Here is a 57671-nt window from a genome sequence, read left to right on the forward strand (position 1 = left end):
TATAACGGTTTTATATCCCAAAACTTAAGGGCGATATTGCGGCATTACGCCGTTGGGTAGTAATTGCCATACATAACCTGTGTGTTTCTGCTTACCGGCCACATTACCTGCTTCATCACCGTATCCCCAAAAATAATCCACACGCACAGCGCCTTTAATCGCACTGCCGGTATCTTGCGCCATAATCAGGCGGTTTAGCGCATCATTGCGGATAGGATGGGTAGTCGCTACAAATAAAGGCGCGCCGAGAGTGATATGGTGGCGGTCAACTGCGCCGCTGTATTCTCCCAACAACGGCACACCCAAAGCACCGATCGGACCGACATCGTTACCGGGCAGCTCGCGGAAGAAAACATAACTCGGATTTTGGCCGAGTACCTCAGCCAAACGCTGCGGGTTTTTCTGCATATAGGCTTTAATCCCTTGCATCGTGGTTTGCGCCAATGGGAGATATCCTTTATCGGCCATATAGCGGCCTATGGAAACATAAGGATATTCGTTTTTATCGGCAAAACCGAGACGGATGTAACGGCCGTCGGGAGTTTTCAGACGGCCCGAACCTTGGATATGCAGAAAAAACAGTTCAACCGGATCGTCTGCATAACCCAAAACCGGAGCACGCCCGTTTAATGCGCCGCCGTTAATCTGATTTCGGGTGTAGTAGGGAACAAAACGGCTGCCTGTAAAGCGGCCTTTTAATGCGCGGGTACGTTCGGTAATCGGAAATTCAGCCAGATTCGCCGTATAGCTGGCGCTATTACTGATTACGCCGCTGTTTGCTCCGGTCGGTTGGATACGCACAGTTGCTTTACTGCCGCGCAAATTAGCAGGTAAATCGACAGAAACAAAATCACTAGGTATGCCGTAAATCGGGAAGCGGGCTTTGGATGTTTGCTTCGTATCGCCATGTAGAACGGGTTCGTAATAACCGGTAACGGTACCGCCAAGCTTGCCGTTACTGCTCACTTGCCAAGGGGTAAAGTATTGTTCGAAAAATGTTTTAGCTGAAACATCATCAATAGGTGTTTGTGTTGCTTGGGCACATACGTTTTGCCAATCGGCTTGGTTTTTCAAACGTTCGCAGCCCAAGCGGAAAGCACGGAGGCTTTGACCGAAACGCTGAACCTGCCACTGAGGTAATGCGGAATGAGAAACAACCTGATAAGTAGTACCACTGCCCGGAGGACTAATGCTATAACCGATCGGAGAAGGTGTACCTGCCGGTAAAGGGGTGCTAGGTACGGTAACGGTATCTTTAGGCGGTATGACAACTGGCGGAGTAGTCGGCCGACTGCTACAGGCAGCCAAAACGGCGGTTAGTAAAACCGGTAATGAAAAACGGATGATTTTAGTAGCATTCATGAAATATTTTCCGAGTTGTCTTCAGATAATTTGTTTTAATACAATATCTTAGTTTAATGATAAGGCATGTGGTTACAAGATGCAGATAAAAATGTATCAGCTACCTACATCAACGTTTTACCAAATATATCCAGTAAACAGAATAAATTTGGCAGACTTATCAATCGGCTTTTTGGTTCCCTGATTTTTAAGGGATTATTCACGGAAATTAGGGCCTGAAAAAGCAAACTCGCATTCTAGCATAAAATCAAATACATAATTTCCAGATGGCAAATTAGGGCTTAAAAGGCTTTTTGAGCCTGTTTTTTTGGATCAGAGGATTAACAATTTAAATATATAATTTTTTATAAAAACGGATTTTGATGATTATGATAGATGCCGATGCCTGTGGATAATCTGTTTTTTATCATTTTTTTCATTATCTTGGGCCATCTGAAAAAGATGGGAAAAAGTATCCGAGGATGTGTGTTTTACTTGTGGAATATTGTGGATAGATTTAACTATAATATTTTTAACTGTGTATAATTTTGAGACTATATACAGTTGTGGTTTTGATTAATCCCAAAGGTGCGACATTTGAAATTAACCGTTTTAAGTGACTGCATGCCTACCCTAATACAAAGTGAGAAAAGTCTTGAAAAAACAATTAACTGCATTATCGGTTTTATCGGTATCTTTATTTCTGGCAGCTTGTGCCGCACCTCAACCGCCGGTTGGAAAACATACTGCTGACACAGGTGATCATGCGCCCGAGCGGAGTACGGGGTTAACCGACCAGACTTTGGTCAAAGCCAAAGATTTTATGGCGGCTTCAGCCAATCCCTTGGCTACGCAAGCAGGCTATGATGTATTGAAGCGTGGCGGTAGTGCGATTGATGCAATGATTGCCATGCAAACCACATTGAGTTTGGTCGAACCGCAATCATCCGGTTTGGGCGGCGGGGCTTTTTTGGTGTATTGGGATAACCGTACCAAAAAACTGACCACTTTTGATGCGCGTGAAACTGCGCCGCAAGCAGCTACGCCGCAATTGTTTTTAGATGCTCAAGGTAAACCTTTGCAGTTTATGGATGCGGTGGTAGGCGGTCGTTCGGTTGGTACGCCCGGTATTCCGAAATTAATGGAAGACGTACATAAGCGTTACGGCAAACTGGCATGGGCGGACTTATTTGATTATCCGGTAAAATTGGCCGAAGAAGGTTTTGCTGTTTCACCCCGTATGAGCGAATCGATTAAGCAAAACCAACAATACTTGAGCCGTTATCCGGTTACGGCAGCTTATTTTCTACCCGAAGGCAAGCCTTTGGAAACTGGTGCTTTGTTGAAAAACCCTGAATTTGCCAAAAGCGTGCGTTTGTTGGCCAAAGAAGGCAGCGCGCCTTTTTATAATGGTGTTTTGGCAAAAAATATTGTTAAAACGGTAACTTCGGCAACAGATAATCCGGGAAAATTAGCGCTGGCGGATTTTAAAAAGTATCGTGTTATCGAACGCAAACCAGTATGTAAGCCTTATCGTGAATACGAAATTTGCGGTATGGGCGCACCTTCTTCAGGCGGCCTGGCTTTGGCTCAGATTTTCGGTATTTTGCAAAATTATGATATGAAGGCTTCGGGTGCTGCCGATATTCAAAGCTGGCGTTGGTTGGGCGAAGCTTCCCGTGTGGCATTTGCCGACCGCGATTATTATGTGGCGGATCCGGATTTTGTCAGCGTACCGGTAAAATCTATGCTGGATTCGGCTTATTTGAAACAGCGTGCACAAAATATCGCTGCTGGAGATAAAGCTTTGGAAAGCGTATCTGCAGGCGTATTCACACAACCGCAATCATACAACCGCGGTAAAGCTGTCGAGCTGCCTTCGACTAGTCATTTAGTGATTGTGGATAAAGAAGGTAATGTGGTATCGATGACGACTTCGATCGAAAATGCTTTTGGTTCGACATTGATGGCAAACGGTTATTTACTCAACAATGAATTAACTGATTTTGCTTTTAATCCTGCTGATGACAAGGGTAAAACCGTAGCCAACAGCGTAGCGGCGGGCAAACGTCCGCGTTCTTCAATGTCACCTACTATCGTGATGAAAAACGGCGAACCTTACTTAGCGGTAGGTTCTCCCGGCGGTAGCCGTATTATCGGCTATGTTGCCAAAACCTTGGTAGCTCATCTTGATTGGGGTATGGATATCCAACAAGCAATTAATCTACCCAATATGCTCAACCGTGGCAGCACTTACGAATTGGAAGAAAAAACTTCTGCGGCTAATTTGGCTGATGCCTTGGGTGGTTTGGGATATAAAGTACAAGTGCGTGATTTAAATTCCGGTGTTCAAGGTATCGTTATCCATAAAACCGGTTTGGAAGGTGGTGCCGATCCGCGCCGGGAAGGAAAAGTAATGGGTGAATAAGTTACAGAATTTCCGTTGATAATAATAAACGCCGTCTGAAATATGTTCAGACGGCGTTTTCTTATAGCATAAATATCGTTTAAGCCGCATCCGGCAAACCGTGAAATGCCGGTGGTAAATCTTCATCATCGGCAAATTCTACCCATTCGTAAGCAGTTTCGTCTGCCAATACCGCCCGCAACAACGCATTATTGATGGCATGGCCCGATTTATAACCTTCGAAAGCGCCGATAATGGGGTGGCCGAGAATATATAAATCACCGATGGCATCCAAAATTTTATGGCGCACAAATTCATCGGAATAGCGTAATCCTTCGGGATTCAGTACATCGGTATCGTCAATCACAATTGCATTGGAAAGATTACCGCCCAAACCGAGATTGTGCGAACGCATCATTTCAACTTCCTGCATAAAACCGAATGTGCGGGCACGGGCGATTTCATCTACATAAGATTTATTAGCAAAATTGATTTCAAATGTCGGATTACTGCGGTTGAAAACCGGGTGGTCGAATTCAATCGTCAAAGTTACTTTAAAACCATCGTAAGGTGTGAAGCGTACCCATTTTCCGGTTTCCTTTATTTCTACTGGTTTGAGGATTTTCAAAAACCGTTTTTGTGCTTTTTGATCTATGATGCCCGCATCTTGAAGCAGGTAGATAAATGGCAGACTGGAGCCGTCCATAATCGGAATTTCAGGCGCATTCAGTTCAATCAGAGCGTTGTCTACACCATAGGCAGCCAATGCCGACATAATATGTTCGATCGTACCTACGCGTACACCGTGTTCGGTAACCACGGTAGAAGATAGCCGCGTATCGTTAATCAGATAAGGGCTTAAAGCAATCACTTCGCCTTGAACACCGTTTAAATCAGTACGGCGGAACGAAATACCGCTGTTTTCAGGAGCGGGATGGAGGGTCAGCGCCACGCGCTCGCCCGAATGCAGACCAACCCCGGTCACACTAACCGATTTGGCAAGGGTTCGTTGCAACATGGTTGTTTCCTTTTTAATCGCTTAAATATTTCAGACTGCCTTATCATACGATAAAAACAGAACAACTATATACTGTTTTTAATAGTATTTACTTATCACATTCGAAAACACGCTCAAAAACACTGAATAACCTTTATCTTATCCACATAATTTATCAAAAGTGTAAAATTATCCACATTTGTCCACCGTTTTCAGACGGCCTTATCCAAAAACCTTCATGAAAGACAGATTTTTGTTTTTTCATGTAAAAAGCAGTTTATACACAAGACACGTAAGTATTCATCCAATATCATCTTTTTATATATAAAAATCAGATTAAATGTTTAAACACATTTAGCAAAAATCAAACTTATCTAATTTGCAAAGCGGCTTTAACAAAAAAATACAAAGTAGCCCTAGGTAGTAATTTTATTTCATGGTAAAAATCAAACACTAAATCTCAAATTTCTGTATCAGTCCATATTTTCAGGAGTAAAACATGAGTATAAAAGTTGCGATCAACGGTTTTGGCCGTATCGGCCGTTTGGCATTGCGCCAAATTATCAAAACCGAAGGTATTGAAGTTGTTGCCGTAAATGATCTGACTCCGGCCGATATGCTGTTGCACCTTTTCAAATACGACACTACACAAGGCCGTTTTCAAGGTACCGCAGAATTAAAAGATAATGCCATTGTAGTAAACAGACAAGAAATCAAAGTATTTGCTAATGCTAATCCCGAAGAATTACCTTGGGGTGAATTAGGTATTGACGTGGTATTGGAATGTACCGGCTTTTTCACCAGTCAAGAAAAAGCGGGCAAACATTTGGTTGCAGGTGCGAAAAAAGTAGTGATTTCTGCTCCCGGCGGTGATGTGAAAACCGTGGTATACGGTGTAAATGAAGATATTTTGGACGGTAGCGAAACTGTAATTTCAGCTGCTTCCTGCACCACAAACTGTTTGGCTCCGATGGCTGCCGTTTTACAAAAACAATTTGGCATCGTTGAAGGCTTGATGACGACTATCCATGCTTATACGGGCGATCAAAATACATTGGATGCGCCCCACCGCAAAGGAGATTTCCGTCGTGCCCGTGCCGCCGCACAAAATATTGTGCCTAACAGTACAGGAGCTGCCAAAGCTATCGGCTTGGTTATTCCCGAGTTGAAAGGCAAATTGGATGGTTCGGCCCAGCGCGTACCTGTAGCTACAGGTTCTTTAACCGAATTGGTAACCGTATTGGAAAAACCGGTAACGGTGGAAGAAGTAAACGCAGCCATGAAAGCAGCTGCTAACGAATCATATGGTTATACCGAAGAAGAATTGGTGTCTTCCGATATTATCGGAATCGAATACGGTTCGTTGTTTGATGCTACGCAAACCAAAATCGTCAGTGTAGGCGATAAACAGTTGGTGAAAACAGTAGCATGGTATGACAATGAAATGTCGTATACTTGCCAGTTAGTACGTACATTGAAATATTTTGCCGCTTTGATTAAGTAATATCGGTTTACGCTTCACATAGAATTTACAGAATAACAACCGATATACGGAAAGGCCGTCTGAAATATTTTTTCAGACGGCCTTTTATTATTTTCAATCAATTATATTAAAGTATATTATTATATTAATAACTCTGTTAATCTCTCCCCGAATAATTGGAGTGCTAGGTGACTGTTTAAATCACTTGCACCACTTGGAAATGGTAATACAGCTACTATGGTGCCGTTTTCGTTTCTTTTCCATTGCAGCACGTGGTTTTCAATAATTTCTTCTTTGAAGCTGCGAAAGCCGTCTGAAAAAGCTAAATTGAAATCATAACTGTAACTTTTTCCAAAGCAAATGATTAGGCGTGGCCGATAAGTTTCTACCCAACGGTTCATTTCTATAAAACGGTATTTACGGCAAAAATTAATGTATTCGTTTTTATTTTGAAAGCCTGGAATTTCAGAAAATTCGTCCTGCCATAATGAGACATCGGTACTTTGAAAGGCAATGGGATACAAATTGATTTTGTAATAGCCTGAGTTGGCATTTTTAACAAATGGTTGAATCTCTCTAGCGAAAGTTTGATAGTTCTGACACTTGCCGGCCATTAAATGCGGCCGGTAATTGACAAATACTGATGTTAAAACGATATTGGAGCTTGATTTCCTTATCACTGTAACCAAAATGGGGGGTTATCATCGTATGGATGTGCGGCCATTTTTCTCAGTGTTTCAACGTTATCTCCACCTCCCCATTCAATACCGCATATTCATACTGAAGGTTTGTCAGGCGAACTAATATCACCACCGTCATAACCATTGAAATCAAGAAGCCAGCCATATTGCTCTTTTAAATCCATTATCGTATTTCCCATGATTAACAGTTAATTTTTTGAAATTAGATAAGTTGGTTTATTTCAGATACAACAGCAATTATTATTGCATGATTCCCCTGTATCTGAAATTTTACTTCATACCCTGCAACAGCCATCACATAAATCCGCTCAGGAATATCTTGGTAGGCCGGGCGTGGATCTTGGGCAATCGATTGGCTGATAAGGATTTTCTCATGTTCGGATAGTATTTCGGCACCACAATCAGCTTGCCAACTTACCGATAGTTCCTCCGGTTTTCCTGTTACAAACCCGCTTGCGGCATTAGGCTTGGCTTCGACAAAAGGAATATATGGTTTGATGTCGACTATCGGGGTGCCGTCCAGCAAATCACCGCCACTGCAAATGAGGCTTATACCGTTTTGTGTATCAATACGTTCTAATTTTAATAACGATAAACCCAGATGGTTCGGACGATGGGGGCTACGGGTAGCAAAAACCCCCATTTTTTGTTTCCCGCCCAAGCGTGGAGGGCGAACCAGCTGCGACCAACCTTCCTCTATTACTCCGTGGAAAATAAAACTTATCCACACATAATCAAATTCATCTAATCCGCGGATGCTGTCGGCAGTAAATTCAGGATTTAATTCAATGCGGATTTCTGCGGCGGGTACTAAACCCGGCTGGCGGGCCACACCGAATTTTTGGCGGTAGGGAGAGCGGGCGATGGCTATGCTGTGGATAATATGCTGCATAAGGATACTTTTTATAAAAAACGGTTAATTGTAGCATTGCGCATCGGTTTCAGACGGCATTTTGTTATAATGCAGACCTTATGTGCAAAATCTGGAGCAGCTTGCCGTGGTGATTGTATCTATTGATGTTGATGCACAAAAAACCTTTACACCTTTATGTCCGACCGAGTTGCCGGTAACCGGTGGAGATGGAATCGTTGCAGAGCTTAATGCCCAAGCGGGATTAGCTGACTTTCGTGTGATGAGCAAAGATGCGCATAGCCCGTATGCTCTTTGGTTGGTAGATAGCAAGGCTGAAATGTTGCAGCCTACAGGTTTGCCCAATGCGGATATCACTTGGGTATCGCATGCGATTGTAGGCACTCGGGGTTTTGAGCTGCTCGACGGTTTGCCTGATATCAATGGTTATGATTATTGCGTATGGAAAGGAGTCGATCCGGCTCTACACCCTTACGGTGCATGTTTTCATGATATTGAGGAAAGATTGAGTACAGGCCTTTTAGAGTGGCTGCACAGTAAACAAGCCGATGTAGTTATTGTGGGTGGTTTGGCTACAGATTATTGTGTTAAAACAACAGTTTTACAACTATTAAAAGGCGGAAAATGGCAAGTATGGGTGAATGCAGCCGCTTGTCGCGGGATTGCTGCCGATACGGTGGCACAAGCGTGGGAAGAGATGAAAAATGCCGGTGCCAAAATTTTCCAAAATACTGCAGAAATTGAAAATAATATTTTAAATCAGTGATTTATAAATGTTTCACGTGAAACACTAATCAAACATAGGCCGTCTGAAAACGGTATGGTGAAAGGCAAATTTCAAATGAAAATTCTACTGGTACGTTTGTCGAGTATGGGTGATTTGATTCATACTTTACCTGCAGTAGAGGATTTACGCCGTTTTCATCCTGAAGCCGAGTTGCATTGGTTAAGTGAGGCAGGTTTTGCGGATATTGCACGTTTGCATCCTTTTGTAGCCAAAGTGCATGAAATGCGTTGGCGGTATTGGCGAAAACACCTTGGCGAAAAGCAAACTTTTCGAGAAATTAAAGAGCTTTGTGAAATTCTGCGGCAGGAGCACTACGATTTTGTACTTGATAGCCAAGGTTTGTTGAAAAGCGCTTTATTTGCCCGTATGGCCAATGCGCCGATAAAGGGTTTGGATTTTAATAGTGCCCGCGAACGTTGGGCGGCTTTGTTGTATAATCAAGGCTTCTCCGTTCGAAAAGGTGAAAATGCCGTTTGGCGTAACCGTGTATTGTTTGCCAAAGTGTTTGGCTACAACTTGCCACAACAGTTATCTTTCGGCTTACAGGTGCCGCAGGCAGGATGTTTGAACGATTTGCCCTCTCAATATTATGTAGCGCTGCATGCTACCAGCAGAGATAGCAAATTATGGCCGCAACCGCACTGGTTGACTTTATTAAAGGCATTGCATGATGAAAGCGGATGTGTAGTTTATCTACCCTGGGGGAATAGCGCTGAAAAAGCACGTGCGGAGGCTATGGCTGTGGAATTGCCGTTTGCAGTTGTCTGCCCGAAGCTGAGTTTGTTACAAGCCGCGTGGCTCTTGGATAAAGCAGAAGGCGTTATCGGTGTGGATACAGGTTTATTACATTTGGCAGATGCTTTAAATAAACCCGTGGTCGGAATTTATACTGATACTGACCCACACAAAACAGGAGTTCAACCATCGCCTTGGGCATGTAATTTAGGGGGTGTTGGACAAATTCCGAATCCTGATATGGTATTGCAAGTCTTAAAAAATTGTGTAAAAGCCAAGCATGATGCAGAAATAGTTTAGATTCTGTATGAATGCGCACTGAAATCTAACATGTTACGGTTTGCCGTAAAACATTAAAATTTAATGGATAGCAGCTGCACGAAAGAATATCTAAAGCCGTCTGAAAACAATCGGATGTTGATTTGAAACGAGCAGTAAATAGAAATCACAGCTTTGCTAAACAAGTAAAGCGTATTTTGCAGACAGCCGGATTTTAACGGCGCGAGGAGAATGCATGAAAGCATTGGTAGCAGTAAAACGTGTTGTTGATTACAACGTTAAAGTACGTGTAAAAACAGATGGTTCGGATGTGGATATCGGTAATGTAAAAATGTCTATGAATCCGTTTGATGAAATCGCCGTAGAAGAAGCTGTACGCTTGAAAGAAGCCGGCAAAATCAGTGAGATTGTAGCTGTTTCTCTCGGTGAGAAAAAATGTGAAGATACTTTGCGTACGGCTTTAGCTATGGGCGCGGATCGTGCCGTACATGTGGAAACCGATGCTTTTCTTGAGCCCCTGACTGTTGCCAAGCTGTTGAAGGCGGTTGCAGAAAAAGAGCAGCCCCATTTGTTGTTGTTAGGGAAACAGGCAATTGACGACGATGCTAATCAGACGGCTCAAATGTTGGCTGCCTTGATGAATTTACCACAGGCCACTTTTGCCAGCAAAGTAGAGTTAGATACTCAAGAAGTGTTGGTTACCCGAGAGATTGATGGCGGTGAAGAAACATTAGCTTTAAAATTGCCAGCCGTAATTAGCACTGATTTACGCTTGAACGAACCGCGCTTTGTTAAATTACCTAATCTGATGCAGGCTAAGAAAAAGCCGTTAGAAAAAGCTACACCTGCCGAATTGGGCGTAGATACGGCTTTGCGTTGTGAAGCAGTGGCGTATGCGGAGCCTAAAGCCCGACAAGTAGGTATTAAAGTTGCCAATGTGGCAGAATTGGTGGAAAAACTAAAAAATCAGGCCAAAGTAATTTAATGGAGAGCGAAATGAGCGTATTGATTATTGCCGAACATGATGGCCGACAATTAAATCCTTCTACTTTGCATGCTGTTGGTGCTGCTACCAAATTAGGTTTGGTTGATATATTAGTTGCAGGTAACCATATTGCGGCAGTAGCTGATCAAGCAAAAAATATTCAAGGGGTAAATAAAGTATTATTGGCTGATGCGGTGCATTATGCTGAAGGTTTGGCTGAGGAATTGGCACCTTTGGTTGTACGTTTGGCTGAAAATTACAGCCATATTGCAACAGCTGCCAGCGCATTTGGTAAAAACTTAATGCCCCGCGTAGCTGCTTTATTAGATGTACAGCAGATTTCTGATTTAACCGAGATTATTGATAGTCAGACATTTATTCGCCCGATTTATGCAGGTAATGTATTTAAAACGGTAAGAAGTAATCAATCTAAGCAAGTTTTGACTATCCGTGCTACCGCATTTGAAGCGGCGGTTGCTAATGGCGGTTTAGCTGTTGTAGAAGTAGTTGAAGTTACGCCCGCACAAAATCTGAGCCGTTTTGTTAAGCGCGAATTGACAAAGCTTGATCGCCCTGAGCTTACCCAAGCAAAGGTAATTGTTTCCGGGGGGCGTGCATTAGGAAGTGCCGAGCAATTCAAGGCCATATTAGAACCTTTAGCTGATGTTTTAGGTGCTGCTATAGGTGCTTCACGTGCTGCTGTTGATGCGGAATATGCACCAAATGATTATCAAGTTGGCCAAACCGGTAAAGTAGTTGCGCCGGAGTTATATATTGCAGTTGGTATTTCAGGTGCTATCCAACATATTGCCGGTATGCAGGATAGTAAAGTTATTGTTGCTATCAATAAAGATCCGGATGCACCAATTTTTAATGTGGCCGATTATGGATTAGTAGCAGATCTTTTTGAAGCAGTACCTCAATTAACAACGGCTTTAAAACAGCAATCATAATTTGGATATATTTATAAATTACCTGCTTTGGTATAATTTTTCCGAACATTAGTTTATTCAATATTTAAGTCTTATCCGCCTTATCGGTTATAAATAATCGGTAAGGCGGATTATTATTAGATATTGCTTAGTATTGCTAAAAACAAATATAAAAACCTAAGGGGCTGTATTAGATTAGCCTTAAATATCACACCAAATTCGCAAGATTTTAAGTTGCTCTTTTGGTGTACCAAAGTTAAAACGAAATTCGCATTCTTTCAAGAATAAAGGGAAAGATTTTCGGTCAATTCCATTGTACTTTCGTAGAACGCGCTTTGCCTGATTCCAGAAGTTTTCAATACCGTTGATATGGTTTTGACGGTCGACAAAAAGCTCTGAATGATTGATTCTGTGATGCGTAAATTCACTCACATCTAGCACATCATAGCTTTTGTAATAGTCCGTATAAACAATGCTATCAGGCATTATTTTTCGTTTAATAACAGGTAGTAAAGTATCTTGTTTGGTATTTTTAACGACAACAGTATAAACCTTGCCTTGACGTTTCAAAATACCAAATACCGCTACTTTCCCAGCCGCTCCGCGACCGCGTTTGCCTTTTCGTTGTCCACCAAAATAACTCTCATCAAGCTCGATTGAACCATCAAAGATTTCATCAGCTTGAAGCTCTAAATGATAGGCAATGACTTGGCGAATTTTACGGTAAAACAGAGCTGCTGAATTGGGGTTAATATCCAATAAATTGGCAGCAGAACGGGCGGTTACCTCAAGTACAAAAAATTCAAGCAACTTTTTTTGTACTTTTTAGATAGTTTACAGTGTGTTATCTTCATTTTTAAAGGGTAACATAACTGCCAATCTAATACAGCCCCAAACCTAATTACATATCAGTATAGACCATAAATTAGGTAAATTATGATTTGTTTCACGTGAAACACTGGTTAGTTTATCTTAAAAATAATAAAAATATTGCAATAATTCTGTGGATAAGTTTGTAGATAATTATTATTAAGCCTAAGGCATAACTATAATCTAAGGTATTCACCCTAGTAAATATATGAGTATGATTGATCTAAAATAAATAATAATCATATTGTTAGCATTTGGTTATGCCATAATTTTTAGATTTTAAATTAGTTTTTAATTTGAAATTTAATCCATATTTATTAAGTGGAAACAGTGGATAAATTATTTAGGATACAGAGATGGAAGTAACAACTTACCGTACTTTAGCTGCTCCGGTAAAAGCTGAATTTAAAGATAAGGGTAGCCGTTTTATTGCATTTGCTTATCCGATTCAGAGTGCTGATGAAGTAAAAGCTTATGTTGAGCTATTGAAACAAGAGCACCATAAAGCCCGTCATTGGTGTTTTGCTTGGCGTATTGGAACTGATGGCATGCAGTTTCGAGCCAATGATGATGGTGAACCTTCCGGCAGTGCAGGCCGCCCTATTTTGGGCCAAATTGATTCGGTGGGTCTAACAGATATTTTAGTAGTTGTGGTTCGCTATTTTGGTGGCACATTGTTAGGCGTACCCGGGTTAATACATGCTTATAAAACCGCTACTGCAGAGGCTTTGTCAGTAGGTGCAATTATTGAAAAAAATATTGAAAAAACAGTATGGCTAAGATGTGATTACGCATATTTGAATGAAGCAATCCGTATTGGCAAACAGTATCAGGCCAATATTATCATGCAAGACTTGCAATTGGATTGCCGGCTTACTGTTAGAGTGCCTCTCGCTTATTATCAAGCCTGTATTGAAGCTTGGGAACATACAAGAATGATAGATATTAAAACTATATCTGATGGAAATACCAATAAGCATAATTAAAAAAGGCGAAATAATATATTTCCATTATACGGATAGAAAAATGAGCTTTTCTTGATACTATTCTAAAGTTTCAGACGGCATTATTACTTTCAATCTCATTGAATCAAATATTTAGAAATTTATATCAGTTGTAAAAATTTTATTTCGCTAGAAAGGTTCTCCGTTACAATAAGCAGTAATTAAAATTGTTGTATAACGGAGATAATCTGCATGAGTTTGAATCAAAAACTACCTAATCCAAAATTGCCGGAAGAAATTCGCCGTGAGGTACAAGCGCGGGAGTCTTATCATGTTTTAAAGATTATTTCCGAATTTGTCGAAGCAGGTGAAGAGCTTCGAGCAATTCAACCGGCAGTAAGTATTTACGGTAGTGCCCGTATCAAACCCGAACATCCTGATTATTTATTTACGGAGACTTTAGCAAGAAAGCTTTCGGATGCTGGTTTTTCGGTAATTTCAGGCGGTGGGCCGGGTATCATGGAGGCTGCAAACAAAGGTGCATTTGCCGGAAAAAGTGCAGCTGTCGGCTTGAACATTGTATTACCACACGAACAGCATGGTAACCCGTATCAAGATCTATCAATTAAATTTCAACATTTTTTCCCACGTAAAGTCATGTTTGTGAAACATGCCATAGCCTATGTGGTAATGCCCGGCGGTTTTGGAACATTGGATGAATTGTTTGAAAGTCTTACTTTGGTTCAAACCGGTAAAATTCCTAATCGCCCGATTATTTTAGTAGGTAAATCATTTTGGCAAGGAATGATGGTCTGGATTGAAGAGCAACTATTGGGTAGAGGCTTGATTTCACCGCAGGATTTGAAACTGTTGAAAATTTTAGATAATGAAGATGAAATTGTTTCTTATATTTTTAATCATCTAGATTGTAGTAGCGAAGAATTGTGTATGCCGAGTGATAATGCTTGGTCGCTTGGTCTATAGTATTATGGTTGTCTGAAATGGAGTTTGAAGTTTTATATAGGCATACTGATTTTATTGCGATTAATAAACCAATTGGTATTGCTGTTCATCAAAGTGAAGATACTGAGGTTGGGTTGACCACAAGATTGGCAGCGCAGATAGGCGTCCCTCGTATTTGGTTGGTACACCGTTTGGACAAAACAACCAGCGGCGTATTATTGTTGGCACTTAATAAAAAGGCTGCTTCGTTATTGGCAGAACAATTTGCGCTTAGGCATATACAAAAAACATACTTAGCGCTTAGTACTGGAAAACCTATTAAAAAGCAGGGCTGGGTAAAGGGGGATATGGAAAAATCCCGCCGCAGTACGTGGAAATTAATACGCAGTCATTATAATCCTGCAGTTACTCATTTTTGTAGTAGATCTGTTTCCCCTGGTTTGCGTTTATTTGTATTGTATCCTAAAACAGGTAAAACGCATCAGCTCAGGGTAGCTATGAAAAGCTTGGGTAGCCCTATTTTAGGTGATACATTATATGGAGGAGCTTCCTCCAAGCGGTTATTTTTGCATGCTTGGCGGCTTAAATTTGAATATCTTGGACAAACATATTTTATATATGCTCCTTGGGATAGTGATTGGCCCGAAGCAATGGCAAATTTGCTCAGCGGGTTGGGAATTGAATAATACAAATGCTGTATATATTGTCATTTTTTCTGTTCTAGAACACCGTTTAACCATTCAAACCCAAATTAACATCAGTCACCATTATAATCTGAGCAAATTATATTCGTTTAAAATGATATGAAATTTTATTTTTACAGATGGATTACAACTAGTATTTTATTGGGATTATGCGCCCCGGTTTTTTCAGCGACTTATATTTGCCGTTTGGACGGAAAAGCTGTTTTTAGTACCGAAAAGTTAAATAATAGTTGTACTGTTTCTCAAATGGATGGCATAAGTGATCACTTAGGGGCTCAAGCAAATGCAGCATCAGAGCCCGTAGCAGATCCCATTGGTAAAATTTGGGAGTCCGAGCAATTCGGCAGCTATAATGATATTAAAATTATTCCTTCTACACGTGATACCACGATAACCAACACAGCAGAAGCGGCAAATCCGAAAGTTAATGTAAAACTACGTGGCCAAAAAACTCAGGCTACTACACGAAATGGCCGTCCAGTAAGGCAGCCTGCACCAATTATTGCAGCTCCACCTCCAAAACCTCAATTAAGCCGAAAACAAATTTTACAAAGTGAAGTTCGCAACGAAAAAGCAGCTTTAATTAGGGCTCAGGCTCAGTTAAATGTAGCAAAACGTAAAGGTGCAACAGCCCGTGTACAGCAACTGAAACAGCAAATACTTGACCGAGAAGCTAATATTCGTGCAATTGAAAGCGAAATGAATCGATAATTTTTTATTATTGTGAGTGGTTAGAAGTTTTAAGTAGTGTTGATATAGTTTAAGAAATTTTTAAAGAAGGGTTTCAGCTATTCCGAGAGTAAGAATAAAAATTAAAGGGGCTGTATTAGATTGGCAGTTATGTTACCCTTTAAAAATGAAGATAACACACTGTAAACTATCTAAAAAGTACAAAAAAAGTTGCTTGAATTTTTTGTACTTGAGGTAACCGCCCGTTCTGCTGCCAATTTATTGGATATTAACCCCAATTCAGCAGCTCTGTTTTACCGTAAAATTCGCCAAGTCATTGCCTATCATTTAGAGCTTCAAGCTGATGAAATCTTTGATGGTTCAATCGAGCTTGATGAGAGTTATTTTGGTGGACAACGAAAAGGCAAACGCGGTCGCGGAGCGGCTGGGAAAGTAGCGGTATTTGGTATTTTGAAACGTCAAGGCAAGGTTTATACTGTTGTCGTTAAAAATACCAAACAAGATACTTTACTACCTGTTATTAAACGAAAAATAATGCCTGATAGCATTGTTTATACGGACTATTACAAAAGCTATGATGTGCTAGATGTGAGTGAATTTACGCATCACAGAATCAATCATTCAGAGCTTTTTGTCGACCGTCAAAACCATATCAACGGTATTGAAAACTTCTGGAATCAGGCAAAGCGCGTTCTACGAAAGTACAATGGAATTGACCGAAAATCTTTCCCTTTATTCTTGAAAGAATGCGAATTTCGTTTTAACTTTGGTACACCAAAAGAGCAACTTAAAATCTTGCGAATTTGGTGTGATATTTAAGGCTAATCTAATACAGCCCCAAATTAAAAGCCGCCTATATTTGGGCGGCGCTTTTTTGCTAAAAACTAAATTTATTTAGTTACTTCTTTAGCTTTTTCAGCAGCTTCTTTCGCGGCAGCTACTGCATCAGCTGCTGCATCTTTGGTTGCATCGGCAGCTTGAACTCCGGCTTCTTTTGCGGCTTCAGTAGCGGCACCAACAGCAGAAGCAGCATTTTCTTGGGCTTCTTTAACGTCAGAAGCAACTGCTTGCGCAGCTTCTTTGGTTTCTTGTTTGGCTTCGTGCGAGCAGGCCGCCAAAGCAGCAACCATAAATGCGGCAGTCAAAAATTTTTTCATTTGGGTTATCCTTAAAATATAGTCATAAGTCAGCGGCAGTTTTTTAACAGCAGTGATTGAATCAAGGCTTGCTTAAGAAAAATCTGTTCGCTTTAAAATCATAGCATATAGTTGTCTTATCAGTGAAAAATTATCTGGCGTTTTCAATTATAAAAATAAGGAAAGTTTTTATAAATTTCTTGACAAGATTATATTATATGAAATAAAATTAATTTCCTTAGGGTCGTTAGCTCAGCTGGTAGAGCAGCGGACTTTTAATCCGTTGGTCGAAGGTTCGAATCCTTCACGACCCACCAGCTTAAAAGGCTAAGCTGAAAATTGCTTGGCCTTTGTTATTTTTATTGAATGCTTTAAATTTGATTTAAGTACCTGTTTCATAAAAAGTTATAATTTATAGATACAAATTCAAATTAAATTTATGATAGGTAAGGTTTATAGACCTTTTTCTATTTTGAGGGTAGTTTTTGCTCTTGGCCAAAGTAAAAAGCGCACGGAATATCCGTAGCGCTTTTTTTAATATTTGAAATTATTCAGATACTCTTTTTAAAGCGGAAATACGCTCGCTCGCACTCGGATGAGAGGCATAAAAGCGTTCATACCATTTATCAGATACCAAACTGGAAGCATTGCTTCGATACAGTTTGGTGAGAGCTTGAATCAGATGATGTGCAGATGAAGTTTCGGCGGCAAAACGGTCGGCTTGAAATTCGTTTTTTCGTGATATGAGGCTTGAAAGTGGTGAAAATGGAAAAGTGAACACCGGCAATATGAGCATAAAGAGTAAAAGACCCATTGCATGGCTGGGGTAGGATACGCCTAATCCTTGATAAAAAGCCACATGGGGCATTAGTTGGCCGAGTATAAACAATACACCTAAAGCTAATACAAAGTTGACAATCATTTGCCGGATAATGTGGTGGTGCTTGAAATGGCCTAACTCATGTGCCAATACGGCTTCAATCTCTTCGGGTTGCATATCTTTGAGTAAGGTATCAAAAAATACAATACGTTTGTTTGTTCCCAATCCGGTGAAATAAGCATTGCCGTGACCTGAACGCCGGCTGCCATCCATAACGAAAATACCGTTACTTTGAAAGCCGGTACGGTCTAAAAGGCTTTCTATTTGTGCTTTTAAAGGGCCTTCGGGTAGAGGTTCGAATTTATTGAATAAAGGTGCAATCCACTTTGGATATGCCCATAATAAAAATAGTGAAAAAACCAACCATAGCAGCCATACCCATAACCACCATGAATGACCGGTCACCCCCATCAGATAAATAGCAGCATATAGCAGGGGTATGCCGATGATTGCACCGAGTAATAGCCCTTTGATGCGGTCGATAAAAAATGTGGCGGGTGTGCTACGGTTAAAGCCGAAGCGGCCTTCTAGTTTGAAAGTTGCATAAGCATCAAAGGGTAAGCTTAATATCGTGCTGATCAAAACAAACAAGGTAATCAGCCATACACCTTGTGTAATGGGGCCGTCTGAAAGTTTTGCAGAGACGGCCGCTAAAGTATTGAGGCCACCGCCGAGGGTGAATATCATCAATAGAATTGAGTCATAAAGAATACGATAACGTGCCAAGCGTTGTTTGGCCAAAGTGTAATCAGCAGCTACTTGATGCTCTGCAAGGGTAACTGTTTCAATGAAATTGTGCGGCACTTCTGAATGATGGCGTAATACGGCACGGCTTTGGCGGACGGAAAGATACAGTTGTAAAGCAGTTGAGAAAACAAAGAAAAGCAAGAATATTTTATAAACTGATTCGGCATTCATCATAAAGTATCGCATTTTCAATAAAAAACGGTGTAATTGTAGCGCAAAGCCTACAGTAACGGTGCGGTTGCCGGAGAAATGTTGGCTTTCCGATAGGCTGCATTTATAATAACCGTAGCAACTTTTCATAAAACCTTCTCTAGTTTCGGGAAGTATATGAATCTTAAGGCCCTTGTATACAAGGGCATTTTTTTATCTGCTGTTTTCAGACGGCCTTATTAACGGTGGGCGGGCTAATTGGGGAAGAGCTATGCTCGATATACTTTATCAAGATGAAAGTTGTATTGCGGTTAATAAACCGGCAGGTATGCTGGTGCACCGTAGCTGGCTCGACCGTCATGAAACCCGCTTTGTCATGCAAACCTTGCGTGACCAAATCGGTAGGCATGTTTACCCCGTACATAGGCTTGATCGCCCTACATCGGGTATTTTACTGTTTGCCCTTGATAGCACTTCGGCAAATTTGCTGGCTACGCAATTTGAAAACAAAACCGTGCAAAAAACTTATTGGGCGGTGGTTCGCGGTAAAATGGTTGGCAATGGTCGAATCGATTATGCTTTGAAAGAGCCATTGGATAAAATAGCTGATGCTTTGGCAGATACCGGTAAACCGGCGCAACCTGCAGTAACAGATTGGTGTGTGCTGGCTGATACAGAGCAGCCTTTTTCTGCTTCGCCACGTTATCCGACTGCCCGCTATTCTTGGTTGGTTTTAACACCACATACCGGGCGAAAACATCAGTTGCGCCGCCATCTCAAGCACATTTTCCATCCGATAGTAGGAGATACCACATACGGTGATAATGCCCAAAACCGCGCCGTAGCAGCATATACAGGTGTTAGCCGCTTGATGCTGCATGCCCGTTCACTTGTATGGAAAAGCCCGTACAATCACCAAACCGTAGCGGTTTATGCCCCGGTGGATGAGAATTGGTGTAAATTGCAGCAGGCTTTCGGCTGGGAAGATATCGAGGTTTAAATCATTGGGCGATACAAAATAATGAAGTGTTATTTTAGCTTTGCTATTTTGTCTATCGGATAAAAAAACCATGTACCGATTAAGATGCGTAGAGTTAATCCGGCATAGCTAAAAAATCTATAGGTTTCTAATTAATTGAATAGTAAAGTAAAAATTTCCATAGATGAATTCAGGCAATTTGATTGATATCCTAATGTAAAAAATGATGCCGTCTGAAAACATTAATTTCAGACGGCATCATTTTTTACAGATTACGCCGGCTACTTATTTTTCTGAGCAAATTTCAAATATTTTGTTGTATAGGTTGTTTAAAAGACTTCATTACAGCTTTTCACCTATAACATTATTCTTTCTTGTAAAATCCCTATTTCTACCCGGCATATCCGATATGCTGCCTGTTTTTCCGATTGATGGATTTTATGACTGAAACTGCCCAAATTATCGCCAGCTACGGCCGCCGCTACATTGTGCGCACGGCTTCCGGCCAAACATTTGATGCCACTACCCGAAAAAAGCGTGTTGACTTCGCCTGCGGTGATAAAGTGCATATTACTGTGGTAAATGCCGAACAGGTTGTCATCGAAGACTACCTACCGCGTCAAAGCCTGCTCTACCGCCAAGACAGCTGGAAAACCAAGCTTATTGCCGCCAATGTAACCCAGCTGCTGATTGTATTGGCCGCAGTTCCCAGCCCTAGTGAAATGCTGTTGCAACGTGCTTTGCTGGCCGCCGAAGCGGCCGATATCCGCCCGGTTATCGTATTGAATAAAGCCGATTTGCCCGAAACGGCCCAATGGCGCCGCAAGCTTGAATTCTATGAAACTTTGGGCTACCAAGTAGTGGAAGTCAGCGCTTTAAACAATGCCGATATACTCAAGCCTATTCTGTCGGGGCATACCAATATTTTTCTTGGTCAAAGCGGCATGGGTAAATCCACGCTTACCAATGCATTATTGGGTAACGAGCGCGCGCGCGTTGGGGAAATTTCCGCTGCACTCGATTCAGGGCGACATACCACTACACATGCCCAGCTTTATGATATCGACAGCGAAACCTGCTTAATCGATTCTCCCGGTTTACAAGAATTTGGCCTACATCACCTCGAAGCCACGGATCTAATTTCCTATTTCCCCGACTTACGCCATTTGGCCGGAAAATGCCGTTTTCATAACTGTACCCACCGTGCCGAACCTGACTGCGCACTGAAAAATGCTGCCGAGCGCGGCGAAGTTTTACCCGAACGGGTCGCTTTTTTGCAGCGTATCACTGATGAACTGCTACGTTAGATATGAAATGGGGCGGCAGCAGAAATTTTTGGCAAAGGGATTGGGCCGTCTGAAAACTGTCATTATGTTGAAAAAATGCCGCTTGAATATCATGTTCAGGCGGCATGATCACTAGTAATGTAGGGAATATATCCCGATATTCTCATCAGACGGCATTATAGAGAAATTGATTTTCTACCAGCTATATTTATATCTGTATTTTTCAAATTCTGAAATTTAATGTGCTTGAGGCCGTCTGAAAATACCGCGTATCTTCGAACACAAATAAATTTTATTGAATTGTGCCCCCCTTTTGCTTATACCGCTTTACATCAAAAAAACAATTGTATTTGCTATATAATCCGGTATCCAACAAACGTTTTACAGCGATAATTTTTTCACATATGTCTCAAGATCTTACCCGTGTTTTGGCTAAAGACCGCCATTTTCTCCAATCGGCTTTCAAACATCCCCAACGCTTCGGCGGCTTGGAAAAAGTACAGCAAAAATACCAAAAATCACACCAAGCCTATTTGCGGCGGTTGGAAAAACTGCCGCAGCCGCAATACGACGGTACCTTGCCCGTACATGAAAAACGAGATGAAATCCGTGCAGCGATTGCGGCCAACCAAGTGACCATTATTTGCGGCGAAACCGGCTCGGGCAAAACCACCCAGCTGCCGAAAATCTGTTTGGAGTTAGGGCGCGGTACTGCGGGGCTGATCGGCCATACCCAGCCGCGCCGTTTGGCGGCACGTTCGGTGGCGGAGCGGATTGCCGAAGAACTGGGCAGCCCCATCGGCCAAACCGTGGGCTATAAAGTGCGCTTTAACGACAACACCTCACGCGACGCTTATGTAAAGCTGATGACGGACGGTATTTTGTTGGCCGAAACCCAAACCGACCGCTACCTCACCACTTACGACACCATCATCATCGACGAAGCACACGAGCGCAGCCTAAACATCGATTTCCTGCTAGGCTACCTGAAACAACTGCTGCCGCGCCGCCCCGATTTGAAAGTCATCATCACCTCCGCCACCATTGATGCCGAACGCTTTTCCAAACATTTCAACAACGCGCCTGTGCTGGAAGTGAGCGGACGCACCTTTCCTGTGGATATTCTCTACCGCCCGCTGCACGCGCAGGACGAAGACGAAGCGGAAATCGAGCTGACCGATGCCATCGTTGATGCCGCCGACGAATTGGCGCGGCTGGGGCATGGCGATATTTTGGTATTTTTGCCGGGCGAGCGTGAAATCCGCGAAGCCGCCGAAGCCCTACGCAAATCACCACTGCGCCGTGACGACGAAATCCTGCCGCTGTTTGCACGCTTATCGAATGCCGAGCAGCATCAAATTTTTCATCCCAACGGAAATAAACGCCGCATCGTGCTGGCGACCAACGTAGCCGAAACCTCGCTCACCGTGCCGGGCATCAAATATGTGATCGATACCGGTTTGGCACGGGTGAAACGCTATTCGGCACGGGCGAAAGTAGAGCAACTGCATGTGGAAAAAATCTCCCAAGCCGCCGCCCGTCAACGCTCAGGCCGTTGCGGCCGTGTATCGGCCGGTGTGTGCATCCGTTTATACAGCGAAGAAGATTTCAACAACCGCCCTGCTTTTACCGACCCCGAAATCGTCCGCAGCAATCTGGCGGCAGTGATTCTGCGTATGGCTTCGCTGAATTTGGGTGATGTGTCGGCGTTTCCGTTTCTCGAAGCACCCGACCAACGCTATATTAATGACGGGTTTCAGGTATTGTTGGAATTGGGGGCGGTGGAAGAGGCTGTTTGAAAGTAGCAGTTTCATAAATGGTTGCAGATAATATAGGATAGTTTGAAAATGTAACCTTAATTGAAACCAAATAAAAGCAGCCGGTACCTTTCGTGTGAAGTTTCGGATTGCTTTTTTATTTTTCAGGCGATCTTTATACAGCTAATCTGTGAAGGTGATACTTCAACTTCTTTCAAACTTGATTTGAATACCTTGCACTTCTCTAAAAATCGACTAAAATAGTTCAATTATGAAAAATTGCGTAACTTTGGTATCTATATGAAAATTTCCAGACCTCCGGAATTTGCTTTGTTGCAACAGGAATATGTGCATCATTTTACCGAAAAAATGGTACAAACTGCCAAGCTGCTGGAGTCTGCAGCAAATAATCCTAATATAGACATTTTCGATTTTCTTGCTGAAATCAAAGATTATTCCGAATTTTCCGTTACCGATGAAAAAGGAAGATACCTGCATTGGGACAAATTTCGCAGGATTCACACGGAGGATACACGGATGAAGTGGCGTGTTGTAAAGGAAAGTCGCAGAAAAATCCAAAAACCAATTGGTTTTCCGTTTGAGCACCAGTTTTGGTTCTGTATTCCCGACTCCTTACAGGCGCAACTTCATCTGATTGATAAAAGCTGCGGTAGTAATATCGGCACGTCCAATCTAAGCGGTTTCGGCAGAAGCGAACAAAACAGGTTCCTACTTAAGTCTCTGATTATGGAAGAAGCGATTACATCTGCCCAATTAGAAGGTGCGGCTACCACGCGCAAAGTAGCCAAGGACATGCTTAAATCGCAGCGTAAACCTAAAACCAAAGACGAAATCATGATAGTAAACAACTATCACTTGATGAAAAAAGCGGTGAACTTGAAAAATACGCCGTTGAGTGTTGAAATAATTTTAGATTTGCACCGTATTGCCACCAGCAACGCTATTGAAAATCATGTAGAACCTGGGCAATTCAGGAGGGACAACGAAATCTTTATTGCCGATGCCGACGGTAACAGCCTGTACCAACCGCCGCCGCACGAGCAGGTCCATACACTGATGGAAGCAGTATGCACGTTTGCCAACAATACTTATGACGGCGCAGAAAATCCATTTATCCATCCGGTTGTTCAAGCCATTATCCTGCATTTCCTTATCGGCTACATCCACCCATTCGGCGACGGTAACGGACGGACAGCGCGGGCTTTGTTTTATTGGTTTATGCTCAAAAAAGGCTACTGGTTGTTTGAATATATATCCATCAGCCGCTTGCTGAAAAATGCTCCTGCCCAATACGCCAAGTCCTATCTGTATGCAGAAACCGATGATTTGGATTTAACCTATTTCATCTATTACCAATGTGACATTATCAAACGGGCTATCTCAGATTTGGAGAACTACATTTCCGACAAACAGAAACACCAGCAGGAATTCAAAGCAGCAATTGCCAAATATACCGAAAAGATAGGAAAGTTGAACCAGCGGCAAATTGGTATCCTGCAAAAAGCGATGGAAGAAAGCGGAAAAATCTTTACCGCACAAGAAATTGCAAATCAATATGGTGTCTCTTTGAATACTGCACGCAGTGATTTAAGCAAGCTGGGGGAACATAGATTTCTAGTGCCGTTCAAATCAGGAAATGCTTTGGAATATGTTGCCCCTCAGGATTTATTGGAAAGATTAGAGAGAAAATAGTTTGGCTATCCTAAAATACAGCCCGAACCAAGTTAAAAAAAGCAGTCTGCTCCTTACAAAGTTAAGTTACGGACTGCTTTTTGCTTTCGTGCTCTAGTCTCTGAAAAAAATTCTGAAAACAATTGGTTGCTTTCCCATATCCCAAACCACAGATAGTATGTACACTAAGAATCTTTATATTTAGACCGCTTGATTACAGGTAATGCGATCAGCTTGAATATCCGAGACAGCAAAGTGGAATATGTTATATACAATAAGGTAGCATATAACCTGCAAAGAATATAAATTGAGACCACGTAGGGTGTAAATACCTGGCCTAAACGCTATGCAAAATACTAAAAATCAAACATGTCGATCAGGCATTGATGCCAGACAAAACCCAACAAAAGACAAACCTCTTTCAGCCTACCCACAATCCCGTTCAGCCTGCCCCCGCTACCGCCTCACCAAACTCGGCGAGCAAATGGCGCGGCTGCCCATTGATCCGAAAATCGCCCGTATTCTGTTGGCGGCGAAAAAACACGATTGTATGGCGGAAATACTGGTGATTGCGTCTGCTCTGTCGATTCAAGATCCGCGCGAGCGACCGCTCGAGGCGCGAGAAGCCGCCCAAAAAGCGCATGAACGCTTTACCGACAAGCAGTCCGATTTTCTGACCTACCTGAATATTTGGGACAGCTTCCAGCGCGAGCGTGATAAAGGTTTGTCGAATAAGCAATTGGTGCAATGGTGTCGTCAATACTTCCTCTCGCACCTGCGCATGCGCGAATGGCGCGAGCTGCACAAACAGTTGGCCGACATTGCCGTGGAAATGGGACTGGTGTCTAAGGAACAGGTTTTCAGGCAGCCTCCCGTACAAGAGCAATTAAGGCCGTCTGAAAGCAACGGCGATCAAGATTTATCGGCCAAACTGAAACAAAAACAATTGGATAAAAAGCAGCATCGCGCCCAAATCCGCTTCACTAAAGAAGCGGGCTACGAACAAATCCACCGCGCCTTGCTGACGGGTCTGATCGCCAACGTCGGCATGAAGTCGCCCGACGGCCACGACTACACCGGCGCGCGCGGCAGCCGTTTCCACCTGTTTCCCGCCTCAGCCCTGTTCAAGTCCAAGCCCAAATGGGTGATGGCGGCGGAACTGACCGAAACCACCCGCCTTTACGCCCGCGATGTTGCCGCCATCCAGCCCGAATGGATCGAACAGGAAGCGCCGCATTTGGTGCGCTACCATTATTTTGAACCGCATTGGGAACAGAAACGCGGCGAAGTCGTTGCCAGTGAGCGTGTTACCCTCTATGGTCTGACCGTATTGCCGCGCCGCCCCATTGCCTACGGCAAAGTCGCCCCCGCCGAGGCGCGTGAAATCTTTATCCGCGGTGCATTGGTGGCGCAAGAATGCGATTTGAAAAACGCGTTTTTCCGCCACAATCAGAAACTGATTGCTGAAATCATTGATTTGGAAAATAAATCACGCAAGCAAGACGTATTGGTGGATGAAGAAGCCTTGTTTGATTTTTATCACCAAAGGTTGCCTGAAAGCGTGTACAAAGATGAAAGCGGGCAGTTTTACGGTACAACTAATACCGGGCCGTCTGAAAATGTTGCAAATCATCGTTTGGATAGCAAAGCTGATGAAGCGGCAGCAGCGGCCAATAAAGGCCGTCTGAAAACCTATCCTCTGGCCGACATCCGCACTTTCCAAAGCTGGTTGCAAACCGCCGAACGCGATCACCCGCGCCTGCTGTTCCTCACCCGCGAAGATCTGATGCAGCATGCCGCCGCCCATATTACCGAAGAGCAATTCCCGCACCATTGGCAAACGGCAGACGGCAAATTCAAACTCAGCTACCGCTTTGAGCCGAACCACCCGCTCGACGGCGTGACCCTCAGCCTGCCGCTGACCGTACTCAACCGCATCCACGCACCCGCCCTCGAATGGCTGGTGCCCGGTATGTTGCGCGAAAAACTGCAATTGCTGATTAAAGCCCTGCCCAAACAAATCCGCCGTATTTGCGTGCCCGTGCCCGATTTCATTACCCGATTTTTGGAAAGCAACCCCAACCGCCAAGAGCCGATTATTCCCCAACTGGCGCAATTTATCGCCAAAACCGCCGGCGACATGCGCCTGCTCGAACACATCGACCAAGACCAATGGCGCGATTTCCCGCTACCAGAGCATTGCTACTTCAACCTGCGCGTGATTGACGACGGCGGGCAAGAGTTGGCTGGTGGGCGCAACCTGGCCAAACTGCAACAAGAACTGGGGCAAGCCGCCGCCGTTACCTTCCGCGACAATACCCAAGAATTCGAGCGCGACAACGTAACGCAATGGGACATCGGCACCCTACCCGAAACCATCAAATTCGCCCGTGGCAAGCAGCAGCTCACCGGTTACCTCGGCTTGCAAAAAGAGAAAAACGGCAACATCGCCCTACGCTTGTTCGACACCGCCGAAGCTGCCGCCCAAGCACACCGCCACGGCGTGATTGCCCTGATGCAGCTTCAGCTCAAAGAGCACATGAAAGACCTCAACAAAGGCATTACCGGCTTCACCCAAGCCGCCATGCTGCTCAAACACATTCCCGCCGATACCTTGCGCGACGACCTCACCGCCGCCATCTGCGACCGCGCCTTTATCGGCGAAGACGAACCGCCGCGCAGCGAAAAAGCCTTTAAAGAACAAATCAAACGCGCGCGCAGCCGACTGCCCGCCGTCAAAGAAGCCGTCAGCCGCTACCTGCCAGAAACCGCCGCCGCCTACGCCGAACTCAACGGCAAACTGGGCAAACACCCGCTTACCCCGCTGCTACGTCAACGCATACAAACCCTGCTGTCTGCCGGTTTTGCCCAACGCACACCTTGGAGCCAATGGCCGCGCCTGCCCGTCTACCTCAAAGCCATGACCTTGCGTATGGAAAAATACAGTAGCAACCCCGCCCGCGACCAAGCGCGCGAAGCCGAAATTCAGGAATTGGAACAGATGTGGCAGGAAAAAACGGATATGTTGATCAAACAAGGCCAACCCGTTTCAGACGGCCTGATGATGTTCAGATGGCAGATTGAAGAATTGCGTGTATCATTGTTTGCACAGGAGTTGAAAACGCCATATCCGGTGTCGGTGAAGCGGTTGTTAAAGGAGTGGAGCCTTTATAATTAAGGCAACATATTTCATTTACATATTTAAAAATTTTATTTGAGACAGATATGACTAGCTATATTCCTATGGATGATTCTACTTTTGAAAATGATGAGAAATTAGAACATGAAGATTTATTTCCAACAGAAAATTTTAAATTAACTACTACTCCCAATGATTTTAATGTTTCAACCATTATTTCTTTTCTTGATTCAGGGGTCTTCAAAATACCAAATTTTCAAAGAAATTATGTATGGGATATAAATAAAGCTTCTAGAATAATTGAATCTCTACTCATTGGACTACCAGTTCCTCAGATGTTTTTATATGAGAAGTCTAGAAATGAATTTTATGTTATTGATGGACAACAGCGATTGATGTCAATTTATTTTTTTATTAAAGGACGATTCCCTAAAGATAATGTGAGAGCATTGTTGAAACAAGAAACTGATAAAAAATTTTTTATTGATGAGGAATTTCTTGCTAAAGATGAATATTTTTCAAACTTCTCTCTAAGATTAGACTCAAAAACTAACCCTCAGAAAAATAAATTTCATAATTTAAAATATCAAACCTTAGATAATATGGATAAAGTTACTCTTGATTTATCAACTATTCGTAATATGATAATTAGACCTACTATTGATAGTGATGAAAATTCTCAAGCAATGTTTGAAATTTTTAACCGTTTAAATAGCGGCGGCATGAATTTGAATCATCAAGAAATACGAATGTCTCTCTATAATTGTGAGTTTATTCAAAGCCTTCAGAAACTAAATAAAAATAGTATTTGGCGAAATCTACTTAACAAAACTACACCTGATTTAAGATTAAAAGATATAGAAACAATACTCCGATTTTATGCAATGTTGTTAGCAGGCAATCAAACTTGGAAGCCTGAGCAAAAAGAAATCAAAGTGGAATATTCTAATTCTATTCTTGCATTCTTAAATAATTTTGCCAATGCCGCTAAATTTTTAGATGAAGATGATATCAGTTTCCTATCAGATTTATGGGATAAATTCATGCAAGAATGTACAGAATATAGTTCTTCTGATTTTAATTTTTCGAATGAAGAAAATACTAAGATTAGTATTACTTTTTTTGAAGCCACTTTCTATGCTATATGTCATGATGCGTATATAAATAAAAATATTGATTTAATTGTAATCCCTAAGGGATTACTGGCAGCTTTAAAAAATGATGAGAAATTTAAACAAGCATCTACAGGGAAAACCTCCTCAAAAACAAATGTTACTGACAGATTAAATCGGGCATATGAGTTATATACAGAGTACAAAAGCGTAGATTAAGGCTCTATCAAGAATGAAAACCTCTCTCCATTTTAGGCATGTTGAAGAAATTTACTCTAACTACAGAAAAGATGAAGATTTATTAAATAAACTACTTCCTGACAATCCAGACTTAGCTTCTTTTATTAGTGATTATAGGCTTCTTTTTGGAAAAAATCTTATTGTTTTATGTGCTAATTTTTTTGAGCTATACACTTTAGATTATCTTCCCAATTTTTTAGCTAAAAATGATGAATTGCTTTGTAACTTTATAAAAAAGCAGGCATTAGATAGGGAATATCATAAATTGTTTGATTGGAAAGTCAGTAATGCAAATAAATTTCTTAGGCTATTTGGTGATAATTTCAAAGAAAAAATCGAAGAAGAAATAAAAAATGATTTACAATTAATGGATAAGCAAAACCAATTTATGAAACTTGGTAAATTAAGAAATGACTTAGTTCATGAAGGTTTTAAATCTGAAATAGTAACAGGAATGACGATTGATGAAATTTGGGCAATGTTTAATTCATCATGTGATTTTTATGAATTCATTTTAAAGAGTCTTGAAATGGAGAGAGAGGAATATTTCAATGATTTCATGGAAGACGAAGAATAAGTAGCCTCTAAAACTATGTCAGAAATTTCAATATTCTCATTTTCATATTGTTATTCGCTATTGATTAATAAATGCTGGTTATTTGGTTGTTCATCAAAGATGCCGTCTGAAAACTCAACTTTCAGACGGCATTTTTAAAATAATAAATATCAATCACTCAAACCCAAATCAAGAAACCCTCTCAATTTTCGCCCCAACTTTACTCAGTTTATCTTCAATATGTTCGTAACCGCGGTCAAGGTGGTAGATACGTTCGACAATAGTTTCACCATCAGCTACCAATCCGGCGATTACCAGGCTGGCGGAGGCGCGTAGGTCGGTGGCCATGACGGTGGCGCCAGAGAGGCGTTGTACGCCTTTCACGATAGCAGTATTGCCTTCGGCGGCGATATCGGCACCCATGCGGTTTAATTCGGGTACGTGCATAAAGCGGTTTTCAAAAATGGTTTCCACCACTTTGCTGCTGCCTTCGGCTACGGCGTTCATCGCCATAAACTGTGCTTGCATATCGGTGGGGAAACCGGGGTGGGGCATGGTGCGGATATCGACGGCTTTGGGGCGGCTTTGCATATCGATAGAGATCCAATCGTCGCCTGCTTCGATGACGGCGCCAGCTTCTACCAGTTTGTCTAACACCACTTCCATGGTTTTGGGGGCGGCGTTGCGCAACACCACTTTGCCACCGGTCATGGCAACGGCGCATAGGAAAGTGCCGGCCTCGATGCGGTCGGGTACTACGCTGTGTTCGCAGCCGTGCAGTTCTTTCACGCCTTCGATGGTCATAATCGATGTACCGATACCGCTGATTTTTGCGCCCATTTTTACCAAGCATTCGGCCAGGTCGATAACTTCAGGCTCGATAGCGCAGTTTTCCAATACTGTGGTGCCTTCGGCCAAGGTGGCGGCCATCAGCAGATTTTCGGTACCGCCCACGGTCACCATATCCATCACCACGCGCGCGCCTTTCAGACGGCCTTTGGCTTTAACGTAGCCGTGTTCGATAACGATTTCGGCGCCCATGGCTTCCAAGCCTTTCAAGTGCTGGTCAACCGGGCGCGAACCGATGGCGCAGCCGCCGGGCAGGCTCACTTGGGCTTCGCCGAAACGCGCCAATGTGGGACCCAATACCAAAATAGAGGCGCGCATGGTTTTCACCAATTCGTAAGGGGCAACGGTGTTGTTGACGGTGCCGCCGTTGATTTCGAATTCTTGTACATTGTCGGTCAGCACGCGCGCGCCCATGCCTTGCAGCAGTTGTTGGGTGGTTTTGACATCACGCAGCATGGGTACGTTTTTCAGGCGCAGGGTGCCGGCAGTCAGCAATCCGGCGCACATCAGAGGTAGGGCGGCGTTTTTCGCACCGGAAACGGTGATTTCGCCGTTTAAGGGGCCGTTGGCGGTAATTTTCAGTTTATCCACAAATATTTCTTTCGTAGCAGTATGTGTTCAAACGGTTTACAGCAGGCAGTTGCGTCTCGCTCGTTTGGAGCAATACTTTGCCGTGCTATAAACATGAATGGGTTGTGAAACCTGAAATTATAGGGGATTTTTATCGGTTTGAGTTTGTGTATTTGGGTAAATTTTAGAACAGTGCGTATCCGGTTTTTCAGACGGCATAGTATGGTTGTGATGTACCGATTATTTTCATTATGGCAGGCCGTCTGAAAAGGCTTTAAGGTAAACCGTGGGGTTTGAGTATTGTTATGAACGAAAGGTATTAGGCGGATTATGCGGTATATGGGTTTAAATATATTGGATTGGGTTGTTTTGCCACCAGGCTTCAGACGGCCTTGGGTTGGGAAAACTATATAGTATCGGCAAATAAAAAGCCGCCTGATCAAAGGCGGCTTTTGCGGGTTACAGTTTAATCGTTGGGGTTGGCGGATAGGCTTTTCAGGCGGTAGAGGGCGGCTAAGGCTTCGCGCGGTGATAAATCATCGGGTTGTATTTCTGCCAGCGCGGCAAGTAGGGCTTCGTTTTCCGCAGGTATGGGTGTTGCCGCTGTTGGCGGAATTTCTTCTTCAGTGTCTTCAGACGGCCATGCGTTGAAAATATCCATTTGTTTTTGATGGGCGGCGGCTTGGCTTTCCAGTTCGCCCAAGTGTTTTTGGGCGGCTTTTAAGGCGCGTGCGGGTAAGCCGGCGAGTTTGGCAACGGCAATACCGTAGCTTTTGCTGGCTGGGCCGGGTTCGATATGATGTAGGAAAACGATGTCTTGCCCTTCTTCGAGTGCGGCCAAATGCATATTGATGGCGGCAGGGTAGGCTTCGGGCAGGCGTGTCAGCTCGAAATAATGGGTGGCGAATAGGCTGAATGATTTGTTTTTCTGCACAAGATGCTCGGCAATCGCATGGGCCAGTGCCAAGCCGTCGAAGGTGGAGGTGCCGCGGCCTACTTCGTCCATTAATACTAAAGATTGTTCGGTTGCATGATGGAGGATGTAGGCGGTTTCGCTCATCTCAACCATGAAGGTGGAGCGGTTGCCTGCTAAGTCGTCACTGGCGCCGATGCGGGTGAAAATTTGGTCGATAGGGCCGAGTTTTGCCAAGCGTGCGGGAACAAAACTGCCGGTGTGCGCCAACAGGGTAATTAGTGCTACTTGCCGCATATAGGTAGATTTACCGCCCATATTGGGGCCGGTAAGCAGCATCAGGCGGTGGCGGTGGTCGAGTGCGGTATGGTTGGCGGTGAAATGGCGTACCTGTTGCTCGACAACGGGATGCCGCCCTTCTTCGATTTCGATAACGGGGTAATCTGCAAATTCGGGGGCGGTGTAGCCGCGGGTGGCGGCATGGTGTGCGAAAGTAGCCAACACATCTAGGGTAGCGGCGGCTTTGGCGGCGGTTTGCAGGATTTGCAGATGGCCTTGCAGTTCTTTTAATAAGCTTTCAAACAGTTGTTTTTCCAGCGCCAGCGCGTTGTCTTGGGCGGCTAGAACTTTGTCTTCGAAAGTTTTCAGCTCAGGCGTGATGAAGCGTTCGGCGTTTTTCAGGGTTTGTCGCCGTTGGTAGTCGGCGGGTGCTTGTTCGGCTTGAACTTTTGATAGCTCGATATAAAAGCCGTGTACGCGGTTAAACTCGACTTTTAAAGTAGAAAGCCCTGTGCGCTCGCGTTCCCGGGCTTCGAGTGCCAGTAAAAATTCGTCTCCGTGATGTTGGATATGGCGCAGTTCGTCCAGTTCGGCATGATAGCCGTGGTTAATAACCCCGCCGTCTCGCAGCCATACTGAAGGCTCCGGCAAAATCGCGGCTTTGAGGCGTTCGGCCACAGGCAAAGCAGCGGGAAAAACCTCTTGCAGCGTATGAAGCAGGTTTGAGGAGTTTTTTGGCAGCGAAATATCGTTGACTAGAATAAACAGGCTGTCGCGCAGGGCTGCTAAATCGCGTGGCCGGGCATTACCGACGGCAATACGGGCGGCGATCCGTTCGATATCGGCCAGATTTTTCAGACGGCCTTGCAGGTTTTCATAATGATTTTGTAATTCGGCAACCGCTTCTTGGCGGGCTCGGATATGAGCGCGGTTTCTCAGCGGGTGATGCAGCCATAAAGCCAGCAGTCGGCTGCCCATATGGGTGGCGCAGCTGTCTAAGGCCGAAAATAAAGTCGGTGCTTTATGCCCGCTGAGTGTTTGGGTGATTTCCAGATTGCGGCGGGTTGCGGCATCCATACCGATATATTCGCTATCGGTTTCCAGTGATAAAGTGTCCAGATGTTGGGGCAAATGGCTTTGGGTGAGCTGGATATAGTTCAGCAGGGCACCTGCCGCGCCGATGGCTGCAGGATGTTCGGTTAGACTCAGGCCGAAGCCGCGTAAATCTTGGCTGCCGAAATAGCGTTGTAATAATTCGGCACCACTGTCGGCAGCAAACTGCCAGGCGTGGAGGCGGGTAATGTTGTCGGCGACAATGGAGGGGGAGGGTTTTTGATCGGCCAATAGAATTTCTGCCGCCGATAAACGAGCCAGTTCGTTGGGTAGTTTATCGGTGGTAGTCAATTTAGCTTTGAATTCTCCGCTTTGTAAGGAAGCCCAAGCTAGGCCGATTTGTTTTTTGTCGGCGCAAACCGCCACGATACGGTTGGTTTCCTTGTCTTCTAATAAGGCGCTGTCGGTGAGTGTGCCGGGGGTAACAATACGGACTACTTTGCGTTCTACCGGCCCTTTGGTCGCACCTACTTCGCCTACTTGCTCGCAAATGGCAACGCTTTTGCCAAGCTTCACCAAGCGGGCAAGGTATTGTTCTGCTGCATGGTAAGGAACGCCCGCCATCTTGATTGGCTCGCCGTCTATTTGCCCGCGGGTGGTCAGCGTAATATCTAAAAGTTTGGCTGCTTCTACCGCATCATCAAAAAAAAGTTCGTAGAAGTCACCCATACGGTAAAAAACCAATTTGTCTTGATGGTCGGCTTTTATACCGAGATATTGCTGCATCATCGGTGAAACGGGTTTGCTCATTACACAGGCCTTACTAAGAAACATATCAGTCTGCTATTGTAGCAAAGGCTTATACGAGTTGGGCCGTCTGAAAACAATTCATCTGTTAAGTTTGTTTAGATGCGTTCTATCAAGATGCACATTAAAAAATAAAAAAATAAACGCAATGCAGTAAAGCGTCGTAGGCAAGCTTGTATCATGCGAATAAAGTTTACTAGTTGGTGTCGCGCGATTATTTGATTATTTCGGGAGTTTGCGAAATTAAGAAGATTGAATGCTTTTGTAGTGTTTGCTGTTGGATATGTACTGTTTTGTCTATTTTTAGTTATAAAAAATTCTGTTGTAAAACAGATGGGTGCAATTTTTTCTGGGGGATTTTTTGTTTTGGGGGTTGACGGATTTTGTTTGGGTTGTGTATAGTTCGGTTCTTCGCTGCTGAGGCGGTGAATAAAACTGACTGTAGATTGTACCACGGTTGGGATTTTGAGTAAACGGATTGGTTGCTTTTAGTCTTGACAGATAAAATTTTGGTGGTTTATAATTTCGGTCTTGCTCTTTAACAAACAGATTACCGATAAGTGTGAGTGCCTTGGGCCTCACACTGCGACAAAAACAGACAAGATGTAGATTATCTACGCTTTGTCAGTTTCTTTGAAGCAGACCAGAAGTTAAAAAGTTAGAGATTGAACATAAGAGTTTGATCCTGGCTCAGATTGAACGCTGGCGGCATGCTTTACACATGCAAGTCGAACGGCAGCACGAAAGAGCTTGCTCTTTTGGTGGCGAGTGGCGAACGGGTGAGTAATACATTGGAACGTACCGAGTAATGGGGGATAACTGTCCGAAAGGATGGCTAATACCGCATACGCTCTGAGGAGGAAAGCGGGGGACCTTCGGGCCTCGCGTTATTCGAGCGGCCAATGTCTGATTAGCTAGTTGGTGGGGTAAAGGCCTACCAAGGCGACGATCAGTAGTGGGTCTGAGAGGATGATCCGCCACACTGGGACTGAGACACGGCCCAGACTCCTACGGGAGGCAGCAGTGGGGAATTTTGGACAATGGGCGAAAGCCTGATCCAGCCATGCCGCGTGTCTGAAGAAGGCCTTCGGGTTGTAAAGGACTTTTGTCAGGGAAGAAAGGGTTTGGGTTAATACCCTGAGCTTATGACGGTACCTGAAGAATAAGCACCGGCTAACTACGTGCCAGCAGCCGCGGTAATACGTAGGGTGCGAGCGTTAATCGGAATTACTGGGCGTAAAGCGAGCGCAGACGGTTACTTAAGCAAGATGTGAAAGCCCCGGGCTCAACCTGGGAACTGCGTTTTGAACTGGGTGACTAGAGTGTGTCAGAGGGGGGTAGAATTCCACGTGTAGCAGTGAAATGCGTAGAGATGTGGAGGAATACCGATGGCGAAGGCAGCCCCCTGGGATAACACTGACGTTCATGCTCGAAAGCGTGGGTAGCAAACAGGATTAGATACCCTGGTAGTCCACGCCCTAAACGATGTCAATTAGCTGTTGGGGTACTTGATACCTTAGTAGCGTAGCTAACGCGTGAAATTGACCGCCTGGGGAGTACGGTCGCAAGATTAAAACTCAAAGGAATTGACGGGGACCCGCACAAGCGGTGGATGATGTGGATTAATTCGATGCAACGCGAAGAACCTTACCTGGTCTTGACATGTACGGAACCCTCCAGAGACGGAGGGGTGCCTTCGGGAACCGTAACACAGGTGCTGCATGGCTGTCGTCAGCTCGTGTCGTGAGATGTTGGGTTAAGTCCCGCAACGAGCGCAACCCTTGTCATTAGTTGCCATCATTTAGTTGGGCACTCTAATGAGACTGCCGGTGACAAGCCGGAGGAAGGTGGGGATGACGTCAAGTCCTCATGGCCCTTATGACCAGGGCTTCACACGTCATACAATGGTCGGTACAGAGGGTAGCCAAGCCGCGAGGCGGAGCCAATCCCAGAAAACCGATCGTAGTCCGGATTGCACTCTGCAACTCGAGTGCATGAAGTCGGAATCGCTAGTAATCGCAGGTCAGCATACTGCGGTGAATACGTTCCCGGGTCTTGTACACACCGCCCGTCACACCATGGGAGTGGGGGATACCAGAATTGGGTAGGGTAACCTTCGGGAGCCCGCTTAACACGGTATGCTTCATGACTGGGGTGAAGTCGTAACAAGGTAGCCGTAGGGGAACCTGCGGCTGGATCACCTCCTTTCTAGAGAAGAAGAGGTTTAAGGCATTCACACTTATCGGTAAGCTGTGGAATTAGAGATGCAAAGGAAGTAAACAAGGCCTTGGGTTTGTAGCTCAGCTGGTTAGAGCACACGCTTGATAAGCGTGGGGTCGGAGGTTCAAGTCCTCCCAGACCCACCAAACGCATGAAGCAGAAGAGTCCGGTAGCGGATTTGGAAAGCGAAGGGCCAGGATACCCGATACTGGGGGCATAGCTCAGTTGGTAGAGCACCTGCTTTGCAAGCAGGGGGTCATCGGTTCGATCCCGTTTGCCTCCACCATACTTTGCAAATCAAAGCGAAAGAAAGTTGAAGTGAAGAAGCGCGAAAAAGCTTCTTTTTAGTTGACTTTCAGAAGTTGGCTGTTATAATGGCCAGCTCATTTTGATTTGCGAAGTAAGCCAGCGGCTGGCATATGTTGTATTGCATATGTAAGAAGTTGCTTGGAAAGCGCATCGATCTTTAACAAATTGGAAAGCCGAAATCAACAAACAAAGACAATGTTGGTCGGATTGGGAAAGAAGCGGTTGCAACTGCTTTTTTTCAAACTTTAAAGAAAAGCCTTGCTGAGTATTTAATAAGCAATTCGATCACAGTATTTGGGTGATGATTGTATCAACCGGTCCTGAAAAACAAAAGGCAGGATCGGTACACAACAAGCAGTAAGCTTTATCAAAGTAAGTGCCTTAAGCCGGATTGCCTAGTCAACGGGATGAAGGCGAAGTCAAAAAGGTTCTTGAAATGATAGAGTCAAGTGAATAAGTGCATCAGGTGGATGCCTTGGCGATGATAGGCGACGAAGGACGTGTAAGCCTGCGAAAAGCGTGGGGGAGCTGGCAATAAAGCTATGATCCCGCGATGTCCGAATGGGGAAACCCACTCAGCTTGCTGAGTATCCTTATCTGAATACATAGGATAAGCGAAGCGAACCCGGAGAACTGAACCATCTAAGTACCCGGAGGAAAAGAAATCAACCGAGATTCCGTAAGTAGTGGCGAGCGAACGCGGAGGAGCCTGTATATGATAATTGTTGCGATAGAAGAACAAGCTGGGAAGCTTGGCCATAGTGGGTGATAGCCCCGTATTCGAAATTGCAATGATGGTACTAGGTATACGACAAGTAGGGCGGGACACGTGAAATCCTGTCTGAATATGGGGGGACCATCCTCCAAGGCTAAATACTCATCATCGACCGATAGTGAACCAGTACCGTGAGGGAAAGGCGAAAAGAACCCCGGGAGGGGAGTGAAATAGAACCTGAAACCTGATGCATACAAACAGTGGGAGCGGACTTGTTCCGTGACTGCGTACCTTTTGTATAATGGGTCAACGACTTACATTCAGTAGCGAGCTTAACCGGATAGGGGAGGCGTAGGGAAACCGAGTCTTAATAGGGCGATGAGTTGCTGGGTGTAGACCCGAAACCGAGTGATCTATCCATGGCCAGGATGAAGGTGCCGTAACAGGTACTGGAGGTCCGAACCCACGCATGTTGCAAAATGCGGGGATGAGCTGTGGATAGGGGTGAAAGGCTAAACAAACTCGGAGATAGCTGGTTCTCCCCGAAAACTATTTAGGTAGTGCCTCGAGTAAGAGACTGATGGGGGTAAAGCACTGTTATGGCTAGGGGGTTATTGCAACTTACCAACCCATGGCAAACTAAGAATACCATCAAGTTGTTCCTCGGGAGACAGACAGCGGGTGCTAACGTCCGTTGTCAAAAGGGAAACAACCCAGACCGCCAGCTAAGGTCCCAAATGATAGATTAAGTGGTAAACGAAGTGGGAAGGCCCAGACAGCCAGGATGTTGGCTTAGAAGCAGCCATCATTTAAAGAAAGCGTAATAGCTCACTGGTCGAGTCGTCCTGCGCGGAAGATGTAACGGGGCTCAAATCTATAACCGAAGCTGCGGATGCTAATTTATTAGCATGGTAGGGGAGCGTTCTGTAGGCCGAAGAAGGTAACTTGAGAAGGTTGCTGGAGGTATCAGAAGTGCGAATGTTGACATGAGTAGCGATAAAGCGGGTGAAAAGCCCGCTCGCCGAAAACCCAAGGTTTCCTACGCAACGTTCATCGGCGTAGGGTGAGTCGGCCCCTAAGGCGAGGCAGAAATGCGTAGTCGATGGGAAACGGGTTAATATTCCCGTACTTTGATTTAGTGCGATGTGGGGACGGAGAAGGTTATGTCAGCGGCCTGTTGGAATAGGTCGTTCAAGCCGGTAGGTGGAAAGTTTAGGCAAATCCGGACTTTCATAACACCGAGAAGTGATAACGAGACTCTACGGAGTTGAAGTGACAGATACCACGCTTCCAGGAAAAGCCACTAAGCTTCAGCTAAATCAGAACCGTACCGCAAACCGACACAGGTGGGTAGGATGAGAATTCTAAGGCGCTTGAGAGAACTCAGGAGAAGGAACTCGGCAAATTGATACCGTAACTTCGGGAGAAGGTATGCCCTCTAATGTGAAGCACTTGCTGCGTAAGCATCGGAGGGTCGCAGAGAATAGGTGGCTGCGACTGTTTATTAAAAACACAGCACTCTGCTAACACGAAAGTGGACGTATAGGGTGTGACGCCTGCCCGGTGCTGGAAGGTTAATTGAAGATGTGCAAGCATCGGATCGAAGCCCCAGTAAACGGCGGCCGTAACTATAACGGTCCTAAGGTAGCGAAATTCCTTGTCGGGTAAGTTCCGACCCGCACGAATGGCGTAACGATGGCCACACTGTCTCCTCCTGAGACTCAGCGAAGTTGAAATGGTTGTGAAGATGCAATCTCCCCGCTGCTAGACGGAAAGACCCCGTGAACCTTTACTGTAGCTTTGCATTGGACTTTGAAGGCACTTGTGTAGGATAGGTGGGAGGCTTTGAAGCAGAGACGCCAGTTTCTGTGGAGCCGTCCTTGAAATACCACCCTGGTGTCTTTGAGGTTCTAACCCAGACCCGTTATCCGGGTCGGGGACCGTGCATGGTAGGCAGTTTGACTGGGGCGGTCTCCTCCCAAAGAGTAACGGAGGAGTTCGAAGGTTACCTAGGTCCGGTCGGAAATCGGACTGATAGTGCAATGGCAAAAGGTAGCTTAACTGCGAGACCGACAAGTCGAGCAGGTGCGAAAGCAGGACATAGTGATCCGGTGGTTCTGTATGGAAGGGCCATCGCTCAACGGATAAAAGGTACTCCGGGGATAACAGGCTGATTCCGCCCAAGAGTTCATATCGACGGCGGAGTTTGGCACCTCGATGTCGGCTCATCACATCCTGGGGCTGTAGTCGGTCCCAAGGGTATGGCTGTTCGCCATTTAAAGTGGTACGTGAGCTGGGTTTAAAACGTCGTGAGACAGTTTGGTCCCTATCTGCAGTGGGCGTTGGAAGTTTGACGGGGGCTGCTCCTAGTACGAGAGGACCGGAGTGGACGAACCTCTGGTGTACCGGTTGTCACGCCAGTGGCATAGCCGGGTAGCTAAGTTCGGAAGAGATAAACGCTGAAAGCATCTAAGCGTGAAACTCGCCTGAAGATGAGACTTCCCTGGTGGTTTAACCACCCTAAAGAGTCGTTCGAGACCAGGACGTTGATAGGTCGGGTGTGGAAGTGCAGCAATGCATGGAGCTAACCGATACTAATTGCTCGTGAGGCTTGACTCTATCATTTGAAGGGCTTTGCCCGAAATGAAAAAGCTTATGTAAGTCTTGATTATAAAGATACCATCACCGTTGATTAAATAATAAATAAGTGGAATAAACCTTCCATAACGGCTTTATCAATTTGACAGTTTAAGTCTGGCGGCCATAGCGAGTTGGTCCCACGCCTTCCCATCCCGAACAGGACCGTGAAACGACTCAGCGCCGATGATAGTGTGGATTCCCATGTGAAAGTAGGTCACTGCCAGACACCCATTCCTAAAAGCCCCGGTAAAGCCGGGGCTTTTAATTTGCTTCTTGAAAAGCAAACTAACAAGTAAACAAACTAAAAAATACTGATTTCTAAAAACAGCCGTACAATCTATGGGGATTGTACGGCTGTTTGGCTTTGCTTCGGTCCTGCATACTTAGCTTTAGCGCAAAACCGTGCGTATCCAGCGGTTGACCCACTGCTGTTGTTTGCGGGTGATGGTGCTGTAACCGGGCGTACTGTGCTCCGGCGGCGGCTCTGCAAAGCTAAAGGCGAGAGGAAGGCGGGTGCCTTTGATGGCTGGGTAGACCCACATTTCGGCGGGTAGCGCCTGTTGCGCCTCGGGGGCCTGTAGAAAGGCCACCAGCTTGCCGGCCAGTGCCGGTTGGGCCGCTCCTCTTAATACCGCCGCGCCTTCTACCTGACGGTAAACGCCTCCTTTGAGTAGCAGGTTCCCTGTCGGCGGAACCCTGTATCGGCCCTTGCTGAAGAAAACCTCCGCCGCAGGACTGGTGGTGTAGCTGACTATCAATGGACGACTACCACCGTTTTGGGTAAATTCAGTGTAGTAGGCATCGCTCCAGCTTTTGGTTATTTTTACGCCATTCTTACGCATATTTCCCCACCAAGAAAATGCCTTTTGTTCTCCCATATACCCGATATTAGCCATTAAAAATGCTAAACCAGGGCTGGAGGTACCAGGGTTGGGCATCACTAGAAGATCTTTATACTCAGGTTTAGTTAAATCTTCTAATGTTTTTGGCAGGGCTAATCCTTTTTGATCAAACCATTTTTTATCATAATTGATAGCTACATAAGCATAGTTGACAGCTGCAATACCGGGGAGCCCTGCTACCGTGGTTTTACTTCGCGGTTGGTGGATGGCTAGTATACCGCTTTGGCTAGCTTTACCAATATTGGCATTATCTAATCCATAGACGGCATCAGCAATTGGATTAGCTCTGCTCAGAATAAGCTTATTCAACATTTCATTACCGCTACCGACTTTAATAATAGAAACTTTGGCGTTGTTTTCTTGTTCGAATTTTGCCAATACTTCTTGTGGCAGACTAAATGATTTATGCACGGCTAAACGCACCTCAGTAGCAGCAAAGCCGTTTAGGCTGAAAAGTAGTGAACTCAGCCCGAGTAAAAAGGTTTTTTTAATCATGTGATTTAACTGGGTAAGTTTGTTTAAGAATAAGGTATCATACTAATTATAGAGATTCTATACAAAAATAGGTTGAGGTTTTTAAAAATAGTATTTATAAGCATTAATTAATTTTTTGTTATTTTATATCAATATTTTATGGGAATTTAGAATTTATGAGCCCGGTTTGGTTATTTGATTTTGATAATACCCTGCATCATGCCGATGCAGGGATTTTTGATTTGATTAATCAGCATATGACGGTTTATTTAGCTAATAAGCTTAAGATAAATATAGAGCAGGCTTCTTATATTAGAAAAGATTATTGGCACCGATACGGAGCGACATTAGCAGGATTACAATTACATCATCCCGAGATTGATATATATGAATTTTTGCAATGTAGCCACCCTTTAGAGAAGCTTTCTGAGGCTTTAGTGCCAATGGTAGGCAGTGCGGAAACTTTAGCTGTTTTAAAGGGTCGAAAAATAGTATTTTCCAACGGACCTTCATTTTATATACAGAGTTTGATAAAACAATTGGGGCTTGAGTTTTATTTTGAGGCTTTACTGGGAACCGATGATCTAGATTTGGCTTATAAGCCCTCAGACAAAGCTTATTTAAATGTTTGTCAAATTATAAAAGTTATGCCGTCTGAATGTATTATGGTAGATGATAGTTTAGATAACCTACGTACGGCAAAAGCTTTAGGTATGCAAACAGTATGGTTTGGACAAAGTGAAAGCCAATTTTCATTTGTCGATTTTACCGCTATTAATATGGCTGCTTTAGCAGAATGGGGAAAGACCTTGTAATGAATTTTACTATTCTGCCAATCCGTATTTGATTACAATATATGATTATATTTTTTTAATTAAGGATACTGGGATGCGTATCGTTCCCCTTTTGGTTTTGATTGCAGCTTTAACCGGATGCAGCTGGGAAACCTATCAAAAAGAAGATGGTAAAACAGGTCTTCGGCCTAAATATGAAGCGGGTACACGAGTTTATTATCAAGATGGATCATATTCAAGGAATATGCACTATAACGGCTTTCGCCCAGAACCCCACGCGGTTAAACCTAATGCGGTAGAGCCTAAAGAAGTAGGCGGTACCAAATGGCAGCCACCAATCAAATAATAGTTGTAGCAAAATAATGCCGTCTGAAAAATAATTTTCTTTAATAAATCTACTATTTAATAAAGGGCCAAACATGATGAGCCAAACCCCTCTTCACATAGTGATTCTTGCAGCCGGTAAAGGCACTCGCATGTATTCCAAATTACCAAAAGTGTTACATGAAATCGGCGGCCAAAGTATGGTTGCACGTGTCATTGATACGGCTCAAAGCCTTAATCCTGCCAGTGTATCGGTAGTTATTGGGCATGGTAAAGAGCAAGTATTGGAGCGTGTAAAACGTAATGTGAATTGGGTAGAGCAAACCGAGCAGCTGGGTACCGGACATGCGGTTAAAATGGCATTGCCCTATCTGCCTAAAGAAGGCCGTACATTGGTTCTATACGGCGATGTACCTTTAATCGATCGTAATACTTTGGAAGCTTTGTTAGAAGCAGCTGGCGATGAAGTTGGCCTGCTGACGGACGTGCTGGATAATCCTACAGGATATGGCCGTATTATCCGTGAAAACGGTAATGTGGTCGCGATCGTTGAAGAAAAAGATGCCGATGTTGCGCAAAAAGCCGTAAAAGAAACCAATACTGGTATTTTAGTGCTACCCAATGCCAAGCTTGAGAATTGGCTTAATGCTCTGCAGAGTAATAATGCACAAGGCGAATACTATCTTACTGATTTGATTTCACTGGCTAACCGAGACGGTATTAAAGTACACCCGGTTCAAGTTTCGGCCAGTTATTTGGCAGCCGGTGTAAACAATAAATTGCAATTGGCCGAATTGGAACGTATTTTCCAAGAAGGACAAGCAAAAACACTGCTGACGGCAGGGGTAACCTTACGCGATCCGGCACGTTTTGACTTACGCGGTAGCTTGAAGCACGGGCAAGATGTTGTAATTGATGTTAACGTGGTGATTGAAGGAGAAGTAGAGCTTGGAGACGATGTAGAAATCGGTGCCAACTGCTTTATCCGCAATGCCAAGATTGCTGCGGGTACCAAAGTTCAGCCTTTTTCGCATCTTGAAGGTTGCGAAATTGGCGAGCGTGGGCAAATCGGACCGTTTGCCCGCTTACGGCCTAATGCCAAATTAGCCGCCGAAGTGCATATCGGCAATTTTGTCGAGGTGAAAAATACAACGGTAGGACAGGGCAGTAAAGCCAACCACCTAACCTACTTGGGAGATGCTGAAATCGGCAGTAAAACCAATATCGGTGCAGGTACGATTACTGCCAATTATGATGGCGTAAACAAATACAAAACCATTATCGGCGATGAAGTTCGGGTTGGTTCAAACAGCGTTTTGGTCGCACCTGTAACAGTAGGTAATCGTGCGACGATCGGTGCCGGCAGTGCCATTACCAAATTATGCCCTGAAAATAAACTGGTGCTTGCCAGAGCCCGCCAAAGCGTAATCGAGGGTTGGATACGCCCGGAAAAGCCGGCTAAAAAGTAATCTGTTTTTCAGACGGCCCAAGCGAAAGTGAGGCCGTCTGGGAAATTGAATCGGTATATTTAATCCGAACGTGAATAGTAGGAGCATATAATGATTTTGACCAAGCTAAAAATTTTCTTATCTTAACCTCAAAATTAATAGCGGTGATTAGGAGTATGGTGAGAAAGCTAAGTAAGGTGCGTTATGAGTTTATCTTTAGATGAGCAGCGGCAAATGGTTGGAAAGGTATGAGGTTGAACAGCTACCTGAGTAAGATCTATAAATAAAACAAGAAAATTTCTATGTGCTCGGTCAGAATTGTATCTTTGGTTTTATTTGGATATTCTTCAGAGGAAAAAATTGATGCAGATATGGCTGTGTAGATTAATTAGGTAGATATTGTTTGTTGCAGAGAAAATTTTTACACGAAGATGATTAAGCTTAGTGTAAAAGCTGGTCAACTGATTTAGAAAAGATAAAGGAATAATAGGATGTGGAAAAATAAACTATTATGCAAAAATCATTGTCTTTTATGGGGATATAGATAATGATATTGGTAAATAAATAGTTTTTAAGCAAACAAATTAAGAAAAAGGAGATGATAAATGGTGGAAGTGGGGAAATTAATTAGAAAAAAAATTCAGATTATTTTTTATTTTACTATTCTAATATTATTAATTTCAGGTTGTGGTAATTTTTTTAAACAAGTAAATAACTCAAAAGAAGATATTCTACCCAAAATTAAAAATTTTCCTTTTGAATTTTCTATTGTATTTCCAGATAAAACAAAATTAGAAAATGAGCGCTATAATATAAAAATTATTAATAAAGATAATAATAAGGTTCAGATAATAGAAGAGGGAACTCCTTTAAAAAATGCAGATATTTCAGATTTGTTGGAAGTTAAGGATTTTAATAATGATGGATACCTAGATATTCTTGCATTTTCAATATATCCATCTTTACAATTAGTAACCACTTTGTATATATTTAATCCTGAAACACAATATTTTACTAATAGAATGGACAATATACCGTATGAAGGTACAATCAGTGTTACAAAACCAGGCTGTATTAAAATAGAATATATTGTCCGCAACAGCTCAGATTATTTAGAGCCTCAAAAATTTTGTTGGATTGATAATTCGTGGCAACCTGAATAAGAGTGAAAAATATGGATACAATTCAAAACTTTGATAATAAAAAATATATAGATGTTCGTGATAGGTTAGTCGAGAAGAATGAAGCATTTATTAATAATATTTATTTGGATATTTATGGTCTTCCTACAGCTGGAATAGGGGTATTGCTGGTTGAACGACAAAAGGATAGAAGTTGGGAGTTAAATTATTCTCGAGTTAATCTACTAGCGGATATAACAAACTTATCGGATAGTGATCGGGAAAATTTAATTGCAACTTTAGAAAAGTATACAGATGTATTAGATAAACATAAAGATGAAAAATTTCAGAATCTAGCAGCTTTCAAAAAATCTAAATTTGGGCAAGAGGCCCAATCTGTATTAGGAGATATATCTTTTAACAAGGAAACTTATTCATGGGATATTTTAACTTCTTCTCATAGCGTTATGCAGTTTACAATGACTCATGAACAAACGTTGAAATTATATAATGGCATCTCTTCTGAGTATAAGAACAGACTAAATAGACTGTTAAGAGAGAAAAATTGCCCAGCTGAAGCATTATCTGAAGAACAACGTGCTAGTTTATATTCAATGATTTACCATGGTTCTCGAGGTAAAGCAGGGAAGTTGGCTGATGCTGTTGGGGATTATTGGCGAGGGGAAATTTCTGAAGAAAATTTACGAGCAAGAATTAAAAGAGATGGCATGGATACTAAATTTCCAGAACGTTCTAAAAGAGATGCAACGGGAAGTTTCGGAGAGAAGTTTCGGAGATCGCTCTTTCTGTTAAGCTTAAAGAACTGTTTAAAAAACTGATAACTATGCCCCATGCCGTCTGAAAGTCAGCGGTGTGGATTTTTAACCAATCTGATACTAAGGAACTTTTATGTGCGGTATCGTAGGTGCTATTCGTGCCAACCACAACGTTGTGGACTTTTTAACAGACGGTTTGAAACGTCTTGAATATCGGGGTTACGACTCTTCCGGCATTGCTGTGCAAACCGGCGAAAAAATCACCCGAGTGCGCCGTGTAGGTCGTGTGCAGTTGATGGAAGACGCAGCGCGTGCCAAAGGCGTACACGGTCATATGGGTATCGGTCATACCCGTTGGGCAACCCACGGCGGTGTAACCGAACCTAATGCCCACCCGCATATTTCAGGCGGCCTGATTGCCGTGGTGCATAACGGCATTATCGAAAACTTCGAAGAAGAGCGTATCCGTCTGCAAGGCTTGGGCTATGAATTTGAATCGCAAACCGATACCGAAGTAATTGCCCACAGCGTAAAGCACGAATATCAAAATAACGGCGGTGATTTGTTCGAAGCTGTTAAATCTGCCTGCGCCCGTTTCCACGGAGCTTATGCCATCGGCGTGATTGCCAACGACAACCACGAAGAAATGGTTGTGGCGCGTATGGGTTGCCCGTTGCTGGTTGCATTGGGCGACCAAGAAACCTTTATCGCATCTGATGTATCCGCAGTAATTGCCTTTACCCGCAATATCGCTTATTTGGAAGACGGCGATATCGCCATTCTGACTGCCGGCGGTATCAAAAAACTGATTGATAAAAACGGCAATCCTGCCGAACGCAAAGTAAAAGTATCCGAGCTTTCGCTGGCTTCGTTGGAGCTTGGCCCATACAGCCATTTCATGCAAAAAGAAATTCATGAACAGCCTAAAGCGATTGCGGATACTGCCGAAGTATTTATCGATGGCGGCTTTAATCCTGAAAACTTCGGCGAAAAAGCCCGCGAAGTATTCGAAGATATCGACAGCATCAAAATCTTAGCCTGCGGTACTTCTTACTATTCCGCGCTTACCAGTAAATATTGGCTTGAATCCATTGCTAAAATCCCGACAGATGTTGAGATTGCCAGCGAATACCGCTACCGTGATGTGATAGCCAACCCCAAACAGCTGATTATCACCATTTCCCAATCCGGCGAAACACTGGATACCATGGAGGCGTTGAAATACGCCCAATCTCTCGGCCATAAGCACAGCTTGTCGATTTGTAACGTCATGGAATCCGCCCTGCCGCGAGAAAGCGAACTGGTGCTTTATACCCGCGCCGGTGCGGAAATCGGTGTGGCTTCTACCAAAGCCTTTACCACCCAATTGGTCGTATTATTCGGTTTGGCCGTTACCTTGGCGAAGCTGCGCGGTTTTGTTGGAGAAGAGCAGGAAAACCGTTTCCGCGAAGAGCTGCGCCTGTTGCCGGGCAGTATCCAGCACGTGCTGAATCTTGAGCCGCAAATCGCCGCATGGTCGCAAAAATTCGCCAAGAAAACCAGCGCGTTGTTCCTCGGTCGCGGTATCCATTATCCGATTGCCCTCGAAGGCGCATTGAAACTGAAAGAAATCACCTATATTCATGCAGAAGCCTATCCCGCAGGCGAGCTGAAACACGGCCCGCTGGCTTTGGTAGATGAAAATATGCCGATTGTGGTGATTGCCCCCAACGACAGCCTGTTGGACAAAGTAAAAGCCAACATGCAGGAAGTAGGCGCGCGCGGCGGTGAATTGTTTGTATTTACCGATCTCGACAGTAATTTCACCGGCAGCGAAAGCGTACATGTAATCCGTACCCCGCGCCATGCCGGCGTGTTGTCGCCCATCGTTCACACAATCCCCGTGCAGTTGCTGTCTTACCATGCCGCTTTGGTTCGTGGAACTGATGTCGACAAACCGCGTAATTTGGCTAAATCGGTTACGGTGGAATAATACTTTTATTAAACTGTGAGTAATTGATTAATAGAAAATGCCGTCTGAAAATTTTTCAGACGGCATTTATTTTAATATTATGAAATATGGAGAAAATTTTAAGTATTTATATATAAAGGCTAATCAGGTTTGTATGGAGGATTGGCATTAATAGGCAATGAAGAATGCGACACCTTCACCTTAGGCCAACGTTTTTTCATATGGTAGCGAAATACCTCTACTTTATTTTTGCTGTTTGTTTTTTCGAAATTTACACCCAATATCACCTCGCTAACCATATTGCATATTTCGGCGTATGGCATATAAACCGAATTGGTATTTGAACAATATTCAAGCTCAGAATCGCCAAGCTTAGTAATAGTTAAAAGCCTAAACTCTTCCTCATCCCGAAAAGCAAAATCTTTAAAAAGATAGCGTATATATTCTAAACTTTTCTTTTCTTCTATTAATAAATTATTTTTTCTAATATATTCAATTAAATCATGTAGCCCCTTTTGCAGCTTTTCTAATCTGATTTTGTGCCAAGTGTCGCTACTACCAATACATTGCAAATAAATACCAAAATTTTTTTGGTTGCTTTTTAACTTAAAATGATATTTATATTTTTTTATATATTCATCTAGATATTCATCTAAATAGGCAATATACGCCACTTGATAGAGAGGAAAATCAGATTTATTTTTTTTCAGATTATTTATTTTTGTATTTTCATTATAAAATCCACCATTTTTTAATAACTTGTAAGCCATACTAATATCAGAATTGACTAGCCATTTGCCGTCTTTATTAAATACCAAACAGCAGCCGGATGCTTCTACGCCGTCTTCTTTACCATACAGGCGGAATTGGTTTAAATCATTAATGCGGCTGGTAAAACAGCTGAAAAAAGCATTATTATAAGCATTGAAATCGGTTTTATTCTGTAAATCCAAATCATGCAAACTAAGTAATTCAAATAAACTCTTTCCTTCCATGGGATCATTCATATAGCTGGCACTGCCCATACGCATTTTGCTGATCTGTTTTGGTTTCTTATGATTCTCTTTATTTAAATCAAAACTTAAACCGAATAGCAAACTACATACTTTAGGACTAGCGTAATGTGCTAACGGTATCTCACCTAGCTCAGAGGGAGTAATATATAAGGTAGCCAAAATGGTAGTAATATACCTTTCCATTTTTGATAGCTTTTTATTTGTGGCCGTATCAATCTCTAATTTTTTAGCAATTAAAGATTCTTTTAAAGAAAAATATTTTTGAAAAATTTTTTCTGAACACTTGCCGGATTTTTCCATCTGATTAGCCAGTTCAAAATAACACAGCCCACGCCAAAATAGTGCAATCTGTTGCTCTTCAATTTTCTTCTGTTCATCCGTCAGTTGGCTCGCCAGTTCCAGCTCTTCTTTATGGTGTTTAATGGCTTTCTTAAACCAGCTCTGAGCCTGAGTTTCATCGCCGGTTTGCAGCGCTTTTTCTAAATAACACTGCCCAAGCCAATGTTGTGCATTCCCTTGCTCTTCAATTTTCTTCTGTTCATCCGTCAGTTGGCTCGCCAGTTTCAGCTGTTCTTCATGGTGGTTAATCGCTTCATCAAACCAGCTTTGAGTCTGAGCTTCATCGCCGGTTTGCAGAGCTTTTTCTAAATAACACCGCCCAAGCCAAAATTGGATATCACATTTTTGTTGGGTATCGTGAGGTTGATTGTTTTGGAGCAGGTTATATGCTTCATCAAGGCTTGAAATCGCATCATCATATTGATTTTTATTAAATAACTTTTTACCTTCTGCGATAAGGGCTCGTATCGTTTTCTCCATTAATTAAACCTTTCTAAATTATTTTTAGTTACTTTTAGATTCATGATGCTTAATGCGCCTCTTCCCAATTCACACCCATACCCACTTCCGCTACCAGCGGCACGTTCAGCACGCCGTCTGCCACGGCGGCCATAACTTCGGGTAGCAGAGTTTGGATTTTCGGCCATTCGGCTTCGGGCACTTCCAGCACCAGTTCGTCATGCACTTGCATAATCAGTTTGCTTTGCAGGCCTTCTGAATGCAGGCGTTCGGAAACGGCGATCATGGCGCGTTTGATCAGGTCGGATGCGGTGCCTTGCATGGGGGCGTTGATGGCGGCGCGTTCGGCTCCGGCGCGTTGGTTGGCGTTGGCGGCACGGATATCGGGCAAATACAGGCGGCGGCCGAATAGGGTTTCAACGTAACCTTGTGCGGCGGCTTGCTCTTTAGTGCGCTGCATGTACTCGGCCACACCCGGGTAGCGGGCGAAATAGCGGTCGATAAAGTTTTTGGCCGACAGGTTGTCGATGCCCAGCGATTTGGCCAAGCCGTATTGCCCCATGCCGTAAATCAGGCCGAAGTTGATGGTTTTGGCGTAGCGGCGTTGGTCGCTGCCCACTTGCTCGGGAGCGATGCCGAACACTTCGGCTGCGGTGCGGCGGTGAACGTCTTCGCCGTTTTGGAACGCGGCAAGCAAGGTTTTGTCACCGCTCAAATGCGCCATAATGCGCAGCTCGATTTGCGAGTAGTCGGCGGAAACAATGACGCTGCCGGCGGGTGCGATAAAGGCACGGCGGACGCGGCGGCCTTCTTCGGTGCGGATAGGGATGTTTTGCAGGTTGGGATTGTTGCTGGCCAGCCGCCCGGTAATCGCTACGGCTTGGGCGTAGGTGGTGTGTACGCGGCCGGTTTGGGGATTGATCATTTCGGGCAGCTTGTCGGTGTAGGTGGATTTGAGTTTGGCTAAGCTGCGGGTTTGTAGAATGATATTCGGTAACGGATAGTCGGGGGCGAGTGTTTCAAGCACGGCCTCGTTGGTGGAAATGCCGCCCGATGCGGTTTTCTTCAGTCCTTTGGTGGGAATGCCCATTTTATCGAACAGGATTTCTTGCAGTTGTTTGGGCGAATTGAGGTTGAAGGGCTGCCCGGCAATCGCATAGGCTTGCTGTTCCAAATCAAGCAGTTCGCGCCCCAATTCGTGGCTTTGGCGCGCCAGTTCGTCTTTGTCGAGCAAAACGCCGTTGCGCTCCATTTCAAATAATACTTGGGCGACGGGCAGCTCCATTTGTTCGTACATTTCAAGCTGTTTGGCGTCCATTTGCGCTTTCAGATGGCTTTCGATACGCAGGGCGAAATCGGCATCTTGGGCGGCGTATTCGGTGGCTTGCGGCAATGCCACGTCGGCAAAGCTGATTTGTTTGGCGCCTTTTCCGCATAGGGATTCATAGGTAATGGTGTGTAGGCCGAGCCAGCGTTCTGCCAATTCGTCCAAACCGTGTCCCAAATGGCTTTCGATAATATAAGAAGCCAGCATGGCGTCGCCGGCAATGCCGTTTAGGGCAATGCCGTAGTTGGCGAAAACGTGTTGGTCGTATTTGAGGTTTTGGCCGATTTTTTTCAGTGCGGCATTTTCCAAATACGGTTTCAGACGGCTTAAGGTGGTTTGTAAATCAAGCTGTTCTGGAGCGGCGGTAGGCGTGTGCCCGAGCGGGATATAAACGGCTTCGCCTGCGGCAAAGGCCATGCTGATGCCGACCAATTGCGCTTCCATCGGGTTGAGGCTGGTGGTTTCTGTATCGATGCCGATAGTATCCGCTTGTTCCAGTTTGTTTAGTAACGCTGCCAGTTGGGCTTCGGTGGTAATGGCTTGGTAATCAAGGTTTGAGGGGGCGGCGGCTTTTTCGGGCTGCGTATCGGTTGGTGCCAATGCTGCTTGTGCGGCTTGTTCGCCGATTTCGGCGCTGCCGAACAAATCGCCGTTGCCTTCGTGCATACGCTCCTCGGCTTCTTTCAGCCAAGTGCGGAAGTTAAGGCGCTTGAATTCAACCGCCAATTGTGACCAGCGCGGACTTTTGCGGTGTAGGCTGTGCAAGCCTTCGGGCAGTTCGCTGTGCAAGTCGATATCGGTTTTAATGGTAACCAATTCATAGGAAAGCGGTAATTGCGGTAGGGCTGCTTGCAGGTTTTCGCCTACCTTGCCTTTGATTGCTGCGGCGTTTTCCATCACACTTTGCAAGGTGCCGTAGGCTTCCAGCCATTTCACCGCGGTTTTGGGGCCGCATTTTTCTACGCCGGGCACGTTATCGACCTTGTCGCCCATCAAGGCCAGATAATCGCGGATTTGTGCGGGGGTAACGCCGAATTTGTTTTTCACGCCTTCGATATCCAGTGTTTCGTTGCTCATGGTATTCACCAGCGTGATGCGTTCGGATACCAATTGCGCCATGTCTTTATCACCGGTGGACACCACCACTTGCCAGCCTTCGGCCTCGCCTTGTCGCGCCAAGGTGCCGATAACGTCGTCTGCCTCTACATTGGGTACGACCAATACCGGCCAGCCCATCAGGCGTACCAATTCGGGCAGCATTTCGGCTTGCGGGCGTAATTCGTCGGGCATGGGCGGGCGGGTGGCTTTGTAGTCGGGGTATAGATCGTGGCGGAAGTTTTTACCTTTGGCATCAAATACGCAGCAGGCATGGCTGTGGGGGTAATCGGCACGCAAGCGGCGAAGCATATTCAATACGCCGTAGAGCGCACCTGTGGGTGTACCGTCGGGTGCGGTCAAAGGAGCCATGGCGTGAAAGGCGCGGTAAAGATAGGAAGAACCGTCAACGAGTAATAAGGTTTGAGACATGATATTTAGGCCGTCTGAATAATTTAAGATAGTTGTGATTATAAAGCAAAGGCCGTCTGAAACTTATTTTTCAGACGGCCTTAATATCGGATAGCGGAAAATAATAAAGGTTTATTTTATGAAGATAGAGTCAGTGGCAGATACTCCGGCAGACTATGCCACAGTATTCTTTTTTGTTCGGAGGTCAGTTTTTTAATGCGCGGTTCGAGGCGACAAGCTTCGTTGCGAGACAGGCTGCTATATACCAAGCGCATGGAAACAGGAGGGTTGATACGTGTGAAGCGTGCGCCTTTGCCGCTTAGGTGGGCGTTAAAGCGGGCGGCTGGGCGGTTGCTGATGCCGCAATACAATGCGCCGTTACGGCACAGCAGCAGGTAAACGCACCATTGTCCGCCGCTAGGTACCAGTATGGGCAGAGGGAGAGGGCGGATGTGGTTCATGCCGTAACGGATTCCGCCGCACAAACAGCCGATGCCCATGCCCATTGGAAGTTGTAACCGCCGAGCCAACCGGTGATATCAAGCACTTCGCCGATAAAATACAGATTGGGCTTCAGTTTGCTTTGCATGGTTTTGGGGTCGATCTCTTTCACATTTACGCCGCCGCGGGTGACTTCGGCTTTTTTGTGGCCGTCTGAACCGCTGGGACAAAGCTGCCAATTATTGAGGCTGCTGCCGAGCTGTTGCAATAGGTGGTTGGGTATATCTGCCCATTTGTGGGCGGAATATGGGGCGTAGTCGGGTTGTCGCAGCCAAAAATCGAGCAGGCGTTCGGGGAGATGGGGACAAAGTTGTTTAAGGGCGTTATTGAGTTGTATTTTTTGCCCGTGTTTGTTTTGGCAGAGTGTTACGGCTAAATCGATGTCGGGAGCTAGGTTGATACTGATTAGCTCTCCGGGTTGCCAGTAGCTGGAAATTTGTAAGATAGCCGGGCCACTGAGGCCTTTATGGCGAAATAGCAGGTCTTCGTCGAATGCTACGGTTTGTTTGCCGCTGCCGCTGCTGATGCGTACGGGCAGGGTAATACCGGCCATGGTGTGGTAGCCGAGTTGTTCCCAATGTTCAAAGCGTAAAGGTACGAGGGCGGCACGTGGTGTAATGATAGTGTGTCCGAATTGTTTGGCAATTTCGTAGCCCAAAGGAGTGGCGCCTACGGCAGGTGCGGCCAGTCCGCCCGTGGCGATAATGAGATTGCGGCTTTGGAACTGCCCTTTGCCGGTGCGGATGAGAAAATATTCTGTATCTGTTTCTGAAATAGTGGTGATGGTGTGGATGTCGCAGCCGGTATGCCAACTTACTTGTCCTGCGGCACATTCGTTTTGCAGCATGCGGATGATGTCTTGCGCACTGTGATCGCAGAACAGCTGGCCTTTGTGTTTTTCATGATAAGCGATGCCGTGTTTGTCGAGCAGGGCTATAAAGTCTTGGCTGGTGTAGCGAGAGAGCGCATGGCGTACGAAGCGCGGGTTTTCCGAAACAAAATATTGTGAACCGTCGTGTCCGTTCAGATTGCGGTTGGTAAAGTTGCAGCGGCCGCCTCCGGAAATGCGGATTTTTTCGCCGATTTTGGTAGCATGATCAAGTAAGGCTACGGTTTTACCGGTTTGACCGACATGTGCGGCGCACATCATGCCGGCAGCTCCGGCACCAATGATAACGGTATCAAAATGATAAGTGGAATTCATTATGGTTTCAGACGGCCTCAAGTGGGAAATGCTGAGAATAACAGCAGGCGTTGTGATTGCATAAACATTAATGCGATATTGTAATGGATGGTGTGTTCGGCAGGGTATCTTTATCGGTGTGGCGTTATTGGTTAGAATAAGAAAGATTTGAATATGCCGTCTGAAAAGGAACAAACATGGCAAAACCCAAAGGCGGCCTAGGTCGCGGTTTAGATTCTTTATTGGCAAACAGTATAGATGGTGGTGAGGGTGACCGCCTGACCAGCGTGGCTATCGGAGATATCCAACCGGGGCGCTACCAACCCCGTGTGCAAATGGATAATGAGGCTTTGGAGGAGTTGGCCGAGTCGATTAAGGCGCAAGGTGTGATTCAGCCGGTTATTGTGCGAGAACGCGGATTATCCCAATACGAATTGATTGCAGGCGAGCGGCGTTGGCGGGCCAGCCAACTGGCTGGATTGACGGAAATACCGGTCGTTATCAAAACGATTGATGACGAAGCGGCTTTGGCCATGGGTTTGATTGAAAACCTGCAACGTGAAAACCTAAACCCGATTGAAGAAGCCCGCGGTTTGAAACGCTTAGCCGATGAGTTTAGTTTAACGCATGAAACAATAGCTAAGGCCGTTGGAAAAAGCCGTAGTGCAATTTCCAATAGTTTGCGCTTACTGAGCTTGCCCGAACCTGTACAGGATATGCTTTACCAGCGCCGTTTGGAAATGGGGCATGCTCGTGCATTACTTACTTTGCCGGTAGTCGAGCAATTGGCCTTGGCACATAAAACGGTGAAAAACGGGTGGTCTGTACGAGAAGTGGAGCGTCGCAGCCAAATGGTGCAGCAGGCTAAAAAAAGCGATGTGCCTAAAAATATACACCCTGATATTCGCCGCTTGAACGAGCGTTTAACCGAAAGTTTGGGCGTAAACGCTGAAATCCAAACCAGCAATCAGAAAAAAGGCAAAATTATCTTGCACTTTGATTCACCGGAAACATTAGAGGCCCTGTTGAGAAGTTTGGGTGTGGATAGTAGTTTTTAATAAACTTTTAATAATTTCATTAGCTATTTACTATTGATAAGGCTGCTTTGGGGGCAGCCTTATTGATTGGCAGTCATATAAAGCGCCAATTTGAGCCCGAGGCCGCTACCTTTATGAGATATGTAGTGGTAAGTGCAATCGGGTTAGGCTTATATTTTGTAGTTGAATGTAGTTTATTTGCCTGCCAGTATGTGATGATTTTACATAAGTCGGGTTTTACACCAAGTCTATATTTACATATTAACAAAAATTAGTAAAAGGCTTTGCCCTGTTTTTAGGATTGGTTTGGCAGCTTGAAAAACCGTTATATTACATATGGGCGAAGTGTAAATTCTTAGTTGGTAACGTATTTATGTGTTACTTTCGAACTTAGGTAAAATGTGTCGGATGCAAGAGATTATTTCACAAAGATTAACAAATTATCTTGACGCCTAAACCTATCTTGATTATAGTAGCCCCGCTTATTATTCTATGTAGCTGCGTGTTGTATGACGAAAATTTTAGGCTGGCAGTTAGCCGCTTTGGCAGTTGTGTCGGTATTAAGCGGATTAATTGAAGGGTGGACGGCGTTTTGGTCCGCTGCCGCAGGTGGTATATGCTATTTGATTCCTTCAGCAGTTACGGTGTTGATTTTAAAATTTCTTAAACCTTATCCAGAGCTTGCCGGTAAAGGTTTTATCATCGGAGAATTTTTAAAAATAGCACTGTCGGTAGTGATAATGTTGTTTGTGTTTGTCCTGTGGCATGAAAAATTAAATTTCATACCGTTTCTTCTGGGGCTGCTTATCGTCAGTCATGTGGTTTTTCTAGCATTTTTGAGAGTTCAACGTTATGGCAAGTGAATCTATTACCGCTGCCGACTACATCAAGCACCATTTGCAAAGCTTGACCAGTTTGTCGGATGTTACCCAGGGGCAAGGCCTGAAAAATATCGCCGATTTCTCGTATATCAATATAGATTCGGTATTTTTTGCACTTGTGCTGGGTATTTTGGGTTCTTTCTTCTTATGGCGCGGTGCAAAAAAAGCGACGGCAGGTGTACCGGGGCGTTTTCAGGCTGCGGTTGAAATCCTATTTGAATTTGTGGACGATATGTGCAAAAGCATCGTTCATAACGAACAATCTCGTAAAGCCGTAGCTCCGCTGGGTTTGACCGTATTCGTTTGGGTGTTCCTGATGAATGCCATGGACTTGTTGCCGGTTGATCTGCTGCCAATGACCTGGCAGGCGGTAACTGGTGATCATCATGCCTTATTGCGTGTTGTGCCGACGGCAGATCTTAACACTACTTTGGCTTTGGCTTTGGGTGTGTTGATCGTATGTATTTATTACAATGTTAAAATTAAAGGTTTTGGCGGTTGGATGCATGAAATGTTCAGCGCACCCTTCGGACCGAAATTAGGCCCGGCCAACTTTGTTTTGAATATTGTAGAGTTTTTCTCTAAAACCGTTTCACACGGCATGCGGCTTTTCGGCAATATGTATGCGGGCGAGCTGGTATTTATGCTGATTGCTTTGTTAGGCGGTGCATGGGCTGCATCGGGCAGTATCGGTGTCTTAGATCCGATTATGTTTGTATTCCATATTATCGCCGGTTTGATTTGGGCTATTTTCCATATTTTGGTAATTACCCTTCAAGCGTTTATTTTCATGGCCTTGGCATTCGTTTATATCGGCCAGGCACATGACGCGCACTAAAGTATTTTTAATTGAAATTTAGAGTAGTTTTAAAGTAAGTAGTTTTTTTCAACGTAGTTTAACCTTTGTTTTTTTTAAGGAGTTTTAAAATGGGTTTGATTGCTATCGCATGTGGTTTGATCGTAGCTTTGGGTGCTTTGGGCGCTTCAATCGGTATCGCTATGGTTGGTTCTAAATATTTGGAATCTTCTGCCCGTCAACCTGAATTGATTGGCCCGTTGCAAACTAAATTGTTCTTGATCGCCGGTTTGATCGATGCTGCATTCTTGATCGGTGTGGCTATTGCTCTGCTGTTCGCCTTCGTTAACCCGTTTGCAGGCTAATCCGAACGCGACTTTGTTTCGATACAGGCGAAACACCGTTTGTTTGATTAACCCTAATACGAAGGTTAAGTAAAGTGAATTTAAATGCAACCTTATTTGCGCAGTTAATCGTCTTTTTCGGTTTGGTGTGGTTCACTATGAAATTTGTGTGGCCTCCGATCGCAAAAGCGTTGGATGAGCGCGCCGATAAAATCGCCGAAGGTTTGGCAGCCGCCGAACGTGGTAAAAGTGATTTTGAACAGGCAGAAAAGAAAGTTGCAGAACTCTTGGCCGACGGTCGCAATCAAGTATCCGAAATGGTTACTAATGCGGAAAAACGTGCAGCTCAAATCGTAGAAGAGGCAAAAAGCCAAGCTGCGGCAGAGGCTGCCCGTATTACGGCACAAGCTAAAGCTGATGTGGAGCAAGAGGCTAATCGCGCCCGCGAAGCCTTGCGTGAACAAGTTGCTGCTTTGGCGGTAAAAGGTGCTGAGTCTATTTTGCGTAGCGAGGTGGATGCCAATAAGCATGCGCAAATGCTCAACTCCCTGAAACAGGAGCTGTAATCTTATGGCAGAGTTCGCAACCATCGCCAGACCGTATGCAAAAGCATTATTCGGTTTGGCACAAGAGAAAAACCAAATCGAGTCTTGGTTGGGCGGACTTGAACAACTGGCAACAATCGTGCAGCAACCCAAAGTTGCCGCGCTGATTGAGCAACCCGAACAATCTTCTGCTGAAAAAGCCGCTACGCTGATTCAACTGGTAGGTATT

General features: G+C 44.4%; 41 protein-coding genes, 3 tRNA genes, 3 rRNA genes and 3 pseudogenes (1 of these 50 running past the window's edge). 36 read left to right on the plus strand and 14 right to left on the minus strand.

Annotation, left to right across the window (positions count from 1 at the left end):
* Positions 1-24 precede the first annotated feature (24 nt).
* A complete protein-coding gene (gene mltA, locus LVJ86_RS00005; RefSeq protein WP_047761684.1) occupies positions 25-1362 on the minus strand; it encodes a murein transglycosylase A in 1338 nt (445 codons plus the stop codon).
* 634 nt (positions 1363-1996) lie between these two features.
* Between mltA and ggt the strand changes: the two genes are divergently transcribed.
* Positions 1997-3769, plus strand: coding sequence for a gamma-glutamyltransferase (gene ggt / locus LVJ86_RS00010; protein WP_047761685.1), 1773 nt, complete (start codon positions 1997-1999; stop codon positions 3767-3769).
* 79 nt (positions 3770-3848) lie between these two features.
* On the opposite strand, the gene lpxC is transcribed toward ggt, so the two are convergent.
* On the minus strand, positions 3849-4766 hold the full coding sequence (gene lpxC, locus LVJ86_RS00015) for a UDP-3-O-acyl-N-acetylglucosamine deacetylase (protein ID WP_047761686.1): 918 nt from the start codon (positions 4764-4766) through the stop codon (positions 3849-3851).
* Between the two features lie 478 nt (positions 4767-5244).
* Here lpxC and gap point away from each other — a divergent pair, with 478 nt between their 5' ends.
* A complete protein-coding gene (gene gap / locus LVJ86_RS00020; protein ID WP_047761687.1) occupies positions 5245-6249 on the plus strand; it encodes a type I glyceraldehyde-3-phosphate dehydrogenase in 1005 nt (334 codons plus the stop codon).
* 119 nt (positions 6250-6368) lie between these two features.
* Here gap and LVJ86_RS00025 read toward each other — a convergent pair whose 3' ends face one another.
* Entirely contained in the window at positions 6369-6842 is a 474-nt protein-coding gene (locus LVJ86_RS00025) for a hypothetical protein (RefSeq protein WP_235284621.1), read from the minus strand.
* A 289-nt stretch (positions 6843-7131) separates the two neighbouring features.
* Positions 7132-7821, minus strand: coding sequence for a tRNA (N6-threonylcarbamoyladenosine(37)-N6)-methyltransferase TrmO (gene tsaA, locus LVJ86_RS00030; protein WP_047761688.1), 690 nt, complete (start codon positions 7819-7821; stop codon positions 7132-7134).
* A gap of 109 nt (positions 7822-7930) precedes the next feature.
* Here tsaA and LVJ86_RS00035 point away from each other — a divergent pair, with 109 nt between their 5' ends.
* From LVJ86_RS00035 to LVJ86_RS00050, 4 genes are all read left to right on the plus strand, one after another.
* Positions 7931-8566, plus strand: a complete 636-nt coding sequence (locus LVJ86_RS00035) for a nicotinamidase (protein ID WP_047761693.1) — start codon at positions 7931-7933, stop codon at positions 8564-8566.
* 75 nt (positions 8567-8641) lie between these two features.
* Positions 8642-9622 (plus strand): lipopolysaccharide heptosyltransferase I, encoded by a 981-nt coding sequence (waaC, locus tag LVJ86_RS00040; RefSeq protein ID WP_047761694.1) that lies wholly within the window; start codon positions 8642-8644, stop codon positions 9620-9622.
* A 214-nt stretch (positions 9623-9836) separates the two neighbouring features.
* A complete protein-coding gene (locus tag LVJ86_RS00045; RefSeq protein WP_047761689.1) occupies positions 9837-10586 on the plus strand; it encodes an electron transfer flavoprotein subunit beta/FixA family protein in 750 nt (249 codons plus the stop codon).
* A gap of 11 nt (positions 10587-10597) precedes the next feature.
* Positions 10598-11539 (plus strand): electron transfer flavoprotein subunit alpha/FixB family protein, encoded by a 942-nt coding sequence (locus tag LVJ86_RS00050; protein ID WP_047761695.1) that lies wholly within the window; start codon positions 10598-10600, stop codon positions 11537-11539.
* A gap of 180 nt (positions 11540-11719) precedes the next feature.
* Here the strand turns inward: LVJ86_RS00050 and LVJ86_RS00055 are convergent.
* Positions 11720-12372: pseudogene (locus LVJ86_RS00055) on the minus strand (IS1595 family transposase).
* 372 nt (positions 12373-12744) lie between these two features.
* Between LVJ86_RS00055 and LVJ86_RS00060 the strand changes: the two are divergent.
* From LVJ86_RS00060 to LVJ86_RS00080, 5 genes and pseudogenes are all read left to right on the plus strand, one after another.
* Positions 12745-13374, plus strand: a complete 630-nt coding sequence (locus tag LVJ86_RS00060) for an IMPACT family protein (RefSeq protein ID WP_047761924.1) — start codon at positions 12745-12747, stop codon at positions 13372-13374.
* A 210-nt stretch (positions 13375-13584) separates the two neighbouring features.
* Complete coding sequence (locus LVJ86_RS00065) at positions 13585-14316, plus strand: LOG family protein (RefSeq protein WP_047761925.1); 732 nt, start codon at positions 13585-13587, stop codon at positions 14314-14316.
* Positions 14317-14333: 17 nt separating this feature from the next.
* On the plus strand, positions 14334-14981 hold the full coding sequence (locus tag LVJ86_RS00070; protein WP_047761926.1) for a TIGR01621 family pseudouridine synthase: 648 nt from the start codon (positions 14334-14336) through the stop codon (positions 14979-14981).
* A gap of 117 nt (positions 14982-15098) precedes the next feature.
* Positions 15099-15710, plus strand: coding sequence for a hypothetical protein (locus tag LVJ86_RS00075; protein WP_053008372.1), 612 nt, complete (start codon positions 15099-15101; stop codon positions 15708-15710).
* A gap of 145 nt (positions 15711-15855) precedes the next feature.
* Positions 15856-16508 (plus strand): annotated as a pseudogene (locus LVJ86_RS00080) (IS1595 family transposase).
* Positions 16509-16591: 83 nt separating this feature from the next.
* Here the strand turns inward: LVJ86_RS00080 and LVJ86_RS00085 are convergent.
* Positions 16592-16846 (minus strand): annotated as a pseudogene (locus LVJ86_RS00085) (Ag473 family lipoprotein); the annotation flags it as partial.
* A gap of 220 nt (positions 16847-17066) precedes the next feature.
* On the opposite strand from LVJ86_RS00085, the gene LVJ86_RS00090 reads away from it, so the two are divergent.
* Positions 17067-17142: transfer RNA gene (locus tag LVJ86_RS00090), tRNA-Lys, on the plus strand.
* 230 nt (positions 17143-17372) lie between these two features.
* Here the strand turns inward: LVJ86_RS00090 and LVJ86_RS00095 are convergent.
* Entirely contained in the window at positions 17373-18623 is a 1251-nt protein-coding gene (locus LVJ86_RS00095) for a M48 family metallopeptidase (RefSeq protein WP_152667085.1), read from the minus strand.
* A gap of 250 nt (positions 18624-18873) precedes the next feature.
* Here LVJ86_RS00095 and truC point away from each other — a divergent pair, with 250 nt between their 5' ends.
* The 7 genes from truC (at position 18874) to LVJ86_RS00130 (ending at position 29384) form a co-directional block, all read left to right on the plus strand.
* A complete protein-coding gene (gene truC / locus LVJ86_RS00100) occupies positions 18874-19602 on the plus strand; it encodes a tRNA pseudouridine(65) synthase TruC (protein WP_047761901.1) in 729 nt (242 codons plus the stop codon).
* A gap of 419 nt (positions 19603-20021) precedes the next feature.
* The gene (gene rsgA / locus LVJ86_RS00105) at positions 20022-20888 is read left to right on the plus strand and encodes a ribosome small subunit-dependent GTPase A (RefSeq protein ID WP_047761909.1); all 867 of its coding nucleotides are present in this window, start codon (positions 20022-20024) and stop codon (positions 20886-20888) included.
* A 383-nt stretch (positions 20889-21271) separates the two neighbouring features.
* Positions 21272-22666, plus strand: coding sequence for an ATP-dependent RNA helicase HrpA (hrpA, locus tag LVJ86_RS00110; RefSeq protein WP_075968097.1), 1395 nt, complete (start codon positions 21272-21274; stop codon positions 22664-22666).
* Between the two features lie 258 nt (positions 22667-22924).
* Positions 22925-24337, plus strand: a complete 1413-nt coding sequence (locus LVJ86_RS00115) for a Fic family protein (protein WP_047761902.1) — start codon at positions 22925-22927, stop codon at positions 24335-24337.
* Between the two features lie 325 nt (positions 24338-24662).
* Positions 24663-27494: a DUF3418 domain-containing protein gene (locus LVJ86_RS00120; protein ID WP_047761903.1), complete on the plus strand. Its 2832-nt coding sequence runs from the start codon at positions 24663-24665 to the stop codon at positions 27492-27494.
* Positions 27495-27541: 47 nt separating this feature from the next.
* Positions 27542-28786, plus strand: coding sequence for a GmrSD restriction endonuclease domain-containing protein (locus tag LVJ86_RS00125; protein ID WP_200900187.1), 1245 nt, complete (start codon positions 27542-27544; stop codon positions 28784-28786).
* Positions 28787-28799: 13 nt separating this feature from the next.
* Positions 28800-29384 (plus strand): HEPN domain-containing protein, encoded by a 585-nt coding sequence (locus LVJ86_RS00130; protein WP_047761905.1) that lies wholly within the window; start codon positions 28800-28802, stop codon positions 29382-29384.
* 168 nt (positions 29385-29552) lie between these two features.
* On the opposite strand, the gene murA is transcribed toward LVJ86_RS00130, so the two are convergent.
* Positions 29553-30803: a UDP-N-acetylglucosamine 1-carboxyvinyltransferase gene (gene murA / locus LVJ86_RS00135; RefSeq protein ID WP_047761906.1), complete on the minus strand. Its 1251-nt coding sequence runs from the start codon at positions 30801-30803 to the stop codon at positions 29553-29555.
* Positions 30804-31248: 445 nt separating this feature from the next.
* Positions 31249-33837, minus strand: a complete 2589-nt coding sequence (mutS, locus tag LVJ86_RS00140) for a DNA mismatch repair protein MutS (RefSeq protein ID WP_047761907.1) — start codon at positions 33835-33837, stop codon at positions 31249-31251.
* Between the two features lie 664 nt (positions 33838-34501).
* Here mutS and LVJ86_RS00145 point away from each other — a divergent pair.
* The 5 genes from LVJ86_RS00145 (at position 34502) to rrf (ending at position 39944) form a co-directional block, all read left to right on the plus strand.
* Positions 34502-36042, plus strand: a 16S ribosomal RNA gene (locus tag LVJ86_RS00145).
* Between the two features lie 81 nt (positions 36043-36123).
* Positions 36124-36200 (plus strand) — tRNA-Ile (locus tag LVJ86_RS00150).
* Positions 36201-36264: 64 nt separating this feature from the next.
* Positions 36265-36340, plus strand: a tRNA-Ala gene (locus LVJ86_RS00155).
* A 466-nt stretch (positions 36341-36806) separates the two neighbouring features.
* A 23S ribosomal RNA gene (locus LVJ86_RS00160) occupies positions 36807-39697 on the plus strand.
* 134 nt (positions 39698-39831) lie between these two features.
* Positions 39832-39944: ribosomal RNA gene (gene rrf, locus LVJ86_RS00165) — 5S ribosomal RNA — on the plus strand.
* Together the 16S, 23S and 5S rRNA genes with 2 tRNA genes alongside form the textbook arrangement of a ribosomal RNA operon.
* 163 nt (positions 39945-40107) lie before the next feature.
* On the opposite strand, the gene LVJ86_RS00170 is transcribed toward rrf, so the two are convergent.
* On the minus strand, positions 40108-41115 hold the full coding sequence (locus LVJ86_RS00170) for a thiamine ABC transporter substrate-binding protein (RefSeq protein WP_244702574.1): 1008 nt from the start codon (positions 41113-41115) through the stop codon (positions 40108-40110).
* Between the two features lie 155 nt (positions 41116-41270).
* Here LVJ86_RS00170 and LVJ86_RS00175 point away from each other — a divergent pair, with 155 nt between their 5' ends.
* The 6 genes from LVJ86_RS00175 to glmS all read left to right on the plus strand — a co-directional run bounded on the left by LVJ86_RS00175 (position 41271) and on the right by glmS (position 47529).
* Entirely contained in the window at positions 41271-41909 is a 639-nt protein-coding gene (locus LVJ86_RS00175; protein WP_047760789.1) for a pyrimidine 5'-nucleotidase, read from the plus strand.
* A gap of 73 nt (positions 41910-41982) precedes the next feature.
* Entirely contained in the window at positions 41983-42234 is a 252-nt protein-coding gene (locus LVJ86_RS00180) for a hypothetical protein (protein ID WP_047760790.1), read from the plus strand.
* Between the two features lie 76 nt (positions 42235-42310).
* Positions 42311-43681: a bifunctional UDP-N-acetylglucosamine diphosphorylase/glucosamine-1-phosphate N-acetyltransferase GlmU gene (gene glmU / locus LVJ86_RS00185; RefSeq protein WP_047760791.1), complete on the plus strand. Its 1371-nt coding sequence runs from the start codon at positions 42311-42313 to the stop codon at positions 43679-43681.
* Positions 43682-44265: 584 nt separating this feature from the next.
* The gene (locus tag LVJ86_RS00190) at positions 44266-44823 is read left to right on the plus strand and encodes a hypothetical protein (RefSeq protein WP_047760792.1); all 558 of its coding nucleotides are present in this window, start codon (positions 44266-44268) and stop codon (positions 44821-44823) included.
* An 11-nt stretch (positions 44824-44834) separates the two neighbouring features.
* Entirely contained in the window at positions 44835-45620 is a 786-nt protein-coding gene (locus tag LVJ86_RS00195) for a hypothetical protein (protein ID WP_047760793.1), read from the plus strand.
* A 70-nt stretch (positions 45621-45690) separates the two neighbouring features.
* Positions 45691-47529: a glutamine--fructose-6-phosphate transaminase (isomerizing) gene (gene glmS, locus LVJ86_RS00200; RefSeq protein ID WP_047760794.1), complete on the plus strand. Its 1839-nt coding sequence runs from the start codon at positions 45691-45693 to the stop codon at positions 47527-47529.
* A gap of 119 nt (positions 47530-47648) precedes the next feature.
* Here the strand turns inward: glmS and LVJ86_RS00205 are convergent, their stop codons facing one another.
* From LVJ86_RS00205 to LVJ86_RS00220, 4 genes are all read right to left on the minus strand, one after another.
* A complete protein-coding gene (locus tag LVJ86_RS00205; RefSeq protein WP_047760795.1) occupies positions 47649-49343 on the minus strand; it encodes a tetratricopeptide repeat protein in 1695 nt (564 codons plus the stop codon).
* 49 nt (positions 49344-49392) lie between these two features.
* Positions 49393-52176, minus strand: a complete 2784-nt coding sequence (gene polA, locus LVJ86_RS00210) for a DNA polymerase I (RefSeq protein ID WP_075968083.1) — start codon at positions 52174-52176, stop codon at positions 49393-49395.
* Between the two features lie 116 nt (positions 52177-52292).
* Positions 52293-52616: a GIY-YIG nuclease family protein gene (locus tag LVJ86_RS00215; protein WP_047760796.1), complete on the minus strand. Its 324-nt coding sequence runs from the start codon at positions 52614-52616 to the stop codon at positions 52293-52295.
* Positions 52613-53860: a BaiN/RdsA family NAD(P)/FAD-dependent oxidoreductase gene (locus LVJ86_RS00220; protein ID WP_047760797.1), complete on the minus strand. Its 1248-nt coding sequence runs from the start codon at positions 53858-53860 to the stop codon at positions 52613-52615. Before LVJ86_RS00220 ends, LVJ86_RS00215 begins: the two co-directional genes overlap by 4 nt.
* A gap of 176 nt (positions 53861-54036) precedes the next feature.
* On the opposite strand from LVJ86_RS00220, the gene LVJ86_RS00225 reads away from it, so the two are divergent.
* From LVJ86_RS00225 to LVJ86_RS00250, 6 genes are all read left to right on the plus strand, one after another.
* Entirely contained in the window at positions 54037-54897 is an 861-nt protein-coding gene (locus tag LVJ86_RS00225) for a ParB/RepB/Spo0J family partition protein (RefSeq protein ID WP_047760798.1), read from the plus strand.
* A gap of 488 nt (positions 54898-55385) precedes the next feature.
* Positions 55386-55739, plus strand: a complete 354-nt coding sequence (locus LVJ86_RS00230) for an ATP synthase subunit I (protein ID WP_047760799.1) — start codon at positions 55386-55388, stop codon at positions 55737-55739.
* Positions 55729-56595 carry a F0F1 ATP synthase subunit A gene (gene atpB / locus LVJ86_RS00235; protein ID WP_047760800.1) on the plus strand — a complete coding sequence of 289 codons (867 nt, stop codon included), beginning with the start codon at positions 55729-55731 and terminating at the stop codon, positions 56593-56595. Before LVJ86_RS00230 ends, atpB begins: the two co-directional genes overlap by 11 nt.
* A gap of 89 nt (positions 56596-56684) precedes the next feature.
* Positions 56685-56918 carry a F0F1 ATP synthase subunit C gene (gene atpE, locus LVJ86_RS00240; RefSeq protein WP_004284425.1) on the plus strand — a complete coding sequence of 78 codons (234 nt, stop codon included), beginning with the start codon at positions 56685-56687 and terminating at the stop codon, positions 56916-56918.
* 74 nt (positions 56919-56992) lie between these two features.
* Positions 56993-57463, plus strand: coding sequence for a F0F1 ATP synthase subunit B (locus tag LVJ86_RS00245; RefSeq protein ID WP_047760801.1), 471 nt, complete (start codon positions 56993-56995; stop codon positions 57461-57463).
* 4 nt (positions 57464-57467) lie between these two features.
* Positions 57468-57671, plus strand: partial view of a F0F1 ATP synthase subunit delta gene (locus LVJ86_RS00250; protein WP_047760802.1) — the 5' end (the start) only. 330 nt of this gene lie beyond the right edge of the window; the window shows 204 of its 534 coding nt (coding positions 1-204); it begins with the start codon at positions 57468-57470; its stop codon lies off the right edge, out of view.

The organism is Neisseria arctica (assembly GCF_022870905.1).
Lineage (GTDB): Bacteria > Pseudomonadota > Gammaproteobacteria > Burkholderiales > Neisseriaceae > Neisseria > Neisseria arctica.

Excerpts from the sequence above, each read along its gene's own strand:
- LVJ86_RS00065 (WP_047761925.1), top strand. The coding sequence starts at position 13,585 with ATGAGTTTGAATCAAAAACTACCTAATCCAAAATTGCCGGAAGAAATT.
- LVJ86_RS00195 (WP_047760793.1), top strand. The coding sequence starts at position 44,835 with ATGGATACAATTCAAAACTTTGATAATAAAAAATATATAGATGTTCGT.
- LVJ86_RS00045 (WP_047761689.1), top strand. The coding sequence starts at position 9,837 with ATGAAAGCATTGGTAGCAGTAAAACGTGTTGTTGATTACAACGTTAAA.
- LVJ86_RS00095 (WP_152667085.1), bottom strand. The coding sequence starts at position 18,623 with ATGAATGCCGAATCAGTTTATAAAATATTCTTGCTTTTCTTTGTTTTC.
- LVJ86_RS00070 (WP_047761926.1), top strand. The coding sequence starts at position 14,334 with ATGGAGTTTGAAGTTTTATATAGGCATACTGATTTTATTGCGATTAAT.
- LVJ86_RS00130 (WP_047761905.1), top strand. The coding sequence starts at position 28,800 with ATGAAAACCTCTCTCCATTTTAGGCATGTTGAAGAAATTTACTCTAAC.
- tsaA (WP_047761688.1), bottom strand. The coding sequence starts at position 7,821 with ATGCAGCATATTATCCACAGCATAGCCATCGCCCGCTCTCCCTACCGC.
- LVJ86_RS00190 (WP_047760792.1), top strand. The coding sequence starts at position 44,266 with ATGGTGGAAGTGGGGAAATTAATTAGAAAAAAAATTCAGATTATTTTT.
- LVJ86_RS00115 (WP_047761902.1), top strand. The coding sequence starts at position 22,925 with ATGAAAATTTCCAGACCTCCGGAATTTGCTTTGTTGCAACAGGAATAT.
- LVJ86_RS00075 (WP_053008372.1), top strand. The coding sequence starts at position 15,099 with ATGAAATTTTATTTTTACAGATGGATTACAACTAGTATTTTATTGGGA.
- atpB (WP_047760800.1), top strand. The coding sequence starts at position 55,729 with ATGGCAAGTGAATCTATTACCGCTGCCGACTACATCAAGCACCATTTG.
- LVJ86_RS00180 (WP_047760790.1), top strand. The coding sequence starts at position 41,983 with ATGCGTATCGTTCCCCTTTTGGTTTTGATTGCAGCTTTAACCGGATGC.
- atpE (WP_004284425.1), top strand. The coding sequence starts at position 56,685 with ATGGGTTTGATTGCTATCGCATGTGGTTTGATCGTAGCTTTGGGTGCT.
- LVJ86_RS00025 (WP_235284621.1), bottom strand. The coding sequence starts at position 6,842 with ATGGCCGGCAAGTGTCAGAACTATCAAACTTTCGCTAGAGAGATTCAA.
- LVJ86_RS00215 (WP_047760796.1), bottom strand. The coding sequence starts at position 52,616 with ATGAACCACATCCGCCCTCTCCCTCTGCCCATACTGGTACCTAGCGGC.
- lpxC (WP_047761686.1), bottom strand. The coding sequence starts at position 4,766 with ATGTTGCAACGAACCCTTGCCAAATCGGTTAGTGTGACCGGGGTTGGT.
- LVJ86_RS00125 (WP_200900187.1), top strand. The coding sequence starts at position 27,542 with ATGACTAGCTATATTCCTATGGATGATTCTACTTTTGAAAATGATGAG.
- truC (WP_047761901.1), top strand. The coding sequence starts at position 18,874 with ATGCTCGATATACTTTATCAAGATGAAAGTTGTATTGCGGTTAATAAA.
- LVJ86_RS00220 (WP_047760797.1), bottom strand. The coding sequence starts at position 53,860 with ATGAATTCCACTTATCATTTTGATACCGTTATCATTGGTGCCGGAGCT.
- glmU (WP_047760791.1), top strand. The coding sequence starts at position 42,311 with ATGAGCCAAACCCCTCTTCACATAGTGATTCTTGCAGCCGGTAAAGGC.
- LVJ86_RS00120 (WP_047761903.1), top strand. The coding sequence starts at position 24,663 with ATGCAAAATACTAAAAATCAAACATGTCGATCAGGCATTGATGCCAGA.
- waaC (WP_047761694.1), top strand. The coding sequence starts at position 8,642 with ATGAAAATTCTACTGGTACGTTTGTCGAGTATGGGTGATTTGATTCAT.
- rsgA (WP_047761909.1), top strand. The coding sequence starts at position 20,022 with ATGACTGAAACTGCCCAAATTATCGCCAGCTACGGCCGCCGCTACATT.
- LVJ86_RS00230 (WP_047760799.1), top strand. The coding sequence starts at position 55,386 with ATGACGAAAATTTTAGGCTGGCAGTTAGCCGCTTTGGCAGTTGTGTCG.
- glmS (WP_047760794.1), top strand. The coding sequence starts at position 45,691 with ATGTGCGGTATCGTAGGTGCTATTCGTGCCAACCACAACGTTGTGGAC.
- hrpA (WP_075968097.1), top strand. The coding sequence starts at position 21,272 with ATGTCTCAAGATCTTACCCGTGTTTTGGCTAAAGACCGCCATTTTCTC.
- polA (WP_075968083.1), bottom strand. The coding sequence starts at position 52,176 with ATGTCTCAAACCTTATTACTCGTTGACGGTTCTTCCTATCTTTACCGC.
- mltA (WP_047761684.1), bottom strand. The coding sequence starts at position 1,362 with ATGAATGCTACTAAAATCATCCGTTTTTCATTACCGGTTTTACTAACC.
- LVJ86_RS00225 (WP_047760798.1), top strand. The coding sequence starts at position 54,037 with ATGGCAAAACCCAAAGGCGGCCTAGGTCGCGGTTTAGATTCTTTATTG.
- LVJ86_RS00175 (WP_047760789.1), top strand. The coding sequence starts at position 41,271 with ATGAGCCCGGTTTGGTTATTTGATTTTGATAATACCCTGCATCATGCC.
- mutS (WP_047761907.1), bottom strand. The coding sequence starts at position 33,837 with ATGAGCAAACCCGTTTCACCGATGATGCAGCAATATCTCGGTATAAAA.
- gap (WP_047761687.1), top strand. The coding sequence starts at position 5,245 with ATGAGTATAAAAGTTGCGATCAACGGTTTTGGCCGTATCGGCCGTTTG.
- LVJ86_RS00050 (WP_047761695.1), top strand. The coding sequence starts at position 10,598 with ATGAGCGTATTGATTATTGCCGAACATGATGGCCGACAATTAAATCCT.
- LVJ86_RS00060 (WP_047761924.1), top strand. The coding sequence starts at position 12,745 with ATGGAAGTAACAACTTACCGTACTTTAGCTGCTCCGGTAAAAGCTGAA.
- LVJ86_RS00170 (WP_244702574.1), bottom strand. The coding sequence starts at position 41,115 with ATGATTAAAAAAACCTTTTTACTCGGGCTGAGTTCACTACTTTTCAGC.
- LVJ86_RS00205 (WP_047760795.1), bottom strand. The coding sequence starts at position 49,343 with ATGGAGAAAACGATACGAGCCCTTATCGCAGAAGGTAAAAAGTTATTT.